This is a genomic window from Rathayibacter sp. AY1B6, assembly GCF_002932755.1.
Lineage (GTDB): Bacteria > Actinomycetota > Actinomycetes > Actinomycetales > Microbacteriaceae > Rathayibacter.
The window spans coordinates 112,455-168,553 of record NZ_PSWL01000002.1 but is presented as its reverse complement, the minus strand read 5'-3'; the positions used below and the strand labels follow the sequence as shown (position 1 = coordinate 168,553).

The following is a 56,099-nucleotide window of genomic DNA, read 5'->3' as shown; positions in this document are numbered from 1 at the left end:
TCGGCGCGGGCGCCTCCGCCCTCGCCGTCCCCGTCGCCGTCCACCTCGGCGCGATCGCCGTGGTGATCGCCGTGACCGCGGTGATCGCGATCCGCTTCGTCCCGGTCCGCGAGGAGCTCGACACCTCCGGCGCGGCGACCACGGTGAAGCCGCCGGTCCGCGAGCGCGTCGCCGCCTCCCTCGGCGTCTGGCGCGACGGCCGCCTCGTCCTCATCGGCCTGATCATGCTGGGCATGGCCTTCGCCGAGGGCTCCGCGAACGACTGGCTGACTCTCGCGATGGTCGACGGCCACGGCACCGACAAGACCACCGCCGCCGTCGTGTTCGGCGTGTTCGTCGCCGCCATGACCGTCGGACGCGTGATCGGCGGGCCCGTGCTCGACCGCTTCGGCCGCGTCCCGGTGCTGCGCGCCTCCGCCGGGCTGGCGATCGTCGGCATCCTGCTGTTCATCCTCGCCCCGGTCGACGCGCTCGTCGTCGTCGGCGCGGTCGCCTGGGGCCTGGGCTGCTCGCTCGGCTTCCCGGTGGGCATGTCTGCCGCGGCGGAGGGACCGCACTCGGCCGCCCGCGTCAGCGCGGTGGCGATGCTCGGCTACGTCGCGTTCCTGGTCGGACCGCCGGCGATCGGCTTCCTCGGCGAGCACTACGGCCTGCTGAACGCCCTCTTCCTGGTGCTGGCCCTGGTGGTCGTGGCCGGGCTCGCCTCCCCCGCCGCCCGCAGCCGGCGGAGCTGACCGCCGCGCTCCACCCGCCTCCGCAAGCCCCCGTGGGGCCGAGGCGCCCCGGCGCGCCTCCCCCTAGGCTTCCCAGCACGACGGCGGAGGGGGAGCGGATGCGGTATCGAGCGCGCGACGGCGCCCTGCTCCACGTCGACGAGCACGGAGCCGGTCAGGGGCGGCCCTTGGTGGTCGTTCCCGGCGAGCCGGAGCGCCACCCCTCCTACCTCGGCTCGTTCGCCTCGATCGCCTGCACGCGCCGCGTCCTCGTGCTGCACCCGCGCGGAGTGGGCGGCTCCGCGGAGCTGCCTCCCGCTCCCCCGGCCACGACGGCCGCCGACGTGGAGGACCTGCGCCGCCACCTCGGCGTCGACGAGCTCGATCTGGCCGCGCACGACTCCGGATGCCGCGCCGTTCTGCTCGCCGCTGTGGACGCGCCCGAGCGCGTCGCCCACCTGCTCCTGATCGCCCCGGGCACCGCCTGGCTCGGGATCGACGACCGGGCTCCCGGCCCCCGCGCGGAGCACACGGCTCCCGCGGGCTCCCACGGCACCGCGGCGATCCGCGACGCTCTGCAGCGCCTCGACTGCCCCGCGGTCGTCCTCGGCGGTGAGGACGACCCGGTGACCGGCGTCGCCGCCCTCGAGGCGCTCACCGCGCTCCTGCCGCAGGCGAGCCTGGCCGTCATCGAGTCGAGCGGCCACCACCCGTGGGCGGAGGCGCCGGCCGAGTTCGCCGTCGCGCTGCGCGCCGCGCTCTCGGTGCCGCCGCCCGCTCCTCCGCTCGGCCGCCGGCCTCCCGTCGCCGCGCGCTGAGCCGGGAGCCCGCCGGAGCCGCGCCGTCTATCCTCGACGGGTGCGTCTCGTCATCGCGCGCTGCTCCGTCGACTACACCGGCCGTCTCAGCGCCCACCTCCCGCTCGCCACCCGCCTCCTGCTCGTCAAGGCCGACGGGAGCGTCCTCATCCACTCCGACGGCGGCTCCTACAAGCCGCTGAACTGGATGAGCCCGCCCTGCACGCTGATCACGGGCGAGCCCGACGAGGAGGCGCGTGCCGCGGGAGTCGCACAGCAGTGGACCGTCGCGCACCGCAAGACCGGCGACGCTCTCGTCGTCTCGATCCACGAGGTGCTGCACGATTCGGCGCACGAGCTCGGCGTCGATCCGGGACTCGTGAAGGACGGAGTGGAGTCGCATCTCCAGCGCCTTCTCGCCGAGCAGATCGGCCTCCTCGGAGAGGGGCACACTCTCGTGCGGCGCGAGTACATGACCGCGATCGGCCCGGTCGACATCCTCGCCCGCGATTCCTCGGGAGCCGCCGTCGCCGTCGAGATCAAGCGCCGCGGCGAGATCGACGGAGTGGAGCAGCTCACCCGCTATCTCGAGCTGATGAATCGCGATCCGCACCTCTTCCCGGTGACGGGAGTCTTCGCGGCTCAGGAGATCAAGCCGCAGGCGCGGACCCTCGCCGAGGACCGCGGAATCCGCTGCGTCGTGCTCGACTACGAGGCCATGCGCGGCACCGACGACTCGCACACGCGCCTGTTCTGACGGGCTCGGCGACAGGCACGCCGAAGGCCCCCGCGATCGGATCACGGGGGCCTTCCGCTCACCGGGCGCGAGGCCCGGGAGCGCGGCGTCTCACCGGGCCGGGGCCCGGCGGCCGCTACTTGTGGGCGGCCTGGTAGGCGGCCTGGACCTCGGAGGGGATGCGTCCGCGGTCGGAGACGGGGTGGCCGTTGGCGTTCGCCCACTCGCGGATGGCCTTGAGCTGCTTGGGGTCGCTCTTGGAGGCGGTGGCGACGCTCGTGGCGGCCGCGGGGCGCGAGCCGACGCGGCGGGCGCTCGAGACGAACTTCTCGAGGGCCGAGTGGAGCTCGGCGATGTTGTCGGGGCCGAGATCGATCTCGTAGTTGGCGCCCTCGATGCTGAAGCGGACGGTACCGCCGTCACCGGAATCGATAGGGGTTCCGTCGATATCGTCGACAAGCGTGATCTTCTGGGCCACTTTTCCTCCTGGAGTTCGTGGGACCGGACTGTCTCGACCCGGACCGGGAGAGACATTACCCCTTTTCACAATCGTGTGCGCCATGAATGGCGCCATTCGTCGCTTTCTCGCGCCATGTCGAGGGGACATGTTCAGGATAAGCGGAGGCAATCACGACGGAATCGAGCTCTTCGCCATCAGCCGTCGAATAGAGGACACGGTGTCCGTACGCGGCCGTAACGATTCCGGACACCGATCGCGCGCATTCCCGGGAACCGGTCCCGGCGATTCCGATCACGCCCCGGTCTTCGTTAGCGTGGAGTCATGGCACGACGAGGCGGACCCCCTGCACGCCCGGCGCGACCCGGTCCGTACCGCAATGCCCGGGCCCGGGACGCACTGGAGGCGCTCGTCGCCGCTCCCACCGCCGAGGCCGTCGACCGGCTGCTCGAGGCCTGCCTCGACGGCTCCCTCGTGGTCGACGTCACGGGATCCCGGCCCGGAGGCGTGCCGCACGTCCGCACCGTCGCGACGACCACCGGCGAGCAGGTCCTGCCGCTGTTCACCTCCACGGACGAGGTGCGCACCGCGGTCCCCCGGCAGCAGCATCCGCGGGTGCAGATGCTGGTCCTCCCCGGGCGCGAGGCCTTCGCGCTGATCCGCACCGCCGACTTCGTCGCCGTGCAGCTCGACCCCGGCTCGATCGCCCAGGTCGTCACCCGTTCGTTCGTCGAACGGGCTCTGGACGCCGAACGGCCGTAGAGTGTGGCCCCCGGCGGGGCAGCGCCGGCGTCACCCCGTCCTCCGAGGTCAGGAGCCCGCCATGTCCGACACGACCCTCGCCGCCACCGGCCTCGACGCGCGCGCCGGCACCTGGTCCTGCATCCTGTTCGACCTCGACGGCACGATCACCGACTCGGCCCCCGGGATCACCGGGACGCTCGTCGAGACCTTCGTCGAGCTGGGCCGCCCCGTGCCCGCTCCGGCCGAGCTGCTGGCCTACGTCGGCCCTCCCCTGCTCGAGGCGTTCCGCGAGCTCGGCGGGATGACCGTCGAGGAGGCGCAGGCCGCGCTCATGGTCTACCGCCGCCGCTACAACGCGGGCGGGCTCTTCGACTCCTCGGTCTACCCGGGGCTGCCCGAGGTGCTGGCGCGCATCGCCGAGGCCGGCGTGCCGCTCTCGCTCGCGACCTCCAAGCCGGAGTCGGCCGCCACGCGCATCCTCGAGCACTACGGGCTGGCGCAGTACTTCACCGTGATCTGCGGCGCCTCCGAGGACGAGGTCCGCAGCGCCAAGGCCGACGTCGTGGAGGAGGCGCTGCGCCGGCTCCGCGAGCTCGGCGTCGACCTCTCGGCGCCGGTGATGGTCGGCGACCGCGAGCACGACGTGCAGGGCGCCGCCGCCCACGGCGTGCCGACGATCATGGTCGAGTGGGGCTACGGATCGCCGCTCGAGGCGGTCGGGACGATCGCGCTGGTGTCCGGTGCCGAGGAGCTCGCGGACCTCCTGCTCCCGTGACCTGCGTACGATGAGGGCATGACTGGTCTGGGCGTCGTCCTCTCGTTCGTGCTGTTCCTCGGCGGGATCCTCGTTCTCGGCAACTCGTTCCTGCTGCCCGACATCGCCGGATTCCTCTTCGTCGGCGGCATCCTGATGATCTCGGGATCGCTCGCGGTCGCGTTCCACGTCCTGCCGAAGTCGCAGTAGCCGGGTCGCGACCGGCCGGGCGGCCGCCCCGGCGGCCCGCCGCTCCACTCAGCCCAGCGTGCTCGCGTCGAGGTTGACGACGGCGTCGATGTACACGGCCTCGCCGGCCCCGGCGATCCTCGGGTTCATCCGGAGCAGCTGCTGCACCGGTATCCCGAAGCGCTGCGCGATGTCGAAGAACGTGTCGCCCTGCACCACGGTGTAGCTCACGATGTCGCCCTCGCCGTCGCGGGTCGGCTCGCCGTTCGCCCCGGGGACCGCGCCGTTGTCGACGGCGAAGGCCGTCTCGGGGATGTCCGGTGTCGCGTTCGGCGTGAAGGTGACCGTCGCCTCGGGGACCGGCGCGAAGACCGTGGCCGTCGACTGCGGGAGCGCCGCCGTGACGGTCGGGTCCGGCACCGGGGTCGGCGTCGCCGTGGCGAACACGGTGACCGTGACCGTGGGAGCCGGAGCGGGCGCCGAGCACCCCGCGAGCGCGAGCACCCCGGCCAGTGCCGTCGCTCCGATGACCGTCCTGCGCATGTCCCCCGCCCTCCGCGCGCCCCGCGGCGCCTGCTCCACCCTAGGAGACGCACGCGGCTGCGGACCGCGTCAGGACGGGGGCTCGGTGAGCAGGCGCAGCCCGCCGCCGCTGTTCGCCGCGTCCATCAGGAGCTCGACCCAGGTCGGGTTGATCGTGGGCTGGCGGCTCCCCGCGAAGTGGAACTGCAGGGCGATGTTGGGGTTCATCCAGAAGGAGTGGCGGCCGCGCGCCCCCTCGGGCATGGAGTCGAGGGTGAGGCTGAAGCGCTCGTCGCGGCGGAATTTCGCGTAGATCACGATCTGGAGGTGGGCCAGGGTCCGGTCCTCGATCTCGATGACGGCGGGAGGAGTGCCGTAGAGGAATTGACCCATGCCGCCAGACTATAGGCCCCTCGGCTTATTACTAGTCCGTCTAGCTATTTCGCTGCGGAGGGTTCCGCTCGGCCCGCGTCGTCCGTATCGTGCCCGTCGCCGTGCTCCGCGTCGATCTCGTCGACGGCCGCGCTCATCCGGCGGAGGAAGTTGACGACGACCTCGGCCTCGGGGGCGTCCAGGTCCTCGGCGATCGCGAGCATCCGGCGGTGCATCTCCTGGAGCGTCGCGCGCACCTCGTCGTCGCTGTCGACCGTCGCCTCCACGACGATCCCGCGTCGGTCGGTCGGGTTGGGCTTGCGCACGAGGTGGCCGCTGCGGACCAGGCGGTCGATGAGGACCGTGGTCGACGCGGAGGAGATGGAGAGGTGCGACGCCAGGTCCTTGCCGGTCACCAGCTCGCCCTTGCGCTGCTGGCGGAGCAGGTACTGGATGGCGATCAGGTCCGTCTCGCCCATCGCCATCCGCTCGCGCGTGCGGCGGCGCATCGAGACCTCGGAGACGCGGTACGTGCGCATGGCGCTCAGCACCTCGACAGCGCGGCGGGTGGACGACTCGTCCGGGTACCAGTACCCGGCGCCGCTCCGCAGGCTCGTGTCGCTCATCAGAACATTCTAGACCGGCTGATCACCAGACCGTCTAGCGAGTCGCCCGCGCCTACGCTGGACCGGTGACCGCCACCCTCGTCGCCAAGGGCCTCTCCGGAGGCTATGCGCACCGCACCCTGTTCGACGGACTCGACCTGACGGTCGCCCCCGGGGACGTGGTGGGCGTCGTGGGGGCGAACGGAGCCGGCAAGTCGACACTCCTGCGCATCCTCGCCGGCGAGACGGCCCCGCTCGAGGGCTCCGTCGTGCTCTCGCCGGGCGACGCGTTCGTCGGCTGGCTGCCGCAGGAGCACGAGCGCCGCGAGGGCGAGACCGTCGCCGGGTACATCGCACGCCGCACCGGCTGCGCCGAGGCCTCCGCCGAGCTCGACGCCGCCGCCTCCGCGCTGGCCGACCCCGATCCCGACGGCTCGATCGCCGACCGCTACGCCCTCGCGCTCGACCGCTGGCTCGCGAGCGGAGCAGCCGATCTCGACGAGCGCACCCCGGTCGTCCTGGCCGACCTGGGCCTGTCGCTCGGCGCCGCGGCGGCCTCCTCGACGATGACCTCCCTCTCCGGCGGGCAGGCGGCGCGGGTGGGCCTCGCGGCGCTGCTGCTCTCGCGCTTCGACGTGGTGCTGCTCGACGAGCCGACCAACGACCTCGACCTCGACGGCCTGGAGCGCCTGGAGGCCTTCGTCCGCGGACTCCGCGGCGGCGCGGTGCTCGTCAGCCACGACCGCGAGTTCCTCGCCCGCAGCGTCACCCGCGTGCTCGAGCTCGACCTCGCGCAGGGCACCAACCGGGTCTACGGAGGCGGCTACGACGCCTTCCTGGAGGAGCGCGAGACCGCGCGCCGCCAGCGCCGCGAGAAGTACGAGGACTTCGCCGAGCAGAAGGCCGACCTGGTCTCCCGCGCCCGTACCCAGCGGGAGTGGTCGAGCCAGGGCGTGCGCAACGCGATGAAGAAGGCCCCCGACAACGACAAGATCCGCCGCAAGGCCTCGGTGGAGTCGAGCGAGAAGCAGGCGCAGAAGGTGCGCCAGATGGAGAGCCGGATCGCGAGGCTCGAGGAGGTCGAGGAGCCGCGCAAGGAGTGGCAGCTCGCCTTCACGATCGGCAGCGCCCCGCGCTCGAGCTCGGTCGTCTCGACGCTGAACGGCGCGGTCGCCCGCCGCGGCTCCTTCACGCTCGGGCCGGTGTCGCTCCAGGTCGACGCGGGCGACCGGATCGGCATCACCGGGCCCAACGGCGCCGGCAAGTCGACGCTGCTGTCGCTCCTCCTCGGCCGCGCAGAGCCGGAGGAGGGCGGCGCCTCACTCGGCGCGAGCGTCGCGATCGGCGAGATCGACCAGGCCCGCGGGATGCTCGCCGCCGAGGTGCCGCTCGCGGACGCGTTCGAGGCGCTGGTGCCCGAGTGGCCGACGGCCGAGGTGCGCACGCTCCTGGCGAAGTTCGGGCTGAAGGCCGACCACGTCGGCCGCCGCGTCGGCGAGCTCTCGCCGGGCGAGCGGACGCGGGCCGCCCTGGCGCTCCTGCAGGCCCGCGGCACGAACCTGCTGGTGCTCGACGAGCCGACGAACCACCTCGACCTCGTCGCCATCGAGCAGCTGGAGGAGGCGCTCGAGGCGTACGAGGGCACGCTGCTGCTGGTCACCCACGACCGGCGGATGCTCGAGACGGTGCAGCTGACGCGGCACTGGCACGTCGAGGCGGGCGTCGTCACCGAGGCGTGACGCCCGCCGCGGCATCAGTCGCCGGAGGCGCGGGCCGCCTCGTCCTCGCGCCAGCCGGCCTCCTTCTGCACGTACTCGTTGTCGGCGAAGTCCGCGAAGTCGCTCTCGTCGGTGATCCGGCGCACTTCGAGACGGTTGCCGGGCACCAGGGGGCAGCGCAGCGCCCACTCGCGGGCCTGCTCCTTGGAGTCGACCCCGATGATCCAGAAGCCGTTGAACAGCGACTCCGTCGGGCCGTAGGCGCCGTCGACGACGGTCGGCGGCTCGGAGGAGAAGTCGACCACGAAGCCGGAGGAGGCGACGTCGTCGGCCAGGCCGTCGCCCGAGAGCAGCACGCCCGCCTCGATCATGGCCTCGTTGTACTGACCCATCCGGGTGATGATCTCGTCGAACGGGATCGCGGCGTAGGCCTCCTTCGCCGCATCGGTCGCGCGCATGATCAGCATGTACTTCATCGGGTCTCCCTGGGGGTCGGTGCGCGGGGGCGCTGGGCCCACTCTGGCCCATCCGGGGCACCGGCGGAACGGCGGATCCCGAGCGTCTCCGCCGCGGGGGCGAGCGCGGAGCGGCGGACCTTGCCCGCGTCGCTCCGGACGGGCTCGTGCACGATCCGGAGAGCCCGGAGGCGCCGCTCGGCGCCCAGCTCGGCGTTCGCCCGAGCGAGCAGGCCGGCCGGGTCCGCGTCCGCCTCGCCCACGTCGACGACCGCCTCCACCGCCTGCCCCAGCTCCGCGTCCGGCACGCCGAAGGCGACCGCCCCGCGGACTCCGGGCAGTGCCTCCAGCACCCGCTCGACCTCCGCCGGCCAGACGCTCACTCCGCCCCGGAGGATCAGGTCGTCGGCGCGGTCGACCACCCAGAGCCACCCGTCCCCGTCGACGCGGCCGACGTCGCCGAGGGTGTCCCAGCCCTCCTCCGTCCGCCGCGAGCCGGCGCCGAGGTAGCGGTAGGCGGGGGCCTCCCCGCGGTGCAGCCAGATGCGGCCGAGCTCGCCGGTCGGAGCCTCCGTGCCGTCCTCCCGCAGAATGCGGAGCGTCGTCCCGCCGATCGGCCGCCCGACACTGCCCGGACGCTCCAGCCACTCCCGCCCCGTGATCATCGTCAGCCCGTTCGACTCGCTGCCCGCGTAGACCTCGACCACCCGCTCCGGCCCGAGCCAGCCGATCAGCGCCCGCTTGTCGGCGGGCGCGCAGGGCGCTCCGAGGTGCAGCACCGTCGCGAGTGAGGACACGTCCGTCCTCGACCGCTCGGGCGCGGCCATCAGGCGGCGGATCGTGGTCGGGACGAGCAGGGTCCAGGTCACGCGGTGCTCCTCGATCGCCGCGAGGACCCGGGCGGCGTCGAATCGCGGCAGCAGCACCAGGCGCTGCCCGGTCATCAGCCCGCGGAAGGAGTAGGTGAAGGTCGCCGAGTGCATCAGCGGACCGCTCACCAGCTGCACGCCCTCGCGCGGCAGGAACGGCGCGACCGGCGCCTCCGGGTCCAGCAGCGCCGGGCCCGCGGCGAGCACCACCTTCGGCCGCCCGGTGCTGCCAGAGGAGGTGGGCGCCTTCCAGGACGAGGCCCACCGGTCCTCGAGCGGGCCGGCCGGCACCTCCGGCCCGGGCCGCCAGTCGCCCGCGCGCCACGGGACGGCGGCGGAGGAGGAGGCGGGTGCGCCGATGACGAGCGCCGGCCGCGCGATCCGCTCCACCTCGGCGCGCTCCGCCGCCGACAGCCCGGTCGAGACCGGCTGCGGCACGGCGCCCGCCTTCCAGATCGCCGCGCAGACGACGAGCGCGTCCAGCGAGTTCGGAAGCGAGACGGTGACGAGGTCGTCGGTCCGGACGCCGAGCTCGCGGTAGGCGCGGGCGAGGCGGGCGCTCTCGCGGTCCAGCTCCCCCGCCGTCAGCGCGCCCTCGTCCGCCACGGCGACGATCCGGTCGGGATCGGCGTCGGCGAGGCCGGTGACGATGCGCGAGATCGACCGGCGGGTCACCGGCGGCGTCCGATCGTGTCCACGCTGCAGGACGGAGTCATCCGGGGGCGCCCGCTCTCGCGGATCCCGGCCCGTCCGGAGGAGTGCCTCCCGAGTCCTGGACCGAGCCGTCGAGCACGCGCTCGTAGAACCGCAGGTGCGCGGCCGCGACGTCGTCCCAGGAGTGCGAGGCGGCCAGGGCCCGGCCGTCCGGCGAGGGCAGCGTCAGGGCCTCCTCCAGTGCGTCGGCGAAGGAAGCGGGGTCCCGCCCGTAGCGGACCGCGTCCCCGAACACCTCGCGGATCACCGGCAGCTCCCGCGCCACGACCGGCACCCCCGCGGCGAGCGCCTCCATCGCCGCCAGCCCGAACCCCTCCTTCACCGAGACGAAGCCCAGCGCGGAGGCGCCGGCGACGAGCGGAGCGAGCCTCTCCTCCGCAACGGCGCCGAGGATCACCGGGGCGACCCCGAGCTCGAGAGCCCTCCGGTCGAAGGCGGCCCGGTACTCGCGGTAGTCGAACAGGGTCTCGCCGCCGCCGAGCACCAGCGCGACGTCGTGGCCGCGCTCGCGCAGCAGAGCCCACGCCTCGAGCAGCTCGATGCTGCCCTTCCGCGGCTCGATGCCGCCGAGGGCGAGGAGGTACGGGCCGAGCTCGGCGCGCCAGGCCCCGGTGAGCGGATCGTCGACGGCGGCCGCGAACCGCGCCGCGTCGACACCGTTCGGGATCACGTCGGGCAGCAGCCCCCAGCCCGCGCGCACCTCCTCGGCGACGGCGGCGGACACGCACAGCCGGGCCCGGGGGAGCCGGACGGCGCGGTCGTGGCAGGCCCGCAGCTCCGGGGTGGTGAAGTCGTCCAGGTGGTGGATCGTGCGGATCGGCGCGAGTCCAGCGGCGAGTGCCGCATTGGCCGAGATGCAGTCCTGCGCGTGGACGACCGCGGCGTCCTCACCCCGCAGGGCCTCGGCCATCGCCGCGATGGACCGCACGATGCGGGCGCCGACCGGCTCGCCCTCGCGGTGCGGGAAGGGCACCACCCGCACGCTCACGGACGGATCGACGGGGCGGAAGAAGGAGGCGTCGCCGCCTCGGGCGAGGGTGTGCACCGTGACGTCGTGTCCGGCGCGCGCGAGCGCCTCAGCGAGGGCGAGGGTGTGCACCACCCCGCCGCGCGGCCGGGTGGAGTAGGTCAGCAGGCGGATCCGCATCTCAGCTCCGGTAGGCGTGCTCCGCGCGGTCGCGGAGGTGGTGCATCGTGCGGCGGGCGCGGGCGACGGAGCCGGCGACGTCGGCGGAGGCGAGCGCGAGCCCGCCCTTCGCCCAGGTCTTCGCGACGATCTCTCCCGCCGGGTCCACGACCTTCGCCTGCCCGAGGAACCGCAGGCCGCCGAGCACGCCGGTCTGGTTCGAGGAGACGAGGTAGACCTGGTTCTCGGCGGCGCGGGCGCAGTCGTAGAGATCGAACAGGTGGGCCTGGCGGTCGTTGCGGATCCGGTCGGAGCGGTCGGTCACGCTCGCGGGCCACGCGCTGAGGCAGGCCAGCACCTCCGCGCCGTCCAGGGCCAGCGAACGCGAGGACTCCGGGAAGGTCTTGTCGAAGTCGATCAGCATCCCCATCCTCCCGATCGGCGAGTCGAAGGCGGCGAAGCCGCTGCCCGGCAGGTACGCCTCGGACTCGCCCAGCGGCAGGTGGACCTTGCGGTGCGTGCCGATCACGCGCCCGCCGTGCACGCAGACCGCTGTGTCGTAGCGGAGCTCGCGCCCGCCCTCGAGCGCCCGCTCCGCGATCCCGAAGCACACGGTGAGATCGCCCGCCAGCTCGGCCACGCGGGCGACCTCCGGCCCGTCGAGCTCGAGGCTCGGCGGCAGGTCCGGCCCGGGGTGCTGGAGGTCGAGCAGGTAGCCGCCGAGGGTCGCGTCCGGGAGCACCAGCAGGTCGACCGAGCGCTCGCGCGCGTGGGCGATGATGCCGGCGAGCTTGGCGAGGGTGCGGTCGATGTCGCGACCGAAGTGCGCTGCGACCGCACCCATCACCGTCTCCGTCATGCGAGGAGGCTATCCGGCGAGATCCGGCTCGCGCTCCCGCGTGAAGCGCCCCGCCTCGCGCACGCGCCGGACCTCCTCCGCCAGGTGCCCCGCGTCGCGGGCGATCGCCTCGAAGCGGCCGGACCCCCAGGTGTGCAGCCACGGCAGCCCGAGGAACGACAGGCCCGGCACGCTCGTCACTCCGCGCTGGTGGGTGGGGTGGCCGGCGCCGTCGAACACGCCGATCTCGACCCAGCGGTAGTCGGAGCGGAACCCGACCGCCCAGACGACGCTGCCGATGCCCGCGAGGTCGAGCCCGGTCGCCTCGGACTCCGGCCGCCAGACCGGACGGTAGCGGGCCTCCTCGGGAGCGTCGATGCCGTGCGCCGCGATGTAGCGGTCGATGTCGTCCTTGATCGACTCCGCGACCGAGTCCGCGTAGTCGAGCGACGCCTCCGCCGTGGGGGCGAAGCGCAGCCGCGACCCCTCCACCTCGGCCAGCCGGCCGTAGAGGTGCATCCCGTCGCGGGCGAAGGTGCGCAGGTCGATGTCCCGCCCGCCCCCGCGCCCCGTCACGTAGTGGTTGGTCGACTCCCGCTTGGTGAGCCCGCCGACCTGCGCGTGGACGGGCACGTCGTACACGCCCATGTCCTGGAGCCAGGCGACGCAGTCGCGGCCCCGGTAGAAGCGCGCCACCCGCGGCGCGCTGCCGAGGGCGAGGTGGACGTCGCGCCCGGCGAGGAAGAGGTCCTCGGCGATCTGCGCGCCCGACTGCCCGGAGCCGACGACGAGCACGCCGCCGGGCGGGAGCGCCTGCGGCGAGCGGTAGTCGGCGGAGTGGAGCTGCAGCACGTCCGCCGGCAGCCGCGCGGCGACGGCGGGGAGGACCGGGCGGTGGTAGCCGCCGGTCGCCACGACGACCTGGTCGGCCGTGATCGAGCCCGCGCTCGTGACCAGCTCGAACCCTCCCCCGGCGCGCTCGCGGAGTCGGCTCACCTCCACGCCCTCCACCACGGGGGCGTCGAAGCTCTGCGCGTAGCGTCGGACCCACGCGTGCACCTCGTCGCGCGTCATGAAGCCGTCCGGGTCCGGCCCGTCGTAGGCGTACCCGGGGAGGCGGCACTGCCAGTTCGGCGTGACGAGGGTGAAGGCGTCCCAGCGGCGGTCGACCCAGTCGTGGCCGATGCTCGCGCGCTCGAGCACCAGGTGCTCGATGCCGTCGTCGACCAGGTGCCGACTGATCGAGAGCCCGGCCTGCCCGCCTCCGATCACCGCGACCTCGACGTGGCGCCCGGGCTCGATCGCGGCGCTCACGGCCGCACCCGCTGCCCGGCCGGGGCCGGCGGCTCCATCGCGAGCACCCTGACCGTGCCGCCCTCGAAGCGCTGCGCCGTGCGGAGGATGTCGGACTCCTGCTGCAGCGCGGAGGTGCAGGCGAACCCGAAACGCTCCCGCACCCGGTCCGACGCGATGCGCAGCGCCTCGCTGGACCGGGAGACGAAGTCCTCGATCGAGTAGGCGGTCCCGGTCCCGAGGAACTCGTGCACGACCAGGCTCGGCGAGTAGCAGCGCTCCTCCGAGCCGTCCGGCCAACGGACGTGGAAGGTCATCTCAGGCATGGACGAGTCCTCCGTTCCAGACGCGGTCGATGTCGTAGGCGTCGGGCCGCCGGTCGCGCAGGTGGAACATCCCCCCGCGCATCGCCTCGAAGGTGCCGCGCACATCGATGTCGGCGACGGCCGTGCCGGCTCCGAGCAGCGTCGTCGCGAGCACGTTGCCGCCGGGATCGACGACCTTCGCGTTCCCGACGTAGCGGAGCGAGCCGAAGGTCCCCGACTGGTTCGAGGCGAGCCAGAACACCTGGTTGTCGAGGGCGCGGGCGATGTCGAACTGGTTGAACCGGTAGGTCCAGCGGTCCTCCTGCAGGTTCTCGGCCGTCGCCGTCCGAGCGGCCGGCCACGCCGAGAGCGAGGCGATGATCTCGGCGCCGTCCAGCGCCATCGACCGGGCCGCCTCGGGGAACGCCTTGTCGTAGCAGATCTGCAGGCCCACCCGGCCGACCGGCGTCTCGAAGGTGCCGTAGCCCGGGCCCGGCGAGTACGAGAGGTGCTCGCCCAGCGGCTGGTGCACCTTGCGGTAGCTGCCGTACACCTGCCCGCCGTCCAGCAGCGCGGCCGCGTTGTAGCGGGTCTGGCCGTCGTCGTCGAGCTCGCAGAAGCCGATCGCCACCATCAGGTCGCCGACGATCTCCTGCACCCGCCGCAGCTCCGGCCCGTCCAGGCGCACCGCCGGCGGGAGGGAGCGGCGGGTGGTGGCGACCGTGTCGCCGTGGTTGCCGAGTGAGGAGAGGTAGCCGCCGATCGCGGCCTCGGGGAGCACGAGGAAGCGCACTCCCCTCTCGCGGGCCTCCTCCGCCAGAGAGGCGATGAGGGCGTAGTTCTGCTCCAGGTCGCGGGTGAAGTTCGCCGCGACCGATCCGACGAGGGTCATCGCGATCGCCTACAGGTTGTAGGTGGAGTTGATGATCGCGCCCTTGCGGGCGTAGTGGATGAGCGCGTCCTGCACGTCGAGCGGGTGGCAGGGGATGCAGCCCTCGATCAGGTCCTCCTCGCGGAGGCCGTGCAGCGCCATGCCGAACCGGCAGACGAAGACGCGGTTGCCCTCCTGGATGAAGGTCTCGATCGCGTTGTTGAGGTTCTGCTCGCCGGGGAATCCGGAGTCGCCGACCGTCGGGAAGCCGCGGGTGGCCATCGCGTTGATGGTGCCGGGCCCGTAGAAGTAGAGCGCGGACTCGTAGCCCTTGCGCGCCGCGCGGGTGGCCTGGAGCACCGCGACGAAGCTGACCGAGGACTCGTGGGCGATGCCGTGCACGAGGGTCAGGTACGACTCCCCCGGCTCGGCCTGGTAGTCGGGGAAGACCTTGGTGGAGCCGTAGAGGTTGCTGCCCTTCGGGAGCGCCGGGTGGGCGATCTCGGAGCGCGACTTCTCGATGTTGGCGCTGACCTGGTCTTCGATCTCCTGGGAGACGGACATGGTTCCTCCTGGTGTCGGTCCGCCGAAGCGGCGTGCGAGTGCATGGCTCCGGCGGGATGCGCTGAGACGACGCGGGAAGACGTCCGCCGGGGTGGAGCAGTGGTGCGGAGTGGAACGCGTCCAGTCAACGGCCGGGATGTTTCGGAGTGGTTTCCACCGGAAGAAGCTCCCGTGACGGCGCATCCGTAACGAGACCGCGTTCCTCCCGTCACGAGGGCGAAACACGATGCGCCTTGACTGGGGGGCGAGACGACCGCACCGACATCCCGGCCGCCGCTGTGCGCGGCCCGTCCGGCCCGCACCGCGGTGCCACGAAGGAGTCCTCGTGACCGATCTCCGCAGTCCCTCCCCCGCGTCCTCGCCACCGGCGACGGGCGGGGCGCACTCCGGCCCGCACTCGACCGGGATCCGCCGCACCGGCCCCTCCGCCCTCCGCACCCGCGTCGACATCGCCCTGCAGGGCATCCGCGTCGAGGCACCGGTGCACCGCGAGGCCGGCGCCGGCCCGAGCGACGACGGGCACGTGATGCTCGGCGGCCTGGGCGCCGCGATCCCGGTGAACCCCGACAGCCCCTACGTGGTGAGCGGGAACCGCCTCCTGCTCGAGGGCGCCGACATCGGCCTGGACGTGACTCCCGTCCGCCGCCCGCGCTTCTACGATCTCGACACCGCCGACGGCGTCTCCTACGAGAAGATCGCCCGGCTGCACGGCCGCGACATCCTCGCGACCACTGTCGTGCAGACCTGCATGCGCTACGACGAGGCGGAGCGCTGCCGCTTCTGCGCGATCGAGGCCTCGCTCGAGGCCGGCGCGACCATCGCGGTCAAGACCCCGGCCCAGCTCGCCGAGGTCGCGGAGGCGGCGGTCCGCCTCGACGGCGTGCGCCAGATGGTGATGACCACCGGCACTTCCAAGGGCCGCGACCGCGGAGCGGCCCACCTCGCGCGCTGCGTCCGCGCGGTGCTCGCGGCGGTCCCCGGGCTGCCGATCCAGGTGCAGTGCGAGCCGCCGTCCGACGTCGCGGCGCTGCAGGCGCTGAAGGACGCGGGCGCCGTCTCGATCGGCATCCACGTGGAGTCGATGGACGACGCGGTGCGGCAGCGCTGGACCCCGGGCAAGGCGCGGGTGAGCCTGGACGAGTACCGCTGGGCGTGGCGCGAGGCGGTGCGGATCTTCGGCCGCAACCAGGTCTCGACCTACCTCCTGGTGGGCCTGGGCGAGGACCCGGACGAGCTGGTCGCGAGCGCCCGCGAGCTGATCGGGATGGGGGTCTACCCCTTCGTGGTGCCCTTCCGTCCGCTGCGCGGGACCCTCGCGACCGAGGTCGACCACGTGCTCCCGCCGGCCGGGTCGCTCCTGGAGCGGGTCAGCGCCGAGGTCGCCGCGCTCCTGATCGAGGCCGGGATGCTGAGCAGCGGTCAGAGCGCGGGCTGCGCGGCGTGCGGGGCGTGCGGCGTCCTGAAGACGGCCGGCGCCTGATGGTGGAGCTCTCGATCCTCGAGGGCGTGCGCGTCGCCCCTCCGTTCACGGTGGTGCGCGCGGAGGAGCGCGAGCTCGCCGCGCACCGGGCCCTGCGGCGCGAGGTCTTCGTCGCCGAGCAGGGGATGTTCGCGGGCGACGACCACGACGACTCCGACGACGATCCGCGCTCGGTGGTGCTCGTCGCGGTGGCTCCGGACGGCGCGGTGGTCGGCGGGGTCCGTCTCGCGCCGGTCGGCGGCGGACGCGACCTGGGCTGGTGGACCGGCAGCCGCCTGGTGGTGGCGCGCGAGGCGCGGGGCGGCTCCGGGATCGGCGCCGCCCTCGTGCGCGCGGCCTGCGCAGAGGCGGAGGCGCGCGGGGTGCTCCGCTTCGAGGCCTCGGTGCAGCTGCGCAACGAGGTGCTGTTCCGGCGGCTCGGCTGGCGGAGGATCGGCACGAGCACCGTCGCCGGAATCGAGCACGCCCGGATGCGCTGGCCGATCGACCGGCTCGACCGGGCGGCGACCGCGGCCAAGGCGGCCCTCGGCGCCCTGCTGGCTCCGCTGGCGGCCGACGGCGGCCTCGGCGGGGCGGGCTTCGTCGGCGACGACGGAGCACCGGTGCCGGGCAGCGACCTGGTCGCCGTCTGCGACGCGATCGTCCCGTCCATGGTGGAGCGGCACCCGGAGTGGGCGGGGTGGTGCTCCGTGCTGGTCAACGTCAACGATCTGACCGCGATGGGCGCGACCGGGATCGGGCTGATGGACGCGATCGGCGCTCGCGACGCCGCCGCCGCCGCGCGCATCGTCAGCGGTCTGCGGGCCGCGTCCGCCGCCTGGGGCGTCCCCGTGCTCGGCGGGCACACCCAGCTCGGAGTGCCGGCGGCACTGAGCGTGACCGGTCTCGGCCGTGCCGCGCAGCCGGTGCCGGGCGCCGCCGCTCCGGGCGACGAGCTCTCGCTGACGGCCGACCTCGGCGGCGGCTGGCGGCCCGGCTTCGCGGGCGCCCAGTGGGACTCGACCTCGTCGCGGTGCGCGGAGGAGCTCCGGGCGATGGCCGCCTCCGTCGGACTCGCGCGGCCGAGGGCTGCGAAGGACGTGAGCATGGCCGGGCTGGTGGGGACGGTCGGCATGCTCGCCGAAGCCAGCGGAGGAGGAGCGGTGCTCGACCTCGCGGCGGTCCCCGTCCCCGAGGCGGCCGGCACCGCCGACTGGCTCGGCTGCTTCCCCGGCTTCGCGATGATCACCGCCGACCGGCGGGGGGAGTCGCGGATGGGCACGCCCTGGACCGCGACGGCCGTGGTGGGCGGCGTCGTCACGGAGCCGGGCGTGCGGCTGCGCTGGCCGGACGGCGAGGAGACGACGGCGATCGCCGGTGCGGTGACGGGGCTCGGCGCAGCGGGCTGACGGGGCGGGTCGGGCCGAGCCGGTCGGGTCGGGTCGGGTCGGCGGTGCATCCTCCTCGCGGCGGCCCTGCGCCGCAACCCCCGCGCCGACCCTCCGCGATCGGCGGAGACTGGCGACGGCCCGCCGCTCGTCGGGCGCTCATCGACGGAAGGAACGACCCCATGGTGGATCTCGGAGGACTCGCGGACAAGGCGAAGAACGCCGCGAACAGCGACAAGGGCGAGGAGCTGACCGACAAGGGACTCGACAAGGCGGGCGACGCCGCCGACTCCGCGACCGGCGGGAAGTTCGCCGGCCAGGTCGACAAGGCCCAGGAGGCCGGCGACCAGCACGTCGGCAACGACTGACCCCGCGGGGCGGCCCTCCCGCGCTGTCGCGGAGGGCCGCCCGTCCGTCAGTCCCGGTCGCCGAGCCCGCGCAGCAGCGCCCGCACCACGGTGACGGAGCGGTCGGCCGCGTCGTCGACGTGCGCCTCGAACTCGCCGGGGGCGCAGAGGTCCGAGATCCCGCGGACCGAGACGAACGGCAGCCCGTGCACGTGCGCCGTCTGCGCGAGTGCGACCGACTCCATGTCGGTGGCGAGCGCGCCGGGGAAGTCGCTCCGCACGCGGTCCACGTGGGCGCTGGAGACGAAGACGTCGCTCGAGACGATCAGGCCGCGGCGCACCGGCGGCCCCTCGGGCAGGTCGAGCTCCGCGGCGAGCGCCGCGTCGTCCCCGGAGTAGCGGGCGGGCATTCCCGGGACCTGCCCGAGCGCGTAGCCGAACGCCCGTGCATCGGCGTCGGTCTGCACGTGCTCGGCGCCGATCACGACCTCGCCCACGCGGACGTCGGCGCCCAGGCCGCCGGCGGTCCCCGCGCTCACCACGAGCGGCCGCTCGCCGGCCTCCCGCAGGATCGCCGCGGTGAGACCGCCGGACGCGTTGACGAGACCGATGCCGGTGCGGACGAGCAGCACCGCCCGGGAGTCGAGCTCGAGCTCCCACTGCAGCGCGTTGCCGACGGCGCGGGGCTCGGAGGCGCTGGTCGCGGCGGCGAGGAACGGCACGGCCTCCTCGTCCATCGCGACCAGGACGATCGCCGTGCTCACGCGGTGACCGTCTCCCACTCCGAGCGGTGCGCGAGGAACGTGCGCGCCGCCTCCTGCGCCCCCTCGAGGGAGTGGTTGGCGCCCCAGCCGCACTGGGTCTCGTTGGCCGCCGGGACCTCGTCGGCCTCGGTGATGTCCTGGAGCGTCGCCTCGACGAGGCCGAGCACCTCGGAGAGCTCGGGCTCGCCCGAGAGGAGCAGGTAGAAGCCGGTCTGGCAGCCCATCGGCGAGAAGTCGATCACGCGGTCGGAGTGGTTGCGGGACTTCTCGGCGAACAGGTGCTCGAGCGAGTGCACGGTGGGCATCTCGAGGTGCCCGCGGTTGGGCTGCGTGAAGCGCACGTCGTACTTGACGAGGTGGTCGCCTCCGGGCAGCGTCTTCGCGTCGGCGAGGCGCACGTACGGCGCGGCGACGGTGCGGTGGTCGAGGTTGAACGACTCGACGTTCATGCGCGGCTGATCCACGGTGGTCTCCTTCGCTGGGGGTCCCTCCATTGTCCTCCGCTGCGCGGAGCGGAGGCGGACCCCGGCGGATCCCGCTACTTCTTCTCGGGGGCTGCGCCCGGATGCGAGGGCGGAACGTAGATCCCCGATCGACCGGGCGGAGGGGTGGCCGGAGCGGGGCGGCCGTACGCAGGCGGGTAGCCGCGAGCCATCGAACCGTAGTTCGCCGTCGTCTTCTCGGTCATCGTTCCTCCTCCTCGGCGAGCAGGGCGGGGTCCTCGGTCCACTCGACCACGGACTGGTCGGGCACGGAGAGCCACACCCCGCGGGTCCCCTCCACTCTCGCACCGAAGGCGCCGTCGGGGAGCACCTCGAACTGCTCCTCGATGTAGATGTCGCGAGATCGGGGGTAGGTGGACGCGAAACTGGCCACCGAGATCCACCCGCCGACCCGCCGACCGTCCGGCAGCTGCACGCGCACCCACGTCTCCCTCATCCTCGGCGCCACCTTGTCCCATGCGGTCGGCACGCTCTCGTAGGCCGTCGCCCGCCCCGCCGGGACCCGCACCCAGCCGAGCCCCCGCCTCCGGAGCACCGGCCACGGCGGCCGCCACCACCGCAGCCGCACGTGCAGCGCCGAGCCGAGCGACGCCGGCACCAGCACTCCGAGCACGAGGATCCACCAGCCCACGGCCCTCGGCTCCTGCAGCACCGCCGCACGGGGATCGGCCGCCAGGCGCATCAGCTCCTCGCCCGCCACGACGAGGTACGCCGCGTCGAGCGCGATGCTCACCAGGACCGCCTCGAACAGGCGCGCGGAGACCGTGTGGTCCGTCCAGCGGAACCCCGCCGCCCAGACCCGCACGGAGGCGTAGAGCACCCCGGGCAGCACCAGCGCGACGAGCGCCATCACTCCGAGCACGCTGTCCGGGACGACCATCGCCACCACCTCCTCCGTCGACGGGTCGAGCCTGTCGTCGCGCCCGGCGCGGCGGGGAACCGGACCCCGGATCGGTGGAGGACGGGCCGCTCCGACGCCTGGGGAGGAGCCTCGGCCGCTCCTCAGAACAGGTCCGCGAAGCCCATCGCGACGAGGTTCGCGTGCGAGGTCCGCAGGCAGTCGAGCGCGCTCCGCCCGTAGCGCTCGTCCTGCTCGACGAGGAGGTGCTCGACGCCGAGCGCGAGGCTCGTCCCGATGATCCCGGGGAAGTCGAGGTTGCCCTCCCCCACCTCGGCGAACTGCACGTTCGAGGTGAAGGCGTGCACGGACCACCCGCCGGACACGTCGGCGGGCGGCCCGACCCGGTAGTCCTTCAGGTGCACCAGGGCGATGCGCTCCCCGTACCGGCGCAGCGTCGTCACGGGATCGAGCCCGCCCCGCTGCACCCAGTGCACGTCGAGCTCGAGCCCCAGCAGCGGAGCACGCTCGGCGACGACGTCGAGCAGGAGCCGGCCGCCGTGCCGCGCGAACTCCAGGTGGTGATTGTGGAGCAGCAGCCGCAGCCCGTCGTCGCGGAGCCTCGCCGCGGCGGCCTGGCAGCGGTCGGCGAAGTCGAGCAGAGCGGTCGGCGAGGCCGCCGCGGAGGCGGGCAGCATGCCGATCCGGACCGTGTGCGCGCCGAGCGCGCGGGCGTCGGCGACGATCCCGGCGAGCCCGCCCTCGAGCGCCGCGCCCGGGGAGTCCCCCGGAGCCAGGCCCGCCGAGATCGCCGCGATCTCCACGCCGAGCTCGTCCCGCGCCCGCTGCAGCTCGGCCACCGTCGCCGCCGTCAGCGGGATCTGCGAGATCTCCACCGACCGGTAGCCGATCGCGCGGACCTCCCGGAGCGTCGCGAAGGCGCCCGCCGAGGCGAACGCCTCCTTCAGCATCATCGCCTGCACGCCGATCCTGGTCATGGCAGTCCTCCCCGTCGTGGTGGGGCCGACGTCGACGCGGCCCGGAACGCCACCGACGGTAGAGGCGCGCCTCCGATCTTGTCAATCGGTTGCCAATACACGTATGGTCGTGGCACGGCGGCGCTCCTGTCCGCCGGTTCCCGACGACGAGAACGAGGCACGCACCGTGACCACCGCATCCGCGACCACCGCATCCGCGACCCCCGCACCCTGGACCCTCTCCGGCTTCGGCGACGAGATCGACCCGGACCCGGACGTCCAGGTCGCCGTCCTCCGAGCACTCGGCGCGCACAGCATCGAGGTGCGCAGCGCCTGGGGCGTGAACGTCGTCGACCTCGACGACGAGCGCCTCGCCCGCCTCGCCGCGGTGCTCGAGCGCGGCGGCCAGTCCGTCTCGGCCGTCGCCTCGCCCATCGGCAAGGTCGACGTCGCCCTCGACCCCGAGCTCGAGGTGGCGCGCCTCGACCGCGTCATCCGCGTCGCGCACGCCCTCGGCACGCCGAGCATCCGCGTCTTCTCGTTCTACCGGGGCGAGGGAGTCCCGGTCGACAGCATCCGCGACGACGTCCTGCTGCGCATGCGCAGGCTCGCCGACCGTGCCGAGCGCGAGGGCGTGGTGCTCCTGCACGAGAACGAGAAGGAGATCTACGGCGACGTCCCCGAGCGGATCCTCGACCTGGTCGAGTCCGTCGGCTCGCCCGCCCTGCGCCTCGCCTGGGACAACGCGAACTTCGTGCAGTGCGGGGTGCGCCCCTTCGACGACGGGTGGGCGGCGCTGCGGCCCTACGTCGACTACCTGCAGGTGAAGGACGCGGTGGCCGCCACCGGCACCGTGGTGCCCGCCGGCGAGGGCGACGGACAGCTGCGCGAGACCCTCACCGCCCTGCGCGACGACGGCTGGACGGGCGTCGCCTCGCTGGAGCCGCACCTCGCGATCACGGACGCCCTCGGCGGATTCTCCGGCCCCGTGGCGTTCGGAGTGGCCGCTCGGGCCTTCCGGGCGCTCGCCTCCTCGCTCGGGATCGACCTGCGATGACCGTCCGCGCGGCGGTGATCGGCTGCGGCGACATCTCCTCCGTCCACCTCGCGGCGATCGGAACGGCGCCCGGCGCGGAGCTGGTGGCGGTCTGCGACACCGACCCGGGCCGGCTCGCCGCGGCCGCCGAGAGGCACGCGGTGCCGGGCTTCCCCGAGGCGGTCCGGATGCTCGACTCCGTCCGCCCCGACGTCGTGCACGTCTGCACTCCGCACAGCACGCACGCCGCGCTGGCGGTCGCGGCCCTCGACCGCGGCGTCGCGGTGCTCCTCGAGAAGCCGCTCGCCTCCTCCGTCGCGGAGGGGGAGCAGGTGATCGCCGCGGCCGAGCGGGGCGGGGCGCGCATCGGCGTCTGCTTCCAGAACCGCTACAACCCGCCCGCGCAGCGCCTCCGCGAGCTGCTGGCGTCCGGCTCCCTGGGCGCGGTGACGGGTGCGGTCGCGACCGTGCTCTGGCACCGCACCCCCGGCTACTACCTCGACCGCCCCTGGCGCGGGACGTGGGCCGAAGGCGGCGGCGGGATGCTGATGAATCAGGCGATCCACACCGTCGACCTCCTGCAGTGGCTCGTCGGCGAGGTGGTCGCGGTGAGCGGCTCCGCCTCCACGCGCCTGCTGCCGATCGAGGTCGAGGACACCGCCGACCTGGTGCTCACCCACGCCTCCGGTGCGCGCAGCGTCCTCTACGCGACCGTGGCCAACACGTGGGACGAGCCGGTCGAGCTCCGCCTGCGCACCGAGCGCGCCACCGTCTCGCTGCGCGGTGCCCTCACCGTCCGGCACGACGACGGATCCGTCGAGGTCGTCCCGGACACGGAGCGCCGATCCGGCGGGCGCTCGTACTGGGGCGCCTCGCACGAGCTGCTCGTGCACGACTTCTACGCCCGCCTCGGCGAGGACGAGCCCTTCTGGATCTCGCCCCGCGAGGCGGCGAGGTCGCTCGCGATCGTCCAGGCCGCCTACGCTCCGAGCGCACCCGGGCGGACACCCCACTCCACCTCGAACGAAGGACTGCTCCCATGACCACCGTCCGCCTCGGCATCATCGGATTCGGCGCCCAGGGCTCCTCCTACGCCCGCTTCCTCGCCGACGGCCGGGTGCGCGACGTCGTCGTCACCGCCGTCGCCGACGTCGACCCCGCCCGGGAGGCGGCGGCCGCCGCGCTCGCGCCCGGAGCGTCCTTCCACGCCGACCACCGCTCCCTCCTCGCGAGCGGAGAGGTCGACGCCGTCGTCGTCTGCACTCCGCACTACCTCCACCCCGGGATCGGCATCGATGCGCTCGAGCACGGGCTGCACGTGCTGGTCGACAAGCCGGCGGGCGTCTACGCCGCGCAGGTGGCGGAGCTGAACGAGGCCGCCGCCGCCCGCCCCGGGCAGCGCTTCGCGATCATGTTCAACCAGCGGGCGAACCCGCTGTACCGCCGGCTCAAGGAGATCATCGACGAGGGCGGGATCGGCCGGATCCTGCGCTCGAACTGGATCATCACGACCTGGTGGCGACCCCAGGCCTACTACGACCAGAGCGACTGGCGCGCGACCTGGGGAGGCGAGGGCGGAGGCGTCCTGGTCAACCAGGCGCCCCACCAGCTCGACCTGTGGCAGTGGCTGTGCGGAGCGCCGGAGTCGGTGGTCGCGAAGGCCGGCTACGGGCGGTGCCGCGACATCGCGGTGGAGGACGAGGTGACGGTGCTCGCCGACTTCGGCGGGGGCACGACCGGAGTGCTGGTCACCACGACGCACGACCCGATCGGCACCGACCGCCTCGAGATCGTCGGCGACCGCGGCCGGATCGTCGTCGACGACTCCCGGGTCGCGACGATCACCCGTCTGAGCGCCCCTGAGCGCGAGCTCAGCGCCGCCCTCAGCGCCGAGGACGTGGGCCTCCTGCTCACCGGCCGCTACGACACCGCGGATCTCTCCACCACGGAGCGGATCGAGTCGGGCTCCGTCTGGGGCGAGCAGCACGCGGCCGTCCTGCAGGACTTCGCGGACAGCATCGTGCATGGCACGCCGCTGCTCGCGCCCGGGGCGGAGGGGATCCTCGGGGTCCGGCTCGCCAACGCGATCCACTACTCGAGCTGGACGGGACGCGAGGTGCCGCTCGACCTCGACGAGGGCGTGTTCCTGGCGGCGCTCAACGAGCGCATCCGCGAGGAGGGGGCGTTCCCGGAGCGGGGCTGACGCGGCGGAGCTGCGCGGAACCGCGCTGGACGGGACCGGAGCGGCGGGCGGCCGGCCGGACACGACGGCCTCCCGGAGCGCGGCCCCTCCCCTCCGGCCCGACCCGGACGAGAGGGACGGCCCGGGCGGGCTTCTCGCCCCTGTGGCACCATGGGCGGCGGGCGGCGCCCCGTCCGCCGCCGTGCCCCTCGAGAGAAGACCGCGATCGTGCCCAGCGAAGACGCGCCCACCGGCCCCTCCGCCCCGAGACGCCGCGGCCGCTCCGCGACGACGATCTACGACGTCGCCCGGCTCGCCGGCGTCGCCCCCTCCACCGTCTCCCGCGGGCTGAGCACGCCCGGACGGCTGAACGCCGCGACCGAGCAGCGGATCCGCGCCGCCGCGAAGGAGCTCGGCTACCGGCTCAACCCGATGGCGCGCGCGCTGCCGACGGGCCGCACCTCGACCCTCGGGCTGCTGGTGGCCGACATCACCAACCCGGCCTTCTTCCCCGCCGTGCGCGGAGCGGAGCGGGCGGCGTCGCTCCGCGGCTTCACGATGATCCTCGCCGAGTCGCAGGAGTCCGGGGAGCGCGAGGCCGAGGCGGCCGACCGCATCGCCGCCTCCACCGACGGGCTCGTCCTCGTCAGCACCCGCCTCAGCGACGAGGAGATCATCGCGCTGGCCGGGCGCATCCCCGTCGTCGTCCTCAACCGAGTGGTCCCCGGCGTCGCGGGGATCGTGCCCGACCTCGGTCCCGGGATCGACGCCGCGCTCGACCACCTCGCTGCCCTCGGCCACCGCTCCCTCGCCTTCATCGCCGGTCCGCCCGACTCGTGGATGAGCGCCGCACGGTGGGACCTCCTCCTCGAGCGCGCCCCGCAGCGGGGCATGACGGTCGTCGAGATCGGGCCGGGCGTCTCGACCCTCGAGGGAGGGAGGGGCGTCCTCGCCCGGGTGACGGCCTCCGGCGTCGGCGCGGTGATCGCCTACAACGACCTGGTGGCGATCGGCCTGATGCGCGCGGCTCAGGAGTCGGGCGTCGCGATCCCGGAGCAGCTCAGCATCATCGGCTTCGACGACATCTTCGGGAGCGACTTCACCTCGCCGCCGCTGTCGACCATCAGCGCGCCGCTGGGCCGGATGGGCGAGCGGGCGGTCCGCCGGGTGCTCGGCGACGAGGAGCCTCCGGAGCGGGCCGACGACCTGCCGACGGAGTTCGTGCCGCGGGCCTCGACGGGGCCGCGCCGCGACGCCTGACCCCGGTTTACGCCCCGCGCGCCACGCTCTGCGACAGCCTTGGCAATCGGTTGACACTGTCGGCCACCCATACTTGGATGGCCCCGTGCCGACGAAGCTGCTGAACGATCCCGACCGACTCCTGCCGATCGACCCGACGACCCGGGCGATCGCCCGCGACCTCCACGCGAGCGTCGCCGACCTGCCGATCCTCTCCCCGCACGGGCACGTGGATCCGCGCCTCCTGCTCGAGGACCGCCCCTTCGCCGACGCGGCCGAGCTCTTCCTCCGGTACGACCACTACGTCACCCGGCTGCTCCACTCCGCCGGGATCGACCTCGGCGACCTCGGCATCCCGGGAGGCGAGCGCCTCGCCGGGCCGGAGGAGGTGTGGCGCACGTTCTGCGCGCACTGGCGGATCTTCGCGGGCACCGCGTCGGGCTACTGGCTCCAGTCGATCCTCGCCGAGCAGTTCGGCGTCACCGAGCAGCCCGACGCCGCGAACGCCGACGCCCTCTTCGCGACGATCGGGGACCGACTGGCGTCCGACGCCTTCCGCCCGCGGGCGCTCTTCGAGCGGTTCGGGATCGAGGTCCTGGCGACGACCGACGACCCGCTGGACGACCTGGCCGTCCACCGGGCGCTGGCCGAGGATCCGGCGTTCCCGGGCCGCGTGCTGCCGACCTTCCGCCCCGACGCCTACCTCGATCCCTCCACCCCCGGCTGGCCCGAGCGCGTCGCCGCCCTGGCCGCCGCCACCGGCACGAAGGAGTCGAGCCTCCCCGGATTCCTCGAGGCCCTCCGCGCCCGGCGCCGGCACTTCCTCGACCACGGCGCCGTCTCCGCCGACCACGGCGTGCTGGAGCCGCTGACCGTCGACCTCGACCCCGTCGAGGCGCAGTCCCTCTTCGCCCGCGCCCGCGCCGGCACGATCGACGCCGAGGGCAGCCGCGTCCTGGCCGCCCACCTGCTGCTGCAGTCCGCCCGCATGAGCGTCGACGACGGCCTGGTGATGACCGTCCACGCCGGCGTGCTGCGCAACCACGACCGGCCGACCTTCGAGCGCTTCGGTCCGGACACCGGCCACGACATCCCCGTCGCGACCCGGTTCGCCGAGCCCCTCCGGCCGCTGCTGCAGGAGCTCGGCAATGCGCCGGGCTTCCACCTGGTCCTCTTCGGGATCGACGAGAGCACCCACTCGCGCGAGCTCGCTCCCCTCGCCGGCTACTACCCGTCCGTGTTCCTCGGAGCGCCGTGGTGGTTCCTCGACGCGCCCGACGCGGTGCTGCGCTTCCGCGCCGCCGTGACCGAGACCGCCGGCTTCTCGCGCAGCTCCGGCTTCATCGACGACACCCGCGCGTTCCTCTCCATCCCGGCCCGTCACGACATGGCGCGGAGGCTGGACGCCGCGTTCCTCGCGCGCCTGGTCGCCGAGGGGCGGATCGACTCCGAGACGGCGAGCGCCGTCATCCTGGACCTCGTCGACGCCCAGCCGCGGAAGGTCTTCAAGCTGTGAGCGGGCACGGCGGAGGAGGTGCTCTCGACCGCGCGTCCGCGGGCCTGCCGGCGGCTCCCGTCCGCATCGTCCACCTCGGCCTCGGCGCCTTCCACCGAGCGCACCAGGCCTGGTACACGCACGCCGTCGACGACGAACACGAGTGGGGCATCGCCGCGTTCACCGGCCGGAGCCCCCGGGCGGCCGAGGAGCTCGCCGCGCAGGGCGGCCTGTTCACCCTGATCGAGCGCGGACCGGAGGGCGACTCGGCGACGATCGTGGGCAGCATCGTCGAGGCGGTCGACGGCGCGGACGTCGCGCGTCTCATCGAGCTCGTCGCGGCCCCGGCGACGGCGATCGTCACGCTGACGATCACGGAGGCCGGGTACCGTCTCGCCGCGGACGGCGGCCCCGACCTGGACGACCCCGTCGTCCGGAGCGACCTCGCCGCCCTCCGATCGGGAGGGGCGCCGGTCACCGCGCTCGGCCGCCTCCTGCTCGGCCTCGCCGCCCGGCGCGACGCCGGCTCCGGCCCGCTCGCCGTCGTCCCCTGCGACAACCTCTCCGGCAACGGCCCCCTGGTGCGCGGCGGACTGCTCCTGCTCGCCGAGCGGCTCGACCCGTCGCTCGCCGACTGGATCGACCGCACCGTCTCGTTCGTGTCGACCTCCGTCGACCGGATCACCCCGGCCACCACCGCAGCGGACGTCGCGGCGGCGGCTCGGCTGATCGGCTCCGCCGACGCCGCGGCCGTCGTGACCGAGCCGTTCCGCGACTGGGTCCTCTGCGGCCGCTTCCCGGCCGGCCGACCCGCCTGGGAGCGCGCCGGAGCCCGTTTCGTGGACGACATCGAGCCCTTCGAGCGGCGCAAGCTGCGACTCCTCAACGGGGCGCACACGCTCCTCGCCGCCACCGGCCGCCGGAAGGGCCTCGCCACCGTCGCGGAGGCGATCGCCGACCCCGCCTGCCGGAGCGCCGTCGAGGCGTTCTGGGCGGAGGCGGCGGCCGGCCTCCCCGCCGGTCTCGACGCCGACGCCTACTGCGCCGCCCTCCTCGAGCGCTTCGGCAACCCCCGGATCGAGCACCGCCTCGAGCAGATCGGCGCCGACGCGACCGCCAAGCTCCGCATCCGGATCGCGCCCGTGCTCCTCGCCGAGCGAGCGGCCGGACGCGACGGGGCCGCCTCCCTCCGCGCCGTCGCCGACGGGATCGCGCTGCTGCTGCGGGGAGACCGGCTGCCCGACGCGCAGCGCCCCGCCCTCGACCGCGCCCTCGGCTCCGCCCGGCCCGTGGAGGCGCTGCTGCGACTCGTCGACCCGCGCCTCGCCGACGACCCGGCCCTCGTCGCCGCGGTCGCCGCTCAGGCGGCCTAGACCTCCCCTCGCCTCTCCACACGGCGCCTCCCGGCGCCGTCGGCAACCGTTTGCCACCCTTCGCACCGTCTCGACGCGGCGCGGATCCCCGACGGGTCCGCGCCCGGGTAAAGGAGCCCGCATGACCCCCCGCACCACCACCGCGCCCGGAGCGCCCGCCACGCAGAAGCTCTCGAAGCTGAGCATCGTCGGCTACGGAGCCGGCGACACGGCGAACAACCTCGCCTTCACCACCGCCACGATGTTCCTGCTCGTCTACTACACCGACGTCGCCGGGATCTCCGCGGCCGCGGCGGGCACGCTGCTGCTCGTCGTGCGGATCTTCGACGCGTTCGCCGACGTCTTCGCCGGCCGGGTCGTGGACCGCACCTACAGCAAGCGCTTCGGCAAGTTCCGTCCGTTCCTGATGTTCGGGTCGGTCCCCCTCCTCCTGCTCTCGGCCGCGACCTTCTCCGTCCCGCAGATCGGCGAGAGCGGCACGCTCCTCTACGCCTACCTCAGCTACGCCGCGCTCGGCCTCGCCTACAGCCTCGTCAACATCCCTTACGGCTCGCTCGCCGGAGCGATGACGCAGGTCGGCACCGAGCGCGCGAAGCTCGCCAGCGCCCGCGCCATCGGCGGCGCGATCGTGGGGGCCGGGCTCGGCACCTTCATGGCCCCGCTGGTCGTCCCCGGCGCGGATCTGCAGTCGCTCTTCTCGATCGTCACGCTGAGCTTCGTCGTCGTCGGATCCGCCCTCTACCTCTTCACCGTGCTGACCGCCAAGGAGCGCGTCCAGCGCGACGTCGCGCACGTCACGTTCCGGCAGAGCATGACGACCCTCCGCTCCAACCGGCCGCTGCTCTTCCTCTGCCTCAGCTCGTTCCTGTTCCTCACCGGGACGCTCGCGCTCCAGACCGTGCAGCTCTACTACCTGCGCGACGTGCTCGGATCGGTGAGCCTCTACGCCGCGATGTCGCTGATCCAGCTCGCCCTGACCTTCGGGCTGGCCGCCCTCGTCCCGACGATCGTGCGGCGGTTCGGCAAGCGCAACGCCTACATGGCCGGAGTCGCGGTCATGATCAGCGGCGGAACGGTCGTCTTCCTCGCTCCGGGCGATGCGGTGGCGGTCGGCTTCGGCGGACTGGTTCTCGCCTACGTCGGCATCCAGCTCGTCAACATGCTCGTCTGGGCCATCGAGGCGGACACCGTCGAGTACGGGGAGTGGAAGACCGGCATCCGCTCCGAGGGCACCATCTACGCCCTGTTCTCCTTCACCCGCAAGACCGGTCAGGCGGTCGGAGGCGCCCTCGCCGCGTACGCACTGGCCTGGGGCGGCTACGTGGCCGGTGCCGCGGAGCAGAGCGAGCACGCCGAGTGGGGCATCCGCGCCGCGGCCGGCCTCATCCCGGCCGTCGCCGCCCTGCTCGCGGTGCTGATCATGGCGTTCTACCCGCTGACCGACCGCCGGCACGCGCAGATCGTCGCCGAGATCGCCGAGCGCCGCGAGGCCACCGGCCAGGCCGCGCCCGTGGCGCCCGGCCTCTCGACCGCCGCGTTCTCGATGGACCGCGCTCCCGGCCGGAACCCCTGACCCGATCCACACCACGAAAGGCACCCCATGAAGATCGACAAGGCCGAGGTCGTCGTCACCAGCCCCGACCGCAACTTCGTCACCCTCAAGCTCACGACCGACGACGGGCTGACCGGCCTCGGCGACGCGACCCTCAACGGCCGCGAGCTCGCCGTGGTCTCCTATCTCGCCGACCATGTCGTGCCGCTGCTCCTCGGCCGCGACGCCTCGCGCATCGAGGACACGTGGCAGTTCCTCTACCGGTCGTCCTACTGGCGCCGCGGACCGGTCACGATGGCGGCGATCGCGGCGGTCGACACCGCCCTCTGGGACATCAAGGGCAAGGCCGCCGGTATGCCGCTCTACCAGCTGCTCGGAGGCGCGTCCCGCACCGGCCTGCTCGCCTACGGCCACGCGTCCGGGCGGACGGACGCCGAGCTGTTCGACAGCATCCGCGAGCACCAGGAGCAGGGGTACCGCGCGATCCGCGTGCAGACCGCGGTGCCGGGGCTGCAGTCGATCTACGGCATCGCCTCCAACGCGGTCCTCGAGGGCAACGAGGGCGTGCGCTACGACCACGAGCCGGCCCAGCGCGGCGGCCTCCCGACCGAGGAGGACTGGGACACGCGCGCCTACCTGCGCCACGTCCCCCGCGTCTTCGAGGCCGTCCGCAACGAGTTCGGGCCGGGGCTCCCGCTCCTGCACGACGGCCACCACCGGATGACCCCGATCCAGGCAGCGGCCCTCGGCAAGTCCCTCGAGCCGTACGACCTCTTCTGGCTCGAGGACTGCACACCCGCCGAGAACCAGGAGGCCCTGCGCCTCGTCCGGCAGCACACCACCACGCCGCTGGCCATCGGCGAGGTCTTCAACACCGTGTGGGACTACCAGCTCCTCATCCGCGAGCAGCTGATCGACTACATCCGCAGCGCGGTGACGCACACCGGAGGCGTCTCCCATCTCCGGCGGATCCTCGACCACGCCGCGCAGTACCAGATCAAGTCGGGGATGCACGGCCCGACCGACGTCTCCCCGGTGGGCATGGCGGCCGCGATGCACCTGGGCCTGGCGATCCACAACTTCGGGATCCAGGAGTACATGAAGCACGGCGAGCGGACCGACAGCGTCTTCCAGCAGTCGTTCACCTGGAGCGAGGGGCGTCTGCATCCGGGCGACGCTCCCGGCCTGGGCGTCGAGCTCGACGTCGACGAGGCCGGGAAGTACCCCTACGTCCGCGCCTACCTGCCCTTCAACCGCCTCGCCGACGGCACCGTCCACGACTGGTGACCTGCGGCCGCCCCTCCTCCGCCGAGGGAACCCCGGACCGTCGAGGGAGCCACGACCAGCGGGCTCCCTCGACGGTCCGGGGTTCCCTCGGTGGGCGACGAGGGGCGGGGGGCAGGAGGGGCGGCGGGTCAGGGCACGAAACGGTAGCCCATGCCGGCCTCGGTCAGCAGGTGGCGCGGATGCGCGGGGTCGGGCTCGAGCTTCTTGCGCAGCTGCGCGAGGTAGAGGCGGAGGTAGCCGGTGTCGGTGACGTGCGCGGGTCCCCAGATCTCGGCCAGCAGCGAGCGGCGGGTGACCAGCTTGCCCGCGTTGCGGATCAGGATCTCGAGCACCTGCCACTCCGTCGGGGTGAGCCGCACGGAGGCGCCGTCCCGCGTCGCGCTCTTGGCCACCAGGTCCACGGTGACCTCGCCGATCACGACCAGCGGCTCGCCGTCGGCCGGCTGCACCCGCCGCGAGAGGGCCCGGATGCGCGCGAGCACCTCGTCCATCGAGAACGGCTTGGTCACGTAGTCGTCGGCGCCCGCGTCGAGCGCGCCCACCTTGTCGGCCGCGCCCGTCCGCCCCGACACCACCAGGATCGGCGCGCTCGTCCAGCCGCGCAGCCCGTGGATGACCTCGACCCCGTCGAGCCGGGGCATGCCGAGGTCGATCATGTAGAGGTCCGGATGCTCGTCCACAGCGCGGTTGATCGCCTCGGTGCCGTCACCGGCCGTCACCACGTCGTATCCGCGGGCGGTGAGCGTGATGCGCAGGGCGCGCAGGATCTGGGGGTCGTCGTCGGCGATCAGGATCTTCATGCGGCTCCTCCGGAGTCCTCGTGCGGTGCGGCGGCCGACCCGCCGTCGTGCGGGGCTGCAGGAGCGGCCGGAGCAGCAGGAGCGACGCCAGCAGGAGCAGCAGGAGCGACGCGAGCAGCAGGAGCGCCGACAGCAGTCTCCGACGCCAGCGGCAGCGTCACCACCATCGTCAGCCCGCCCCCCGGAGTGTCCTCCGTCTCGAGCGTGCCGCCCATCCCCTCCGTGAACCCCTTCGAGAGCGCGAGGCCCAGGCCCAGGCCGGTGAGGTTGTCGTCGTCGCCGAGCCGCTGGAACGGCACGAAGATCTCGGCCCTCCGCTCCTCCGGCACCCCGGGGCCGTGGTCGACGATCCGCAGCTGCGCGCTGCCGCCGAAGGCGCTGGCGGCCACGCGCACCCGGGTCCCGGAGGGTGCGTAGCGGACGGCGTTCGCGAGCAGGTTGACCACGACGCGCTGCAGCAGCACGGCGTCGGCGAGCAGCGCCGGGCCCTCCGGATCGAGGTCGAGGTCGACCTCGCCGGGACCGAGCCCGAGCTCGTCGAGCGCGGGGAGCACCACGTCGGCGGCGTCGAGCGGAGCGAGCGCCACGGCGAGCGCTCCCGCCTCCAGCCGCGTCACGTCCAGCAGGTCGGTGACCAGTGCGGCGAGCACGGTGAGGCTCTCGTCGGCGGTGGCGAGCAGCTCCTCCCGGTCGCGCTCGCTCCAGACCACGTCGGGCGAGCGCAGCCCGCTGACCGCCGCGGTGGCCGCGGCGAGGGGCCGGCGCAGATCGTGGCTGACCGCCGACAGCAGGGCGCTGCGCACCCGGTCGGTCTCGGCCAGCGGAGCGAGGGAGCTGGCCGTCTCGCTGAGGGCCGCGTTCTCGAGCACCGAGTCCAGTTGCGCGGCGACCACCTGCAGCAGCCGCCGCTCGCTCCCCTCCAGCTCGCGGCCGTGCAGCTCGAGCACCGCGCCCTCGCCCACCGCGATGCGCGCGGGATCCCCTTCCGGCTGCGGCTCGCCGTCCGCGGCGACGACCTCGCCGTCGCGCAGCAGCCGCACGCCGGTCAGCCCGAACGCCTCGCGCGAGCGCTCGAGGATCGCCTGCAGCGCCCCCTGCCCGCGGATCACGCCGCCCGCGATCGTCGCCAGCAGCTCCGACTCCGCCCCCGACCGCTTGGCGGCCCGCGCCCGCCGGGCCGCGCGGTCGACCACGGCGCTGACCAGCGCTGCGTTCAGCACGTAGAGCACCAGCGCCAGCGCGTGCAGAGGCTCGTCGACGGTGATCGTGTAGAGCGGATCGACGAAGAAGAAGTCGAGGGTCAGCCCCGAGAGCACGGCCGCGAACAGCGCCGGCCAGAGCCCGCCGACCAGCGCGACCACCACCACCAGCAGCTGGTACGAGAGCACGTCGCTCGTGATCGACTCGTCGCTGCGGAGGCTCGAGAGCAGCCAGGTCACCAGCGGGCCGCCCACGAGGGCGAGGGCCAGTCCCAGGAGGCGGCGCCGCAGCGTCAGGGCCCCGTCGAGCCTCGGCAGCACCGCGGTGCGCCCGGCGGCGGAGTGGCTGACGATGTGCACGTCGATGTTGCCGGACTCGCGGATCACCGTCGACGCCGTGCCGGGCGTGAGCGCCGAGGCGAGGCGGCTCCGCCTGCTCACTCCGATCACCAGCTGGGTCGCGTTCACCGAGCGGGCGAACTCGACCAGCGTCCGCGGCACGTCCTCGCCGACCACCTGGTGGTAGCTGCCGCCGAGCTTCTCCACCAGCGCCCGCTGCGCCTCGAGCACGTGCGGCCGCGGGGTGCGGAGACCGTCGGGGGTCACCACGTGCACGGCGAGCAGGTCGCCCCCGGAGGCGCGGGCCGCGATCCGCGCGCCGCGCCGCAGCAGGGTCTCGCCCTCCGGCCCGCCGGTGAGGGTCACGACCACGCGCTCGCGCGCCTCCCAGGTGCTGTCGATGCCGTGCTCGACGCGGTAGTCGCGCAGCGCGCTGTCGACCTCGTCGGCGAGCCAGAGCAGCGCGAGCTCGCGCAGGGCGGTCAGGTTGCCGAGCCGGAAGTAGTTGGACAGGGCCGCGTCGATCCGCTCGGGCGGGTAGACGCGGCCGTCGGCGAGGCGGTCGCGCAGTGCCTGGGGCGCCAGGTCGACGACCTCGATCTGGTCGGCGGCGCGGAGGACCGCGTCCGGGATCGTCTCGCGCTGCGGCGCTCCGGTGATCGCGTGCACGACGTCGTTGAGCGATTCGATGTGCTGGATGTTCACGGTCGAGAAGACGGTGATGCCGGCGTCGAGGAGCGTCCGCACGTCCTCCCAGCGCTTCTCGTGCCGGGAGCCGGGGGCGTTGGTGTGCGCGAGCTCGTCGACCAGCGCGACGTCCGGCCGGCGGGCGAGCACCGCGTCGAGGTCCATCTCCTCGAGCAGCACACCGCGGTGCTCGACGGCCCGCCTCGGCACGACCTCGAGCCCCTCGACCATCGCGGCGGTGGCGGAGCGGCCGTGCGTCTCGACCACGGCCACCACGACGTCGCGGCCCTCGGCGGCGAGCCGGCGGCCCTCCTCGAGCATCGTGTAGGTCTTGCCCACTCCGGGCGCGGCTCCGAGGAGCACGCGCAGGCGGCCCTTCGTCATGCTCCCGGCCTCCCCTCGTGCTCGCGGCTCCGGGGCGTCCCGGGCTCGCGGGGCCGGCGTCGATCCGCTCGATCGGACGGTCCCGACGAGCCGATCGCGATTCTACGAGCCGGAGGCGCCACCGGAGCGGTCACAGCCGCGCGAGAGCGGCGTTGAGCTCGAGCACGTCCACCGTCGGCTCGCCGAGGTACCCGAGCTCGCGGCCCGCGGTGTGCTCGTCGACCAGCGCGCGCACGGCGCCTACGTCGAGCCCGCGGGCGGCGGCGACGCGGGGCGCCTGCAGCTGCGCGTAGGCGGGGCTGATCGCGGGGTCGAGCCCGGAGGCGGAGGCGGTCAGCGCGTCGGCCGGCACCGCGGCCGGATCGACGCCCTCGAACGCGGCGATCGCGGCCCGGCGCTCCTCGACGGACGCGACCAGGTCGGCGTTCTCGGGGCCGAGGTTGCTGCCGGTCGAGGCCGCGGCGTCGTATCCCGCGGCGGAGGGACGCGACTGGAACCACTCCGGCAGAGGCGCTCCGTCGGCGTCGGTGAACGACTGGCCGATCAGCGACGAGCCGATCACCGCGCCGTCCTGGCGCAGCAGCGAGCCGTTCGCCTGGGCGGGCAGGGCGAGCTGCCCGATCCCGAGCACCGCGAGCGGGTACGCCGCTCCCAGCAGCACGGTGAGCACGATCATCGCGCGCAGCGCGACACCGTAGGGACGGAACATGGTCTCTTCTCTCTGTCTTCGGTGGTCGGGACGGGCGGGTCAGAAGCCGGGGATCGCGGCGACGATCAGGTCGACGAGCTTGATCCCGAGGAACGGAGCGATCACTCCGCCCAGCCCGTAGACCAGGAGGTTGCGGCTGAGGATGCGCGAGGCGGCGACCGGGCGGTATGCCACTCCCCGCAGCGCGAGCGGGATCAGCACGACGATCACCAGAGCGTTGAACACGATCGCCGAGAGGATCGCCGAGGCCGGCGAGTGCAGCTGCATCACGTTCAGCACCGCGAGCCCGGGGAAGACCCCCGCGAACATCGCCGGGATGATCGCGAAGTACTTCGCCACGTCGTTCGCGATCGAGAACGTGGTGAGCGCCCCGCGGGTGATCAGCAGCTGCTTCCCGATCCGCACGATGTCGATGAGCTTGGTGGGGTCGGAGTCGAGGTCGACCATGTTGCCCGCCTCCTTCGCCGCGGAGGTGCCGGTGTTCATCGCCACGCCCACGTCGGCCTGCGCGAGGGCCGGAGCGTCGTTGGTGCCGTCGCCGGTCATCGCGACCAGCGCGCCGCCCTCCTGCTCGCGCCGGATCAGGGCGAGCTTGTCCTCGGGGGTCGCCTCGGCGAGGTAGTCGTCGACTCCCGCCTCCGCCGCGATCGCCTTCGCGGTCAGCGGGTTGTCGCCCGTGATCATCACGGTGCGGATGCCCATCGCGCGCAGCTCCGAGAAGCGCTCGGCGAGCCCGTCCTTCACCACGTCCTTCAGGTGCACGACGCCGAGCAGGCGGGCGCCGTGGGCGTCCTTCACCGCGACGACGAGGGGCGTGCCGCCGCTCTCCGAGACGCCGTCGACGAGCACCGTGAGGCGCGCTGCGACCGCGGAGGGGAGCGGCCCCTCCTCCTCCACCCAGGCGCGCACGGCCGAGCCGGCGCCCTTGCGGATGGAGGAGCCGTCGGGGAGGTCGAGCCCGCTCATCCGGGTCTGCGCGGTGAACGGCACCACGGCGGCCTGAGCGGGCTCGACGGCGGGGCGGCCCGAGTCGCCCGCGAGGTCGACGATCGACTTCCCCTCGGGCGTCGGGTCGCTGAGCGAGGAGGAGGCGGCCGCGTCGACGAGCGCGGCCTGCGCCACCCCGTCGAGCGGGAGGAACGCCACCGCGCGGCGGTTGCCGTAGGTGATCGTCCCCGTCTTGTCGAGCAGGAGCGTCGTGACGTCGCCCGCCGCCTCCACGGCCCGGCCGGACATCGCGAGCACATTGCGCTGCACGAGCCGGTCCATGCCGGCGATGCCGATGGCCGAGAGGAGGGCGCCGATGGTGGTCGGGATGAGGCAGACGAGCAGGGCGACCAGCACAGGGACGCTCACGGAGGCTCCCGCGAACGAGGCGATCGGGTTCAGGGTCAGCACGACCACGACGAACACGATCGAGAGGCTCGCCAGGAGGATGTCGAGCGCGATCTCGTTCGGCGTCTTCTGCCGCGACGCGCCCTCGACCAGTCCGATCATCCGGTCGACGAAGGTCTCGCCCGGCCTGGAGGTGATGCGCACCACGATCCGGTCGGAGAGCACTCGCGTGCCGCCCGTCACCGCGCTGCGGTCGCCCCCGCTCTCGCGGACGACCGGGGCCGACTCGCCCGTGATCGCCGACTCGTCGATGGAGGCGATGCCCCAGACGATGTCGCCGTCGCCGGGCACGAGGTCGCCCGCCTCCGCCACGACCACGTCCCCCAGCTGCAGCTCGGCCGAGGAGACCTCGACCAGGCGGGCCGACAGGGCGGAGGGGTCCGCCGGGTCGTAGTCGGCCACGCGCCGGGCCGGAGTGCTGGTGCGGGTGGCGCGCAGGCTCTCGGCCTGCGCCTTGCCGCGGCCCTCGGCCACCGACTCCGCGAGGTTCGCGAACACCACGGTGAGCCAGAGCCAGATCGCGATGCCGGCCGTGAAGGTGACGGGCACCGTCGATCCGCCCGACTCCTCCGGCCCGCCGAGGAACGGCTCGGCGATCGCCAGCAGCGTGGTCAGCACGGCGCCGACCTCGACGATGAACATGACGGGGCTGCGCCACATCAGGCGCGGATCGAGCTTGCGCAGCGCTCCGGGGAGCGCGGCGGCGAGCTGGCGCGGCCCGAGGGCGGCGCGGGTGGGGCGCGCGGGTTCCGCGGGGGCCTCGGTCAGTGCAGTGGTCATCGGAGTCGCAGTCCTTCCGCCAGGGGGCCCAGCGCGAGTACGGGGAAGTAGGTGAGCGCGGTCACGACGACCGTGACGCCCACGAGGAGGCCGACGAACTGCGGCCGGTGGGTGGGCAGCGTGCCGGCGCTGGAGGGCACCGGCGACTGCGCCGCGAGCGAGCCGGCCAGGGCGAGCACCAGCAGGATCGGGAGGAAGCGGCCGAGGAGCATCGCGACGCCGAGCGCCGTGTTCAGCCAGGGCGTGTTCGCCGTCAGCCCCGCGAACGCCGAGCCGTTGTTGTTGGCCGCGGAGGTGAAGGCGTAGAGCACCTCCGAGAGCCCGTGCAGCCCGGGGTTCAGGATCGACGTGCTCTCCACGTCCTCCCGCACCGCCGGGATCGCGAAGCTCAGGGCCGTGCCGGCCAGCACGAGCGTCGGCGTCACGAGGATGTAGAGGCTCGCGAGCTTGATCTCGCGCGGGCCGAGCTTCTTGCCCAGGTACTCGGGCGTCCGGCCGACCAGCAGCCCGCCGACGAACACGGCCAGCACCGCGAGCACGAGCATCCCGTAGAGGCCCGAGCCGACGCCGCCGGGGGCGACCTCGCCGAGCATCATGTTGAGCATCGGCAGCATGCCGCCGAGCGCGGTGAAGGAGTCGTGCATCGCGTTGACGGCGCCGGTCGAGGTGAGGGTCGAGGCGGTCGCGTAGAGGGCGGAGCCGGCGATGCCGAAGCGCGTCTCCTTTCCCTCCATCGCCGCTCCGGCGGCCTGCGCCGCGGATCCGCCGCCGGCCGCCTCCAGTGCGGTGAGGGCTGCGAGCGACACGACGAAGATCGTCGCCATCGCCGCGAGGATCGCGCGCCCCTGCCGCACGTCGCCGACCATCCGGCCGAAGGTGCGCGGCAGCGAGAACGGGATCGCGAGGATCAGCACGATCTGCAGCAGCGACACCCACGCCGAGGGGTTCTCGAACGGGTGCGCGGAGTTGGCGTTGAAGTAGCCGCCGCCGTTGGTGCCGAGCAGCTTGATCGCCTCCTGCGAGGCCACCGCGCCGCCCGGGATGCTCTGCTCGCCGCCGGTGAGCGTGGTCACCGTCAGCGGGCCGTTCAGGTTCTGGATCACGCCGCCCGCGATCATCACGACCGCGGCCACCACCGCGAGGGGCAGCAGGAGGCGCAGAGTGCCGCGCACGAGGTCGACCCAGAAGTTGCCGAGCGTGCCCGAGGAGCGGCGCGCGAATCCGCGGATCAGCGCCACCGCCACCGCGAGGCCCACGGCCGCCGAGACGAAGTTCTGCACGGCGAGGCCGCCGAGCTGCACCGCGAAGCCGAGGGTCGCCTCCGGCGAGTAGGACTGCCAGTTGGTGTTGGTGACGAACGAGACGGCGGTGTTGAACGCGAGCCCCTCGGGCACCGCGGGCAGCCCGAGGGAGCCGGGCAGGACCGCTTGGAGGCGCTGCATCCCGTAGAGCAGGAGCACGCCGACGAGCGAGAAGGCCAGCACGGCGCGGAGGTAGGCGCGCCAGCTCTGCTCGCCCGCGGAGTCGACGCCGATGAGGCGGTAGACGCCGCGCTCGATCGCGAGGTCGTGCGTGGAGGTGTAGACGCGGAACATGTGGTCGCCGAGGGGGCGGTGGAGGAGGGCGACGGCCAGGCCGACGGTCGCGACCTGGAGGACGGCGAGGAGCGGATCCATCAGAAGCGCTCCGGTCGGATCAGGGCCGCGAGGAGGTAGACGACGGCGGCGAGCGCCAGCACGGCCGCGAGGGCGTCGAAGACGATCACCGGCCCGCCTCCTTCTCGCGGGTCCCGCGGGTCGCCGAGGGGGGCGGTCCGCCCAGCCGCTCGACCCCCTTCGCGGCGAGAGCGATGAGCGAGAAGAGGGCGAGCACGCCGAGGAGGTAGGCGAGGTCGAGCACGGAGGACTCCATCCGGGGAGCGGACGACGCCCGGGACCGGACGCCTGCCGGGAAGCGGCACAGGATGTGATGCAACACCCCCCGGGAGCCGCTCGGAGCCGTCCTCACGGTTCCCCTACGGCCCCGCCCCGAGTCCTCGCGATTCCCTGACGCGACGGCTGCCGGCGCGCCGTCGAGGCGACTCGAGACGCCCGCCCGGCAGCACTGAGAGCGTTCTCCCCCAGCAACGGCGCGGATCAGCGGACCGAAGATCACATTTAGGCATCGCCTGGACAAATTCGCGACTCGCGCTTTACTCCCTCCGATCGAAGGAATATGTTCTCTCCGTGGACAAAGCCCCTCGGGGCTCTCCCGCTCTCCTGGGCGACGACACGACGGCGTGCTCCACACGTGCACGCCTCGCGCCGTCCTCTCCCTCGGACACTGCTTTCAGAGAGGAATGCACTCCATGAAGTTCTCCCGCGGCATCACCACGCTGGCCGCCGCCGGCATCATCTCCCTCGGCCTCGCGGCCTGTTCCGCGAGCCCTGCCAACTCCGGAGGCGCCGCTGCCGGCGCCGGCGCGGAAGGCGACTGCTCCGTCGGCATCTCGATGCCGACCCGCAGCCTCGAGCGCTGGATCAACGACGGCGAAGGCCTGCAGAAGCAGCTCGAGGGCGAGGACTGCACCGTCGACCTCCAGTACGCCGACAACAAGACCGATCAGCAGATCTCGCAGATCCAGAACCAGATCGCCGGCGGCTCCAAGATCCTGGTCATCGCCGCGATCGACGGCGAGGCGCTCGCGCCCGTCCTCGCCGAGGCGAAGAAGCAGAACGCCAGCGTCATCGCCTACGACCGTCTCATCAACGGCACCGCGGACGTCGACTACTACGCGACCTTCGACAACTACAAGGTCGGCCAGCTCCAGGGCCAGTACATCGAGTCGACCCTCGACCTGAAGAACGCCGCGGGCCCCTTCACCCTCGAGCCCTTCGCCGGCAGCCCCGACGACAACAACGCGAAGTTCTTCTTCTCCGGCGCGTGGGACGTCCTGCAGCCCTACATCGAGAGCGGGAAGCTCACCGTCCCCTCGGGCAAGTCGCCCGCCTCGGACGACGACTGGGCCTCGATCGGCATCCAGGGCTGGGCCTCCGACAAGGCGCAGTCCGAGATGGACAACCGCCTCTCCTCCTTCTACACCGGCGGCCAGAAGGTCGACGTCGTGCTCTCCCCCAACGACAGCCTGGCCATCGGCATCGAGGCCTCGCTGAAGTCGGCCGGCTACACCCCCGGCGCCGACTACCCGGTCATCACCGGCCAGGACGCCGACAAGGCCAACGTCAAGGCGATCCTCGCCGACGAGCAGTCCATGACGGTCTGGAAGGACACCCGCACCCTCGGCGACCGCGTCTTCCAGATGGTGCAGTCGATCGTCGCGGGCGAGGAGCCCGAGGTCAACGACACCGAGACCTACGACAACGGCGAGAAGGTCGTCCCGTCCTACCTGCTGGAGCCGCAGGTCGTCACGAAGGACGACGTGCAGTCGGTCCTCGTCGACTCCGGCTTCCTCAAGGCCGGCGACGTCGGACTCTGATCCGTCGGGCGGGGGCGGGGAGGAGCGGTCCTCCCCGCCCCCGCCTCCCCGTCCGCACACCACTCCCCCCAACGAAGTGAGGCCCTGTTGGCCAGTCCCATCCTCATCATGCGCGACATCGTCAAGGAGTTCGGCGGCGGCGTCCGGGCTCTCGACGGCGTCTCGCTCTCGGTCCAGCCCGGCGAGGTCCACGCCATCTGCGGCGAGAACGGCGCCGGCAAGTCGACCCTGATGAAAGTCCTCTCCGGCGTCTACCCGTACGGCAGCTTCGAGGGCACCATCGAGTTCGAGGGCGAGGAGGCGCAGTACCGGTCGATCAACGACAGCGAGGCCGACGGCATCGTGATCATCCACCAGGAGCTCGCCCTCAGCCCCTACCTCTCCATCGCCGAGAACATCTTCCTCGGCAACGAGAAGTCGACCCGCGGCGTCATCAACTGGAACGCGACCAACGCGGAGGCGGCGAAGCTGCTCGCCCGCGTCGGCCTCGCCGAGAGCCCCGCGACCAAGATCCTCGAGCTCGGCGTCGGCAAGCAGCAGCTCGTCGAGATCGCCAAGGCCCTCGCCAAGGAGGTGAAGCTCCTCATCCTCGACGAGCCCACCGCCGCCCTCAACGACGAGGACAGCGACCACCTGCTGGGCCTGATCGACCAGCTCCGCAAGCAGGGCATCACCTGCATCATCATCAGCCACAAGCTGAAGGAGATCCGCGCCATCGCGGACACCGTCACGATCATCCGCGACGGCCGCACCATCGAGAGCTTCCCGATGGCCGGCGAGGAGGCGTCCGAGAGCCGGATCATCCGCGCGATGGTCGGCCGCGACCTCAACAGCATGTTCCCGCCGCGCGACCCGCAGATCGGCGAGGAGAAGCTGCGCGTCGAGAACTGGACGGTCCACCACCCGGTCGACATCGACCGCGTGGTCGTCGACGACGCCTCCTTCACCGTCCGCGCCGGCGAGATCGTCGGCTTCGCGGGCCTGATGGGCGCCGGCCGCACCGAGCTCGCGATGAGCATCTTCGGGAGGAGCTACGGCACCGGCATCTCCGGCCGTGTCTTCAAGGACGGCGAGGAGATCCAGACCCGCACCGTCGACGAGGCGATCCGCAACGGCCTCGCCTACGCGACCGAGGACCGCAAGCGCTACGGGCTCAACCTCATCGGCGACATCACCGTCAACGTCTCGGCCGCCGCGCTCTCGCGCCTGGCCCGGCTCGGCGTGATCGACAAGCACCGCGAGTACAAGGTCGCCGACTCGTACCGCTCGAAGATGAACATCAAGGCGCCGACCGTCTCGGCCGTCACGGGGAAGCTCTCCGGCGGCAACCAGCAGAAGGTCGTCCTCTCGAAGTGGATCTTCTCCGGTCCCGACGTGCTGATCCTCGACGAGCCCACCCGCGGCATCGACGTGGGAGCCAAGTACGAGATCTACGGGATCATCAACGAGCTCGCGGCCCAGGGCAAGGCGGTCGTCGTCATCTCGTCCGAGCTGCCCGAGCTGATCGGCCTCGCCGACCGCATCTACACCATCTCCGAGGGACGGATCACGGGCGAGATCGATCGCGCCGACGCCACCCAGGAGCACCTCATGCACTACATGACCGCCGGAAAGGAACAGGCCCGATGAGCGCCACGACCACCACAGCTCCGGCAGGGACACCCGCCGACACGCCCTCCACCCCGCCCAAGCGCTCGCGCCGGCTGAACATCAACCTCCGGCAGTACGGCATCCTCGCCGCGCTGGCCATCATCATCCTGCTCTTCCAGGTGCTGACCGGCGGGCGCCTGCTCCTGCCCGGCAACGTCAACAACCTGATCCAGCAGAACGCCTACGTGCTGATCCTCGCGATCGGCATGGTGATGGTGATCATCGCCGGCCACATCGACCTCTCGGTCGGCTCGGTCGTGGCGATGGTCGGCGCCATCTCGGCGATCGCGATGAACAACTGGGGCCTGCCCTGGTGGGCGGCCGTCATCGTCGCCCTCGTCACCGGCGCCGCCGTCGGAGCCTGGCAGGGCTTCTGGGTCGCCTTCGTCGGCATACCGGCGTTCATCGTGACCCTCGCGGGCATGCTGATCTTCCGCGGCTTCACCCTCGTCCTCCTCACCGGCGGAACGATCAACGGCCTCCCCACCGAGTTCACCGCGATCGGCGCCGGCTGGCTGCCGGGCGTCCTCGGCGGCATCGCCGGGCGCGACGCGCTCACCCTGGTCCTCGGCCTGATCGTCTGCGTCGTGCTCGTGGCCCAGCAGCTCCGCAGCCGCGCGACTCTCCGCCGCCTCGAGCTGCCCCGCGAGCCCATCGGCTCGCTGGTCGCGAAGTCGGCCATCGCCGTCATCGCGATCATGGCTCTGGCCTGGCTGCTCGCCGGCTACAGCGGGACCCCGATCATCCTGATCGTGCTCGCCGTGCTGATCCTCGCCTACAGCTTCGTGCTCGGCCGGACGGTCTTCGGCCGCCACATCTACGCGATGGGCGGCAACCTGTTCGCCGCGATGATGTCCGGCGTCAAGACGAAGTGGGTCAACTTCTTCATCTTCGTCAACATGGGCGCACTGGCCGGAGTCGCGGGCATCGTCAGCACCGCCCGTGCCGGCGGTGCGGTCGCCTCGGCCGGACAGAACTACGAGCTGGACGCGATCGCCGCGGTCTTCATCGGCGGCGCCGCCGTCCAGGGAGGCGTGGGCACCGTCGTCGGAGCCGTCATCGGCGGACTCGTGATGGGCGTGCTCAACATGGGCCTGTCCATCCTCTCGGTCGACGCGGCCTGGCAGATGGCGATCAAGGGCTTCGTGCTCCTGCTCGCGGTGGCGTTCGACATCTTCAACAAGCGCCGCGCCGGCGGCCGCTAGCGAGACCGCAACCTCCAGCGAGACGTTCGGAACCTCGCAGGGTGGCGGGCGCGCAGCGCGCGGCTCCGGGCAGCGAGCGGAGGGGCGGGCGGGCCGGCTCCGGCCGCTGAGCGAAGTCGGGGGGACGCTCGCGGTCCTTTCTTCTACAGTTCTCGGGCGCGGCTTTCCTTCGGGAGGCCGCGCCCGAGTGCATCCGAGACCCGTCCGGGTCCAGCGACAGACAGGCGCGATCATGGCAGGAGCAGTCGGAGCCTCCAGCAACGCGCTGCTGCGCCGCACGAACCTGGCGAGTCTCGCGACGCTGGTGCACCGCTCCGGGCCCACCAGCCGCGCCGAGCTCGGCCGCCTCACCGGGCTGAACCGCTCCGCCGTCGCGAACCTCGTCGGCGAGCTGAGCGAGCTCGGCTGGGTCTCGGAGGAGACCACCGCGCCCGACGGCCGCATCGGCCGCCCCAGCGCCACCGTCGTCCCCGGCGACCGGTTCGCCGCCGTCGGCGTCCACCTCGACACCGACGCGATCATCGTCGGCCTGGTCGGCCTGCACGGCGAGCTGCTGCGCCGCGTCCGCTTCGACACCCCGAAGCCCGCGAGCCCCGCCACGGTGGTCCGCGTCGTCACCGGGATCGTCGAGGGCTTCCGGTCCGAGCGGGAGACGCTGCGCACGCTGGTCGGCGCGGGCGTCGCCGTCCCCGGCCTGGTCCAGGCCGACTCCGGCTTCGTCCACCGCGCCCCGCACCTGGGCTGGCGCGACGTCGACCTCGCCACCCAGCTGAGCCGGGCCCTCGACCTCCCGGTCGCCGTCGGCAACGACGCGACCCTCGGCGCCATCGGCGAGTCCCTCTTCGGAGCCGCGCACGGCGTGGCCGACGTCGTCTACGTCACCGGCGGCGCCGGCGGCATCGGCGGAGGAGTCATCATCGGCGGCGTCCCGCTCCAGGGCTCCTCGGGGTTCGCGGCCGAGCTGGGCCACACCCTCGTCGTCACGAACGGCCGCCTCTGCGGCTGCGGCCGGCGCGGCTGCCTCGAGGCCGAGGTCCGGATGCGCTCCCTCCTCGACGTCCTCGGCGCCCGCGTCCTCGACCAGGACGAGCTCGACATCGCCCTGGGCACCTCCCGCGACCCCGCCGTCCTGGGCGAGGTCGCCCGCCAGGTCGACCTGCTCTCGGAGGGCCTGTCCACCTACATCAACCTCTTCAACCCCACCGCGGTCGTGCTCGGCGGCTTCCTCGGCTCGCTGCTCACCGTCGACCGCGAGCGCCTCGCCGCTCGCGTGTCCGCCCGCGCCCTGAGCGACCTCGCGCGCGGCGTGCGGATCGAGCGCGCGGCTCTGCGCTCCAGGCTGGAACTCGTCGGCGCCGCGGAGCTACCCTGGCGGCGGGCGCTGGCGGATCCCGCCGCCGTCACCGGGGGCGCGCAGCCGCCGGGTGGGAGCAGCAGCCGCGAGGACGCCCTGGGCGCCCGCGCCTGACCCCGGCACTCGAGTGCCGGCACCGCGTCGAGGAGGACGAGCATGGCCGACTGGAACGACACGATCATCGAGGAGTTCCGCGCGAACGGCGGGACCGTGACCACGGGCGGCTTCGGGAGGAGCCTCGTGCTGGTGCACCACCGCGGCGCCCGCTCCGGGGAGGAGCGCGTGACTCCGCTGATGGCGCTGCACCCCTCCGACGACGTCTGGCTGCTCGCCGCGTCCGCGGCGGGCGCGCCGAAGCACCCCGCCTGGTTCCACAACCTGGTCGCCCACCCGGACCTGGCGATCGAGACCCCCGACGACGGCACGGTCGACGTCCGGGCCCGCGTCCTCACCGGGGAGGAGCGCGACGCCGCCTGGGCCCGCTTCACCACCGCCTCCGCCGGCTTCCTCGACTACGAGAAGCGCACCACCCGCACGATCCCCGTCGTGGAGCTCACTCGCCGCTGACCGCGGGCTCCGGTGCGATCTGCAGGAGATCCGCGTCTTCCGTCCCCGATCGATCGGAGGAGAGCGCTCCCGCGCGCGGATCCCCTGCACATCGCACCGACCCCGGCAGGCCGGACGGCAGTCGGCCTCGCCCCCGACACGACGAAGCCCCCGACCGGACATCCGATCGGGGGCTCGTCATCTGGTGCGCGAGGGGGGAGTTGAACCCCCACGCCCTTTCGGGCACACGGACCTGAACCGTGCGCGTCTGCCTATTCCGCCACTCGCGCTCACCAGCGGCACCGAAGCGCCGACGAGAAATCGTAGCATCCCCCGGCCCCGGAGCCGAACCGGCACCCGCCGCCCCGAGCAGTCGCTCCCCCGGGAGCGGGCACCGGGCCGCCGCGGAGAGAGCGCGCACACGGCTGTCCGGCCGCGAAACCACTGCGGAGGATCGCGCATCCAGACCATCCCAGTAACATGCCCGTAGCCGTGCGCGGCGCAGACCAAGACGAGGAAGCGGCGACGGGCGCGCAGACATCTCGATCCGTGCGCGACCGCCGAGAAGGCGAAGAACCGGAAGATCGGAAGACTGTGGGCATACTGGACAACTTCGAGAAGGGACTCGAGCGCGTCGTCAACGGCGCGTTCGCGCGGACCTTCAAGTCGGGTCTGCAGCCGGTCGAGCTCGCCTCCGCCCTCCGCCGGGAGCTCGACACCAGCGCCGCCGTGGTCAGCCGCGACCGCATCCTCGTCCCCAACAGCCTCGTCCTGCGGATGTCCGCGACCGACCTCGACCGGATGCAGCGCCTCGGCGCCACGCTGATCGACGAGCTCACCACGGTCGCCACCGAGCACGCCACCAAGCAGGGGTTCCGCTTCCCCGGCCCGATCGACATCTCGCTCGCCGTCGATCCGGCGCTCAGCGACGGCATGGTCGAGGTCGACTCCCGCAGCGTGAAGGGCACCGTCGCCTACACGCCCGTCCTCGACATCGACGGCCGACGCCACCCGATCACCAGGGCGCGCACCGTCATCGGCCGCGGCAGCGACGCCGACATCACCGTCGACGACTCGGGCACGTCCCGCAAGCACGTCGAGATCCTCTGGGACGGCTCCCGCGCCCAGGTGCACGACCTCGGGTCCACGAACGGCTCCACCCTCGACGGCCGGCCCGTCACGCAGGCGCCCCTGGCCCCCGAGCAGACCATCACGATCGGGCGCACCTCGATCGTCTACCGCGTCGTGCAGGGCTCCGCGCCCGCACGCTCCGACCGCCCGTCGTCCGGCAGGGCAGCCGGACGCGGCTCCGAGGGATTCTGGGACGACCGGCTATGAGCGAGCTCACTCTCTTCCTCCTGCGCATCGCGTTCCTCGCGCTGCTGTGGTTCTTCGTGTTCGGCATCGTCTACGCGCTGCGCTCCGACCTGTTCGGGCAGCGCGTGCGCAAGCTGCCGCCCGGCGCGCAGGCCGCGTCGCCCGAGGCCCCGTTCGTGACGGCGGCCCAGCCCGTGGTCGCCGCGGCCGCCCCGGCTCCCGCGCCCGCGCAGCCCGCCTCCCCGTCGGCCCCCTCGGCCCGGAGGAGCCGCGAGGCCGCCGCCGAGCGCGCCGAGCAGGGAGGCGCCGCCACGGTCCACACGGCGCAGCGCCTCGTGATCACCTCGGGCCCCAAGCGGGGCACCGAGCTCGAGCTGACCGGCGACCCGCTGACGATCGGCCGCTCCGCCGAGTCGACGCTGGTCATCCGCGACGACTACACCTCGACCCACCACGCGCGCCTGCTCCTCTGGAACGACGAGTGGATGATCCAGGACCTCGACTCCACCAACGGCACCTTCCTCGACGGCCGCCGTGTCGGCGCGCCCACCAAGGTGCCGCTGGACACGCCCGTGAAGGTCGGCACCACCACCTTCGAACTGCGGCGGTCGTAGCGCGTGGCCCCCACTCCGGAGAGCGGCTCCGGCCACGGCGCGGTGCGCGAGAGCGCCGCCGTCTCGCACGTCGGCAGGATCCGCTCCAACAACCAGGACTCCGGCTATGCGGGCCGGCAGCTCTTCGTCGTCGCCGACGGCATGGGCGGCCACGCGGGCGGCGACGTCGCCTCCTCCATCGCGATCAAGCGCATCGCGGAGGCCGACCGCGTCTACGCCTCCACCTACGAGGCCGAGGACGAGCTCAAGCGCACCCTGCTCGCGGCCAACACCCTGCTGGCCGACGCCGTGGTCGACCACCCCGAGCTCACCGGCATGGGCACCACCGTCAGCGCGATCGCCCGCGTCGGCGAGTCCGTGGCGATCGCGCACATCGGCGACTCCCGCATCTACGTCCTCCGCGACGGCAGGCTCGAGCAGGTCACGACCGACCACACCTTCGTGCAGCGCCTGGTCGACTCCGGCCGCATCACGGAGGAGGAGGCGATGACGCACCCGCGCCGCTCCGTCCTGATGCGGGTCCTCGGCGACGTGCACACCAATCCCGAGATCGACACGCTGACGCTCGAGACCGAGCCGCACGACCGCTGGCTGATCTGCTCCGACGGCCTCTCCGGCGTCGTCCCGCACGACGAGATCCTCAAGGAGCTCAGCCGCGACGAGACCGCGCAGCAGGTGGCCGACCGCCTGATCCGCGACAGCCTCTCGCACGGCGCCCCCGACAACGTCACCGTCGTCGTCCTCGACATCCCCGGGGCGGGCGACACCGCCCGGATCCTCGCCCCCGTGGAGGAGCCGGTGGTCGTCGGATCCGCCGCCGCGCCCACGCCCTTCAGCACCGACGACTCCCAGAACCGCGTCCGGATCCCCGGCCTCCGCCTGCACCCCCGCGCTCCCGCCGCGCAGGGCCCCACCCACTTCGAGCCCGCGTCCGAGGACTACCTCGACGAGCTGATCGAGGAGGACCGCCGCCGGCACCTGCGCCGCCGCGTCACCTGGCTCGTCGGCCTGTCCCTCGTGCTCATCATCGGCTTCCTCGGGATCCTCTTCGCCTACGACTGGACGCAGTCGCGCTTCTACGTCGGCACCGACGGGGACACCGTGATCATCTATCAGGGCATCCAGCAGTCGGTCGGCCCGCTCTCGCTCTCGGAGGTGAAGGAGGACACGGGCATCCCGCTCGACTCCCTCCGCGCCTACGACGTGGAGCAGCTGGAGCAGACGATCAGCGCCGACTCCTACGCCGGCGCGGTCGACATCGTCGAGCGCCTCACGGACGCGAACGGAGCACCATGACGGACGCCGCCACGGCCACCGCCCGCCCCGCCCCCGAGCGGCAGGGCTTCTTCCGCCAGAAGCTGCGCAATCTCGAGCTCCTGCTCCTGATCGGCGCCTGCCTGATCGACGCCGGCGCGATCGTGCTCGTGCAGCTCGGCGCCCTCGGCTCGATCGACACCACGCTGGTCTCGCTGGGCGCCGGCCTCTCGGCGCTCGTGCTCGCCGTGCACGTCGTGCTGCGGTTCGCGGCTCCGGCCGCCGACCCCTTCCTCCTCCCGATCGCCACCGTGCTGAACGGCCTGGGCGTCGCCGAGATCTACCGGATCGACATCGCCGACGGCGCGACCGGCTGGGAGTCGGTGGCGGTGCGGCAGATCTTCTGGAGCGCCCTGGCCGTCGTGGCGGCGATCGTGGTGCTGCTGGTCATCCGCAACCACCGCGTGCTGTTCCGCTACACCTACGTCGCCGGGTTCGCGGCGATCGTGCTGCTCCTGCTGCCGCTCCTGCCCTTCATCGGCCGCGAGGTCAGCGGTGCGCGCGTCTGGATCGGGATCGGCGACGTGGCGAGCTTCCAGCCCGGAGAGATCGCCAAGATCGCCCTCGCGGTCTTCTTCGCCGGCTACCTCGTGCGCAACCGCGACTCCCTCTCGATGGTGGGCCGCACCGTCCTCGGGATGCGCTTCCCGCGCCTGCGCGACCTCGGCCCGATCCTGGTGGTCTGGGCCGTCACGATGGGCGTCATCGTCTTCCAGCGCGACCTCGGGACGGCGCTGCTCTACTTCGGCCTGTTCCTGGTCATGCTCTACGTCGCGACCGGCCGCACCAGCTGGGTCCTCATCGGCGTCGGCCTGTTCCTCGGCGGCGCGCTCCTGGCGAGCCAGACGCTCGACTACGTCGGCAACCGCTTCGCGAACTGGCTCGAGCCCTTCAGCGCCGAGCGCTACGGGGCGGATCCGGGCGGCAGCTACCAGCTCGTGCAGGGCCTCTTCGGCCTCGCGCACGGCGGGCTCCTCGGCACGGGCCTCGGCCAGGGGATGCCGGACCTCACGCCGGTCCCGCAGTCCGACTACATCATCGCCAGCCTCGGCGAGGAGCTGGGTCTCGCCGGGCTGTTCGCGATCTTCGGCCTCTACCTCCTGCTGGTCTCGCGCGGGTTCCGCATCGGCTTCGCCGGGCAGGACGACTTCGGGCGCCTCCTGGGAGTCGGCCTCTCGTTCGTGATCGCCCTGCAGTGCTTCATCGTCATCGGAGGCGTCACCCGCGTCATCCCGCTGACCGGCCTGACCACGCCGTTCCTCGCCGCCGGCGGCTCCTCCCTCGTGGCGAACTGGATGATCGTGGCGGTGCTGCTGCGCCTGTCCGACACAGTCCGCAGTCAGCCTCGTCTGGTGGTGTGATCCGTCGATGAACCGAGAACTCAAACGGGTGAGCCTCGTCGTGCTGACGATGTTCGTGGCCCTCTTCCTCTCCACCACCACCATCCAGGTGATCCAGGCCGACTCCCTCGTCGAGGACGGCCGCAACACGCGGACCCTCTACGAGAGCTTCTCGACCGAGCGCGGAGCGATCCTCGCCGGCGGTCAGCCGATCGCCTCCTCGACGCCGTCGGACGACCTGTACAAGTTCCAGCGGCAGTACGCGAACGGCCCGCTCTACTCCGCCGTGACCGGCTACTTCACGCTGAACCAGGGGACCACCGGCATCGAGCGCACGCTCAACGACTACCTCTCGGGCACCTCGAACTCGCAGTTCTTCGACGAGATCAACAACCTCGTCACGGGCCAGGACCCGAAGGGCGCCTCGGTCGAGCTCTCGATCGACCCGGTCGCCCAGCAGGCCGCCTTCGACGCGCTCGGCGACTACACGGGGGCCGTCGTCGTGACGGAGCCGGCCACCGGCCGCATCCTCGCGATGGTCTCGAAGCCCACCTTCGACCCGACTGCGCTGGCCTCCCACGACACCGACGACGTCCTCGCCGCCTACCGGGCGCTGAACGACGACTCCTCCGAGCCCCTCGTGAACCGGGCGATCGGCGGCTCGCTCAACCCGCCCGGCTCCGTCTTCAAGCTCGTGGTGGCCTCGGCCGCCCTCGAGTCCGGCCGCTTCACCGCCGACTCGAGCTTCCCCAACGTCGAGTCGTACACGCTGCCCGGCTCCTCCTCTCAGGTGATCAACTCCGGAGGGGGTCTCTGCGGCTCCGGCGACACGGTCACGCTGGCGACCGCGGTCTCGCTCTCGTGCAACGTCCCGATGGCCGAGATGGGCGTGCAGCTGGGCGCGGACGCCATCCGCTCGCAGGCCGAGAAGTTCGGCTTCGACACCGAGCTCGAGATCCCGATGTCGGTCGAGGCGAGCACCTACCCGACGAAGACGGACGACGCCCAGACGGCCCTCACCGCCTTCGGGCAGTACGAGGTGCGCGCGACGCCGCTGCAGATCGCCATGGTCTCCGCGGCGATCGCGAACGGCGGCGATGTGATGCAGCCGAACCTGGTCGACTCGATCCGCTCGCAGGACCTCAGCGTCCTGCAGCAGTTCCAGGAGAAGTCGCTCGGCCGGGCGGTGAGCACGCAGACCGCGGACGCCGTCAAGGCGATGATGGTCGCCAGCGTCCAGGGCGGCGCAGCGACGAATGCAACAATAGGGGGCGTCACTGTGGCCGGTAAGACCGGTACCGCCGAGAACGGCGGGGACGACCCGTACACCCTCTGGTTCACCGGATTCGCGCCTGCGGACGACCCGCAGTACGCCATCACCGTGCTCGTGGAGAACGGTGGAGGGCTCGGCCAGACCGGGTACGGCAACCTGATCGCCGCACCCATCGGACAACAGGTACTAGAGGCGGTGCTGAACAAATGAGACCCACGACAGGCCTCACCTTCGGGGGACGCTACGAGCTGCAGTCCCGGATCGCCATCGGCGGCATGGGAGAGGTGTGGCAGGCGACCGATCTGGTCATCGGCCGCACCATCGCGATCAAGATCCTGAAGGACGAGTACCTCGGCGACCCCGGCTTCCTCGAGCGCTTCCGCGCCGAGGCCCGCCACGCGGCGCTGGTCAACCACGAGGGCATCGCCAACGTCTACGACTACGGCGAGGAGGACGGCTCGGCCTACCTGGTCATGGAGCTCGTCCCCGGCGAGGCGCTCTCGACCGTCCTCGAGCGCGAGCGCGTCCTCTCGACCGACAAGGTCCTCGACATCGTCGCGCAGACCGCGCTCGCCCTGCACGCCGCGCACGCCGCGGGCCTCGTGCACCGCGACGTGAAGCCGGGCAACCTGCTCATCACGCCGGACGGCCGCGTCAAGATCACCGACTTCGGCATCGCGCGCATCGCCGACCAGGTCCCGCTGACGGCGACCGGCCAGGTCATGGGCACGGTCCAGTACCTGTCCCCGGAGCAGGCGAGCGGCCAGCCCGCCTCCCCCGCCACCGACATCTACTCGCTGGGCATCGTCGCGTACGAGTGCCTGGCCGGGCGCCGCCCCTTCACGGGCGAGTCGCAGGTCGCCATCGCGATGGCGCAGATCAACGACACCCCGCCGGAACTGCCGGTCACGGTCGCCGAGCCGGTGCGCAACCTCGTCTACTCCTGCATCGCCAAGAAGCCGGCCGACCGCCCCGCCACCGCCGCGCACCTCGCGCGGGCGGCCCAAGCGCTGCGCTCGGGCGACGTGCGCGGAGCGGCGCTGGCCGTCCCCGCGGTCCTCAGCGACCTGCCCGCGACGCAGGCGACCACGGTCCTCCCCTCCAACCAGGGCGCGACGCAGGCGACCACGGTGCTGCCCTCCGGAGCGCCCGCGGCCGCGGCCGCCGCTCCGTTCGTGCCGGTCGAGGAGCCGCTGGAGCCGGCCGAGGAGCCGCGCAGGCGCAGCCCCTGGACCTGGCCGCTGATCGCCCTCATCGTGATCCTCGCCGTCGTCATCGCGGGCACGATCTTCGCCCTGACGACCGGCGGGAGCAGCGACCCGGCCGCCTCCCCGACCGCGACGACCAGCACGGCCCCGTCGCCGACGCCGTCCGAGACTCCGAGCCCCACGCCGACGCCGACCTCGAACACGGTCGTCATCGACAAGGCCGACTACGTCGGGCGCTCCTTCGACGACGTCGAGACCGAGCTCGAGGCCCTGGGCATGGGCGTCCGCCGCGCGGACGGTCCCAGCGCCCCCACCGCCGAGCAGGTCGGACTCGTCGAGGACGTGAACCCGACCGCGAACGTGGTGAAGGGCACGACCATCGAGGTCTCCGTCTTCACCGAGGTCGCGACGCCGGACGCTCCGACCGCCGTGCCGACCGTCACCCCCGCCGCCTCCAGCGTCGAGGCCGGCGCGACGTTCAACGTCACCTGGAGCAACTACAACCAGTGCCCGAGCGGAACCTCCGTGAGCGGTTACCGGGTGACCACGACCGGCGAGGGCGCGAGCGTGACGAGCACCAACCCGTCGAACTCGACGACCGCGACGATCCAGGCCGGCACCACGGCCGGCACGATTGACGTCACGTACACCGTGCTCTGCGGCGAGTCGGAGTCGGCGGCCTCGCCCACCCTGTCCGTCACCGTCGAGGAGCCGACGCCGACCCCGGCGCCGACCCTCACCTCCAAGCCCACCGCGACGGCCACCCCTGCCGAGTAGCGGCGAGGCGCTCGGCCGGGGCACCGCTCCGGCCGGGCGCCTCGCGGCCGTCGCGTCGCGCCCCCGCCCGGAACACCAGGGGCCCGTAGGTACACTTGCCGTGGCTCCTCGGGGCCGCACCACACGGAAGTACAGGGCGGGAGCGTGCGCGTGACGGATGAGGGTCGCCTGATCGCGGGACGGTACCAGGTCGGGCCCCGGCTCGGCCGCGGCGGGATGTCCGAGGTGTACCTCGGCACCGACACCCGGCTCGGCCGCACCGTCGCCATCAAGGAGCTGAAGCTCTCCCTCTCCTCCGACTCCGCCTTCCGCCTGCGGTTCCGCCAGGAGGCGCAGTCCGCGTCGCGCATGTCGCACCCGACGATCGTCCGGGTCTTCGACGCGGGCGAGGAGGTCTCGCTCGACGACAACGGCGCCGAGTCGCGCCGGCCCTTCATCGTCATGGAGCACATCGAGGGCCGCCTGCTCAAGGACCTGATCGCCGAGGGCCCCCTCGACGTGGACGAGGCCGTCCGCATCACGGAGGGAATCCTCACCGCCCTCGAGTACTCGCACCGCGCGGGCGTCGTCCACCGCGACATCAAGCCCGGCAACATCATGCTGACCCCGTCGGGCCAGGTGAAGGTGATGGACTTCGGGATCGCCCGCGCCGTCTCCGACTCCGCCGCGACGGTCGCGCAGACCACGGCGATCCTCGGCACCGCGGCCTACTTCTCCCCCGAGCAGGCGAAGGGCGAGCAGGTCGACGCCCGCAGCGACCTGTACTCCGCCGGCATCGTGCTCTTCGAGCTCCTGACCGGTCGTGCGCCCTTCCGCGGCGACACCCCGGTGGCCGTCGCCTACCAGCACGTCAGCGAGACACCGCCGGCGCCGAGCTCCATCAACCCCGCCGTCACGCCGGCGCTCGACGCGGTCGTCGCCCGCGCACTGTCGAAGGACCGCTACGAGCGCTTCCAGGGCGCGGCGGAGTTCCGCGACGACCTGCGCGACGCCGCCGCCGGACGCCTCCCCGACCACCGCCCGATCGACGAGCTGACCACCTCGCTCTTCGCGGCCCGCAGCCAGGGCGGTGTCAACGACTCCGAGCTCGCCCTCCGCCAGCTGGCCGAGGACAACTCGATCGTCCGCACCCAGCGCCGCCCGCCGGTCCTCTGGATCTGGTCCTCGATCGTCGTCCTCGCCGTGATCGTCGCCGCGCTCGTGATCTGGGTGCTGACCCTCCAGCCCGCATCGACGCTCCCGTCGCAGTCGCGGGAGGTCCCCACCCTCACCGAGACGACCTACGACAGCGCGCAGTCGACCCTGACCGAGCTCGACCTCGTGCCGAGCCAGGTCGCGGAGTACAGCTCCACCGTCCCCGAGGGCGAGGTGATCCGCACGGATCCGGGCTCGGGCACGATCGTCGCACCCGAGACGGTCATCCGCATCGTCGTGTCCCAGGGCCCGCAGCCCGTCGCCGTGCCGGACACCGTCGGGCAGAGCCTCGCCGAGGCCATCGACGCGCTCACCGCCGTCGGCTTCGTCGAGGGCTCCCAGACCCGCGAGAACTCGCCGACCGTCCCGGGAGACGTCGTGCTCTCCGCCTCCCCCGGAGCGGGCCAGCAGGTCGCCCCGGGCACGCCGGTCGACCTCACCGTCTCCTCGGGCCAGGTCACGCTGCCCGACCTCGTCGGGACGTCCCTCAGCAGCGCGCTGGCCACCCTCGCCTCCGAGAAGCTGCAGCTGGTGGGGGTCGAGGTCCCGGACGAGACCTGCGACGCCACCCGGGCCAACCCGCCCATCACGACTCAGTCCCTGGCTCCGGGCGACGTCCCGCAGGGATCGACCGTCCAGCTCGGCTACTGCGCGGGCTGACCCGCCCTGCAGCCCGCTGCGGCTGCGTCGTCGATCGACGGTGCTCGGCGGGATCGGGTCGTCGCTCCGCACCGGGAAGGGCCCGTCCGGTCGATGACCGTCGGGATCGATGCTCCGCGAGGCCGACGGCCCCGGGGCGCACGGCTACGCCCGGCGCGCGTCCGCGAGCGGAGGCTGGAGCCGTACGACCTCGCCGGCCACGGAACCGTCCGCGGGGCGCGCGATCCTGCCGCGGATGTCGCTCGGGGTGAGCCCCTCGCGACGCTTGAGCGCACGGCGGAGGTGGTCCGCCGACGAGAATCCGGACGCGGCGGCGATCGCCTCGAGCGGGACCTCCCGCGGGCGGCGGCGCAGCAGCTCCACGGCGCTGGCGACGCGGGAGCGCTCGATCTCGCTCGCGACCGTGGTGCCCGCGTCCTCGAACAGCCGCTGGAGGGAGCGGGTGGACACGTTGACCGCGTCGGCCACCGCCTCCGGGGTGCAGCGCGGTGTCCGGTGCGTCCGGTCGATGACCGTGCGCGCGCGCCCGAGCGTCGCGGCTCGGACGCTCGTGGTGCCGGGCTGCGAGCTCGCCGCTGCGAGGAACGCGCTGGTGAGGAGCTGCTTGACCACGTGCGCGAAGCCGGTGACCTCGCCCTCGCCGGGCAGCCCCGTCCCGGACTCCGCCGCGAGGGCGAAGGCGGTCGTGAAGGCGTAGGCGGCACGGGTGGACCGGGCGTCGGGATCGAGCGCGTAGACCGGGGCCGACGTGTCGAAGCCGTAACGGCGCATCTCGTCGGCGCGCAGCGAGAGGTGGA

Annotated in this window: 54 protein-coding genes and 1 tRNA gene (2 of these 55 cut by a window edge); 30 read left to right on the top strand and 25 right to left on the bottom strand. The window is 73.0% G+C overall.

Annotated features, from left to right (window positions below):
* The 3 genes from C5D08_RS01765 to nucS all read left to right on the top strand — a co-directional run.
* Nucleotides 1-734, top strand: partial view of an MFS transporter gene (locus C5D08_RS01765; RefSeq protein ID WP_104225755.1) — the 3' portion only. The gene continues 478 nt to the left of window position 1, outside the view; 734 of the gene's 1,212 nt are visible here — the last part of the coding sequence; its start codon lies off the left edge, out of view; it ends in the stop codon at nt 732-734.
* A 98-nt stretch (nt 735-832) separates the two neighbouring features.
* The gene (locus C5D08_RS01760) at nt 833-1,531 is read left to right on the top strand and encodes an alpha/beta fold hydrolase (protein ID WP_104275532.1); all 699 of its coding nucleotides are present in this window, start codon (nt 833-835) and stop codon (nt 1,529-1,531) included.
* Between the two features lie 40 nt (nt 1,532-1,571).
* Nucleotides 1,572-2,267: an endonuclease NucS gene (gene nucS, locus C5D08_RS01755; RefSeq protein ID WP_104275531.1), complete on the top strand. Its 696-nt coding sequence runs from the start codon at nt 1,572-1,574 to the stop codon at nt 2,265-2,267.
* A 115-nt stretch (nt 2,268-2,382) separates the two neighbouring features.
* On the opposite strand, the gene C5D08_RS01750 is transcribed toward nucS, so the two are convergent.
* On the bottom strand, nt 2,383-2,724 hold the full coding sequence (locus tag C5D08_RS01750; protein WP_181110125.1) for an Lsr2 family protein: 342 nt from the start codon (nt 2,722-2,724) through the stop codon (nt 2,383-2,385).
* 303 nt (nt 2,725-3,027) lie between these two features.
* Between C5D08_RS01750 and C5D08_RS01745 the strand changes: the two genes are divergently transcribed.
* The 3 genes from C5D08_RS01745 (at nt 3,028) to C5D08_RS16845 (ending at nt 4,411) form a co-directional block, all read left to right on the top strand.
* Nucleotides 3,028-3,465: an SseB family protein gene (locus C5D08_RS01745; RefSeq protein ID WP_104275530.1), complete on the top strand. Its 438-nt coding sequence runs from the start codon at nt 3,028-3,030 to the stop codon at nt 3,463-3,465.
* A gap of 61 nt (nt 3,466-3,526) precedes the next feature.
* On the top strand, nt 3,527-4,222 hold the full coding sequence (locus C5D08_RS01740; protein WP_104275529.1) for an HAD hydrolase-like protein: 696 nt from the start codon (nt 3,527-3,529) through the stop codon (nt 4,220-4,222).
* Nucleotides 4,223-4,240: 18 nt separating this feature from the next.
* Nucleotides 4,241-4,411, top strand: coding sequence for a hypothetical protein (locus C5D08_RS16845; RefSeq protein WP_159911733.1), 171 nt, complete (start codon nt 4,241-4,243; stop codon nt 4,409-4,411).
* A 48-nt stretch (nt 4,412-4,459) separates the two neighbouring features.
* On the opposite strand, the gene C5D08_RS01735 is transcribed toward C5D08_RS16845, so the two are convergent.
* From C5D08_RS01735 to C5D08_RS01725, 3 genes are all read right to left on the bottom strand, one after another.
* Nucleotides 4,460-4,933 carry a LysM domain-containing protein gene (locus tag C5D08_RS01735; protein ID WP_104275528.1) on the bottom strand — a complete coding sequence of 158 codons (474 nt, stop codon included), beginning with the start codon at nt 4,931-4,933 and terminating at the stop codon, nt 4,460-4,462.
* A gap of 69 nt (nt 4,934-5,002) precedes the next feature.
* On the bottom strand, nt 5,003-5,305 hold the full coding sequence (locus tag C5D08_RS01730; RefSeq protein ID WP_068250131.1) for a hypothetical protein: 303 nt from the start codon (nt 5,303-5,305) through the stop codon (nt 5,003-5,005).
* A 44-nt stretch (nt 5,306-5,349) separates the two neighbouring features.
* Nucleotides 5,350-5,910 carry a MarR family winged helix-turn-helix transcriptional regulator gene (locus C5D08_RS01725; protein ID WP_104275527.1) on the bottom strand — a complete coding sequence of 187 codons (561 nt, stop codon included), beginning with the start codon at nt 5,908-5,910 and terminating at the stop codon, nt 5,350-5,352.
* A 65-nt stretch (nt 5,911-5,975) separates the two neighbouring features.
* Between C5D08_RS01725 and C5D08_RS01720 the strand changes: the two genes are divergently transcribed.
* Nucleotides 5,976-7,628 carry an ABC-F family ATP-binding cassette domain-containing protein gene (locus C5D08_RS01720; protein WP_104275526.1) on the top strand — a complete coding sequence of 551 codons (1,653 nt, stop codon included), beginning with the start codon at nt 5,976-5,978 and terminating at the stop codon, nt 7,626-7,628.
* Nucleotides 7,629-7,642: 14 nt separating this feature from the next.
* On the opposite strand, the gene C5D08_RS01715 is transcribed toward C5D08_RS01720, so the two are convergent.
* The 8 genes from C5D08_RS01715 to C5D08_RS01680 are packed head-to-tail and all read right to left on the bottom strand — an operon-like array spanning nt 7,643 to nt 14,642.
* The gene (locus C5D08_RS01715; RefSeq protein WP_104275525.1) at nt 7,643-8,083 is read right to left on the bottom strand and encodes a YciI family protein; all 441 of its coding nucleotides are present in this window, start codon (nt 8,081-8,083) and stop codon (nt 7,643-7,645) included.
* Entirely contained in the window at nt 8,080-9,606 is a 1,527-nt protein-coding gene (locus C5D08_RS01710; protein ID WP_104275524.1) for an AMP-binding protein, read from the bottom strand. Before C5D08_RS01710 ends, C5D08_RS01715 begins: the two co-directional genes overlap by 4 nt.
* A gap of 37 nt (nt 9,607-9,643) precedes the next feature.
* On the bottom strand, nt 9,644-10,792 hold the full coding sequence (locus C5D08_RS01705) for an MSMEG_0565 family glycosyltransferase (RefSeq protein WP_104275523.1): 1,149 nt from the start codon (nt 10,790-10,792) through the stop codon (nt 9,644-9,646).
* A gap of 1 nt (nt 10,793) precedes the next feature.
* Entirely contained in the window at nt 10,794-11,630 is an 837-nt protein-coding gene (locus C5D08_RS01700; protein WP_104275522.1) for a carbon-nitrogen hydrolase family protein, read from the bottom strand.
* 9 nt (nt 11,631-11,639) lie between these two features.
* Nucleotides 11,640-12,923 carry an MSMEG_0569 family flavin-dependent oxidoreductase gene (locus C5D08_RS01695; RefSeq protein WP_219815133.1) on the bottom strand — a complete coding sequence of 428 codons (1,284 nt, stop codon included), beginning with the start codon at nt 12,921-12,923 and terminating at the stop codon, nt 11,640-11,642.
* Nucleotides 12,920-13,228: an MSMEG_0570 family nitrogen starvation response protein gene (locus C5D08_RS01690; protein WP_104275521.1), complete on the bottom strand. Its 309-nt coding sequence runs from the start codon at nt 13,226-13,228 to the stop codon at nt 12,920-12,922. Before C5D08_RS01690 ends, C5D08_RS01695 begins: the two co-directional genes overlap by 4 nt.
* Nucleotides 13,221-14,099 carry a carbon-nitrogen hydrolase family protein gene (locus C5D08_RS01685; RefSeq protein ID WP_104275520.1) on the bottom strand — a complete coding sequence of 293 codons (879 nt, stop codon included), beginning with the start codon at nt 14,097-14,099 and terminating at the stop codon, nt 13,221-13,223. Before C5D08_RS01685 ends, C5D08_RS01690 begins: the two co-directional genes overlap by 8 nt.
* 9 nt (nt 14,100-14,108) lie before the next feature.
* Nucleotides 14,109-14,642, bottom strand: coding sequence for an MSMEG_0572/Sll0783 family nitrogen starvation response protein (locus C5D08_RS01680; RefSeq protein WP_104275519.1), 534 nt, complete (start codon nt 14,640-14,642; stop codon nt 14,109-14,111).
* Nucleotides 14,643-14,967: 325 nt separating this feature from the next.
* On the opposite strand from C5D08_RS01680, the gene C5D08_RS01675 reads away from it, so the two are divergent.
* The 3 genes from C5D08_RS01675 (at nt 14,968) to C5D08_RS01665 (ending at nt 17,857) form a co-directional block, all read left to right on the top strand.
* Entirely contained in the window at nt 14,968-16,122 is a 1,155-nt protein-coding gene (locus tag C5D08_RS01675; RefSeq protein ID WP_258067199.1) for an MSMEG_0568 family radical SAM protein, read from the top strand.
* A complete protein-coding gene (locus C5D08_RS01670) occupies nt 16,122-17,510 on the top strand; it encodes an MSMEG_0567/sll0787 family protein (RefSeq protein ID WP_104275517.1) in 1,389 nt (462 codons plus the stop codon). Before C5D08_RS01675 ends, C5D08_RS01670 begins: the two co-directional genes overlap by 1 nt.
* 161 nt (nt 17,511-17,671) lie before the next feature.
* A complete protein-coding gene (locus C5D08_RS01665) occupies nt 17,672-17,857 on the top strand; it encodes an antitoxin (protein ID WP_104275516.1) in 186 nt (61 codons plus the stop codon).
* Nucleotides 17,858-17,904: 47 nt separating this feature from the next.
* Here the strand turns inward: C5D08_RS01665 and mtnN are convergent, their stop codons facing one another.
* From mtnN to C5D08_RS01640, 4 genes are all read right to left on the bottom strand, one after another.
* On the bottom strand, nt 17,905-18,600 hold the full coding sequence (mtnN, locus tag C5D08_RS01660; RefSeq protein WP_258067197.1) for a 5'-methylthioadenosine/S-adenosylhomocysteine nucleosidase: 696 nt from the start codon (nt 18,598-18,600) through the stop codon (nt 17,905-17,907).
* Nucleotides 18,597-19,094, bottom strand: coding sequence for an S-ribosylhomocysteine lyase (locus C5D08_RS01655; RefSeq protein ID WP_308470742.1), 498 nt, complete (start codon nt 19,092-19,094; stop codon nt 18,597-18,599). The genes mtnN and C5D08_RS01655 overlap by 4 nt, the downstream gene beginning before the upstream one ends.
* 190 nt (nt 19,095-19,284) lie before the next feature.
* Nucleotides 19,285-19,983, bottom strand: a complete 699-nt coding sequence (locus tag C5D08_RS16595) for a DUF6338 family protein (protein WP_146086089.1) — start codon at nt 19,981-19,983, stop codon at nt 19,285-19,287.
* Nucleotides 19,984-20,105: 122 nt separating this feature from the next.
* Complete coding sequence (locus C5D08_RS01640; protein ID WP_258067194.1) at nt 20,106-20,939, bottom strand: sugar phosphate isomerase/epimerase; 834 nt, start codon at nt 20,937-20,939, stop codon at nt 20,106-20,108.
* Between the two features lie 166 nt (nt 20,940-21,105).
* On the opposite strand from C5D08_RS01640, the gene C5D08_RS01635 reads away from it, so the two are divergent.
* From C5D08_RS01635 to manD, 8 genes are all read left to right on the top strand, one after another.
* Complete coding sequence (locus C5D08_RS01635; protein WP_258067193.1) at nt 21,106-21,975, top strand: sugar phosphate isomerase/epimerase; 870 nt, start codon at nt 21,106-21,108, stop codon at nt 21,973-21,975.
* Complete coding sequence (locus C5D08_RS01630) at nt 21,972-22,997, top strand: Gfo/Idh/MocA family protein (RefSeq protein WP_104275512.1); 1,026 nt, start codon at nt 21,972-21,974, stop codon at nt 22,995-22,997. Before C5D08_RS01635 ends, C5D08_RS01630 begins: the two co-directional genes overlap by 4 nt.
* Nucleotides 22,994-24,157, top strand: a complete 1,164-nt coding sequence (locus tag C5D08_RS01625; protein ID WP_104275511.1) for a Gfo/Idh/MocA family protein — start codon at nt 22,994-22,996, stop codon at nt 24,155-24,157. Before C5D08_RS01630 ends, C5D08_RS01625 begins: the two co-directional genes overlap by 4 nt.
* 207 nt (nt 24,158-24,364) lie before the next feature.
* The gene (locus C5D08_RS01620; RefSeq protein WP_181110123.1) at nt 24,365-25,396 is read left to right on the top strand and encodes a LacI family DNA-binding transcriptional regulator; all 1,032 of its coding nucleotides are present in this window, start codon (nt 24,365-24,367) and stop codon (nt 25,394-25,396) included.
* Between the two features lie 85 nt (nt 25,397-25,481).
* On the top strand, nt 25,482-26,891 hold the full coding sequence (uxaC, locus tag C5D08_RS01615) for a glucuronate isomerase (RefSeq protein ID WP_104275509.1): 1,410 nt from the start codon (nt 25,482-25,484) through the stop codon (nt 26,889-26,891).
* On the top strand, nt 26,888-28,243 hold the full coding sequence (locus C5D08_RS01610) for a mannitol dehydrogenase family protein (protein WP_258067191.1): 1,356 nt from the start codon (nt 26,888-26,890) through the stop codon (nt 28,241-28,243). The genes uxaC and C5D08_RS01610 overlap by 4 nt, the downstream gene beginning before the upstream one ends.
* Nucleotides 28,244-28,364: 121 nt before the next feature.
* The gene (gene uidB / locus C5D08_RS01605) at nt 28,365-29,816 is read left to right on the top strand and encodes a glucuronide transporter (protein WP_104275508.1); all 1,452 of its coding nucleotides are present in this window, start codon (nt 28,365-28,367) and stop codon (nt 29,814-29,816) included.
* A 27-nt stretch (nt 29,817-29,843) separates the two neighbouring features.
* The gene (gene manD / locus C5D08_RS01600) at nt 29,844-31,082 is read left to right on the top strand and encodes a D-mannonate dehydratase ManD (RefSeq protein ID WP_104275507.1); all 1,239 of its coding nucleotides are present in this window, start codon (nt 29,844-29,846) and stop codon (nt 31,080-31,082) included.
* A 128-nt stretch (nt 31,083-31,210) separates the two neighbouring features.
* On the opposite strand, the gene C5D08_RS01595 is transcribed toward manD, so the two are convergent.
* From C5D08_RS01595 to C5D08_RS16840, 7 genes are all read right to left on the bottom strand, one after another.
* Entirely contained in the window at nt 31,211-31,882 is a 672-nt protein-coding gene (locus tag C5D08_RS01595) for a response regulator (protein WP_104275506.1), read from the bottom strand.
* On the bottom strand, nt 31,879-34,491 hold the full coding sequence (locus C5D08_RS01590) for an ATP-binding protein (protein WP_104275505.1): 2,613 nt from the start codon (nt 34,489-34,491) through the stop codon (nt 31,879-31,881). Before C5D08_RS01590 ends, C5D08_RS01595 begins: the two co-directional genes overlap by 4 nt.
* A gap of 130 nt (nt 34,492-34,621) precedes the next feature.
* Entirely contained in the window at nt 34,622-35,200 is a 579-nt protein-coding gene (gene kdpC / locus C5D08_RS01585; RefSeq protein ID WP_104275504.1) for a K(+)-transporting ATPase subunit C, read from the bottom strand.
* 39 nt (nt 35,201-35,239) lie between these two features.
* Nucleotides 35,240-37,375 carry a potassium-transporting ATPase subunit KdpB gene (gene kdpB, locus C5D08_RS01580; protein ID WP_104275503.1) on the bottom strand — a complete coding sequence of 712 codons (2,136 nt, stop codon included), beginning with the start codon at nt 37,373-37,375 and terminating at the stop codon, nt 35,240-35,242.
* Nucleotides 37,372-39,051, bottom strand: a complete 1,680-nt coding sequence (gene kdpA / locus C5D08_RS01575; protein WP_104275502.1) for a potassium-transporting ATPase subunit KdpA — start codon at nt 39,049-39,051, stop codon at nt 37,372-37,374. Before kdpA ends, kdpB begins: the two co-directional genes overlap by 4 nt.
* Nucleotides 39,051-39,140 (bottom strand): K(+)-transporting ATPase subunit F, encoded by a 90-nt coding sequence (gene kdpF / locus C5D08_RS01570; protein ID WP_104275501.1) that lies wholly within the window; start codon nt 39,138-39,140, stop codon nt 39,051-39,053. Before kdpF ends, kdpA begins: the two co-directional genes overlap by 1 nt.
* A complete protein-coding gene (locus tag C5D08_RS16840) occupies nt 39,137-39,286 on the bottom strand; it encodes a hypothetical protein (protein WP_167299012.1) in 150 nt (49 codons plus the stop codon). The genes kdpF and C5D08_RS16840 overlap by 4 nt, the downstream gene beginning before the upstream one ends.
* A gap of 436 nt (nt 39,287-39,722) precedes the next feature.
* On the opposite strand from C5D08_RS16840, the gene chvE reads away from it, so the two are divergent.
* From chvE to C5D08_RS01545, 5 genes are all read left to right on the top strand, one after another.
* Complete coding sequence (gene chvE, locus C5D08_RS01565; protein ID WP_374953963.1) at nt 39,723-40,850, top strand: multiple monosaccharide ABC transporter substrate-binding protein; 1,128 nt, start codon at nt 39,723-39,725, stop codon at nt 40,848-40,850.
* A gap of 108 nt (nt 40,851-40,958) precedes the next feature.
* On the top strand, nt 40,959-42,479 hold the full coding sequence (gene mmsA / locus C5D08_RS01560) for a multiple monosaccharide ABC transporter ATP-binding protein (RefSeq protein WP_104275499.1): 1,521 nt from the start codon (nt 40,959-40,961) through the stop codon (nt 42,477-42,479).
* Nucleotides 42,476-43,705, top strand: coding sequence for a multiple monosaccharide ABC transporter permease (gene mmsB / locus C5D08_RS01555; RefSeq protein ID WP_104275498.1), 1,230 nt, complete (start codon nt 42,476-42,478; stop codon nt 43,703-43,705). The genes mmsA and mmsB overlap by 4 nt, the downstream gene beginning before the upstream one ends.
* 232 nt (nt 43,706-43,937) lie before the next feature.
* Entirely contained in the window at nt 43,938-45,173 is a 1,236-nt protein-coding gene (locus tag C5D08_RS01550) for an ROK family transcriptional regulator (protein WP_104275497.1), read from the top strand.
* Nucleotides 45,174-45,215: 42 nt separating this feature from the next.
* Entirely contained in the window at nt 45,216-45,626 is a 411-nt protein-coding gene (locus C5D08_RS01545; protein WP_104275496.1) for a nitroreductase/quinone reductase family protein, read from the top strand.
* 182 nt (nt 45,627-45,808) lie between these two features.
* Here the strand turns inward: C5D08_RS01545 and C5D08_RS01540 are convergent.
* Nucleotides 45,809-45,895, bottom strand: a tRNA-Leu gene (locus C5D08_RS01540).
* Between the two features lie 304 nt (nt 45,896-46,199).
* Here C5D08_RS01540 and C5D08_RS01535 point away from each other — a divergent pair.
* From C5D08_RS01535 to pknB, 7 genes are all read left to right on the top strand, one after another.
* Nucleotides 46,200-46,943, top strand: a complete 744-nt coding sequence (locus C5D08_RS01535; RefSeq protein ID WP_104275495.1) for a DUF3662 and FHA domain-containing protein — start codon at nt 46,200-46,202, stop codon at nt 46,941-46,943.
* Nucleotides 46,940-47,536, top strand: coding sequence for an FHA domain-containing protein (locus C5D08_RS01530; protein ID WP_104225776.1), 597 nt, complete (start codon nt 46,940-46,942; stop codon nt 47,534-47,536). The genes C5D08_RS01535 and C5D08_RS01530 overlap by 4 nt, the downstream gene beginning before the upstream one ends.
* 3 nt (nt 47,537-47,539) lie before the next feature.
* Entirely contained in the window at nt 47,540-48,832 is a 1,293-nt protein-coding gene (locus C5D08_RS01525) for a Stp1/IreP family PP2C-type Ser/Thr phosphatase (protein WP_258065230.1), read from the top strand.
* Nucleotides 48,829-50,211 carry an FtsW/RodA/SpoVE family cell cycle protein gene (locus tag C5D08_RS01520; protein WP_104225777.1) on the top strand — a complete coding sequence of 461 codons (1,383 nt, stop codon included), beginning with the start codon at nt 48,829-48,831 and terminating at the stop codon, nt 50,209-50,211. Before C5D08_RS01525 ends, C5D08_RS01520 begins: the two co-directional genes overlap by 4 nt.
* A gap of 7 nt (nt 50,212-50,218) precedes the next feature.
* On the top strand, nt 50,219-51,673 hold the full coding sequence (locus C5D08_RS01515) for a penicillin-binding protein 2 (protein WP_104275494.1): 1,455 nt from the start codon (nt 50,219-50,221) through the stop codon (nt 51,671-51,673).
* The gene (locus C5D08_RS01510; RefSeq protein WP_104275493.1) at nt 51,670-53,448 is read left to right on the top strand and encodes a protein kinase; all 1,779 of its coding nucleotides are present in this window, start codon (nt 51,670-51,672) and stop codon (nt 53,446-53,448) included. Before C5D08_RS01515 ends, C5D08_RS01510 begins: the two co-directional genes overlap by 4 nt.
* Before the next feature lie 150 nt (nt 53,449-53,598).
* Nucleotides 53,599-55,302 carry a Stk1 family PASTA domain-containing Ser/Thr kinase gene (gene pknB, locus C5D08_RS01505; RefSeq protein WP_104222663.1) on the top strand — a complete coding sequence of 568 codons (1,704 nt, stop codon included), beginning with the start codon at nt 53,599-53,601 and terminating at the stop codon, nt 55,300-55,302.
* A 144-nt stretch (nt 55,303-55,446) separates the two neighbouring features.
* On the opposite strand, the gene C5D08_RS01500 is transcribed toward pknB, so the two are convergent.
* Nucleotides 55,447-56,099: the 3' portion of a helix-turn-helix domain-containing protein gene (locus C5D08_RS01500; RefSeq protein ID WP_181110299.1), read on the bottom strand. The gene runs 337 nt beyond the window's last position; only the last 653 of its 990 coding nucleotides appear in the window; the start codon falls outside the window, past its right edge; its stop codon occupies nt 55,447-55,449.

Excerpts from the sequence above, each read along its gene's own strand:
- C5D08_RS01725 (WP_104275527.1), bottom strand. The coding sequence starts at position 5,910 with ATGAGCGACACGAGCCTGCGGAGCGGCGCCGGGTACTGGTACCCGGAC.
- C5D08_RS01590 (WP_104275505.1), bottom strand. The coding sequence starts at position 34,491 with ATGACGAAGGGCCGCCTGCGCGTGCTCCTCGGAGCCGCGCCCGGAGTG.
- C5D08_RS01515 (WP_104275494.1), top strand. The coding sequence starts at position 50,219 with ATGAACCGAGAACTCAAACGGGTGAGCCTCGTCGTGCTGACGATGTTC.
- chvE (WP_374953963.1), top strand. The coding sequence starts at position 39,723 with ATGAAGTTCTCCCGCGGCATCACCACGCTGGCCGCCGCCGGCATCATC.
- C5D08_RS01735 (WP_104275528.1), bottom strand. The coding sequence starts at position 4,933 with ATGCGCAGGACGGTCATCGGAGCGACGGCACTGGCCGGGGTGCTCGCG.
- mmsA (WP_104275499.1), top strand. The coding sequence starts at position 40,959 with ATGCGCGACATCGTCAAGGAGTTCGGCGGCGGCGTCCGGGCTCTCGAC.
- C5D08_RS01690 (WP_104275521.1), bottom strand. The coding sequence starts at position 13,228 with ATGCCTGAGATGACCTTCCACGTCCGTTGGCCGGACGGCTCGGAGGAG.
- C5D08_RS01680 (WP_104275519.1), bottom strand. The coding sequence starts at position 14,642 with ATGTCCGTCTCCCAGGAGATCGAAGACCAGGTCAGCGCCAACATCGAG.
- mmsB (WP_104275498.1), top strand. The coding sequence starts at position 42,476 with ATGAGCGCCACGACCACCACAGCTCCGGCAGGGACACCCGCCGACACG.
- C5D08_RS01630 (WP_104275512.1), top strand. The coding sequence starts at position 21,972 with ATGACCGTCCGCGCGGCGGTGATCGGCTGCGGCGACATCTCCTCCGTC.
- C5D08_RS01740 (WP_104275529.1), top strand. The coding sequence starts at position 3,527 with ATGTCCGACACGACCCTCGCCGCCACCGGCCTCGACGCGCGCGCCGGC.
- C5D08_RS01685 (WP_104275520.1), bottom strand. The coding sequence starts at position 14,099 with ATGACCCTCGTCGGATCGGTCGCGGCGAACTTCACCCGCGACCTGGAG.
- C5D08_RS01640 (WP_258067194.1), bottom strand. The coding sequence starts at position 20,939 with ATGACCAGGATCGGCGTGCAGGCGATGATGCTGAAGGAGGCGTTCGCC.
- C5D08_RS01730 (WP_068250131.1), bottom strand. The coding sequence starts at position 5,305 with ATGGGTCAATTCCTCTACGGCACTCCTCCCGCCGTCATCGAGATCGAG.
- C5D08_RS01510 (WP_104275493.1), top strand. The coding sequence starts at position 51,670 with ATGAGACCCACGACAGGCCTCACCTTCGGGGGACGCTACGAGCTGCAG.
- C5D08_RS01665 (WP_104275516.1), top strand. The coding sequence starts at position 17,672 with ATGGTGGATCTCGGAGGACTCGCGGACAAGGCGAAGAACGCCGCGAAC.
- kdpB (WP_104275503.1), bottom strand. The coding sequence starts at position 37,375 with ATGACCACTGCACTGACCGAGGCCCCCGCGGAACCCGCGCGCCCCACC.
- C5D08_RS01530 (WP_104225776.1), top strand. The coding sequence starts at position 46,940 with ATGAGCGAGCTCACTCTCTTCCTCCTGCGCATCGCGTTCCTCGCGCTG.
- C5D08_RS01745 (WP_104275530.1), top strand. The coding sequence starts at position 3,028 with ATGGCACGACGAGGCGGACCCCCTGCACGCCCGGCGCGACCCGGTCCG.
- manD (WP_104275507.1), top strand. The coding sequence starts at position 29,844 with ATGAAGATCGACAAGGCCGAGGTCGTCGTCACCAGCCCCGACCGCAAC.
- C5D08_RS01655 (WP_308470742.1), bottom strand. The coding sequence starts at position 19,094 with ATGGAGGGACCCCCAGCGAAGGAGACCACCGTGGATCAGCCGCGCATG.
- C5D08_RS16840 (WP_167299012.1), bottom strand. The coding sequence starts at position 39,286 with ATGGAGTCCTCCGTGCTCGACCTCGCCTACCTCCTCGGCGTGCTCGCC.
- C5D08_RS01520 (WP_104225777.1), top strand. The coding sequence starts at position 48,829 with ATGACGGACGCCGCCACGGCCACCGCCCGCCCCGCCCCCGAGCGGCAG.
- C5D08_RS16845 (WP_159911733.1), top strand. The coding sequence starts at position 4,241 with ATGACTGGTCTGGGCGTCGTCCTCTCGTTCGTGCTGTTCCTCGGCGGG.
- kdpC (WP_104275504.1), bottom strand. The coding sequence starts at position 35,200 with ATGTTCCGTCCCTACGGTGTCGCGCTGCGCGCGATGATCGTGCTCACC.
- C5D08_RS01760 (WP_104275532.1), top strand. The coding sequence starts at position 833 with ATGCGGTATCGAGCGCGCGACGGCGCCCTGCTCCACGTCGACGAGCAC.
- C5D08_RS16595 (WP_146086089.1), bottom strand. The coding sequence starts at position 19,983 with ATGGTCGTCCCGGACAGCGTGCTCGGAGTGATGGCGCTCGTCGCGCTG.
- C5D08_RS01715 (WP_104275525.1), bottom strand. The coding sequence starts at position 8,083 with ATGAAGTACATGCTGATCATGCGCGCGACCGATGCGGCGAAGGAGGCC.
- kdpA (WP_104275502.1), bottom strand. The coding sequence starts at position 39,051 with ATGGATCCGCTCCTCGCCGTCCTCCAGGTCGCGACCGTCGGCCTGGCC.
- uidB (WP_104275508.1), top strand. The coding sequence starts at position 28,365 with ATGACCCCCCGCACCACCACCGCGCCCGGAGCGCCCGCCACGCAGAAG.
- C5D08_RS01670 (WP_104275517.1), top strand. The coding sequence starts at position 16,122 with ATGGTGGAGCTCTCGATCCTCGAGGGCGTGCGCGTCGCCCCTCCGTTC.
- C5D08_RS01550 (WP_104275497.1), top strand. The coding sequence starts at position 43,938 with ATGGCAGGAGCAGTCGGAGCCTCCAGCAACGCGCTGCTGCGCCGCACG.
- C5D08_RS01625 (WP_104275511.1), top strand. The coding sequence starts at position 22,994 with ATGACCACCGTCCGCCTCGGCATCATCGGATTCGGCGCCCAGGGCTCC.
- C5D08_RS01595 (WP_104275506.1), bottom strand. The coding sequence starts at position 31,882 with ATGAAGATCCTGATCGCCGACGACGACCCCCAGATCCTGCGCGCCCTG.
- C5D08_RS01705 (WP_104275523.1), bottom strand. The coding sequence starts at position 10,792 with ATGCGGATCCGCCTGCTGACCTACTCCACCCGGCCGCGCGGCGGGGTG.
- C5D08_RS01700 (WP_104275522.1), bottom strand. The coding sequence starts at position 11,630 with ATGACGGAGACGGTGATGGGTGCGGTCGCAGCGCACTTCGGTCGCGAC.
- C5D08_RS01545 (WP_104275496.1), top strand. The coding sequence starts at position 45,216 with ATGGCCGACTGGAACGACACGATCATCGAGGAGTTCCGCGCGAACGGC.